The 57671-nt window shown below is 51.8% G+C and carries 45 protein-coding genes (2 of these 45 only partly in view); 25 read left to right on the top strand and 20 right to left on the bottom strand.

What is annotated here, in order from left to right; all coding sequences use genetic code 11:
• Both JC793_RS03585 and JC793_RS03580 read left to right on the top strand, forming a co-directional pair.
• Window positions 1-679, top strand: partial view of an MATE family efflux transporter gene (locus tag JC793_RS03585; RefSeq protein ID WP_052927122.1) — the 3' portion only. The gene continues 668 nt to the left of window position 1, outside the view; the window shows 679 of its 1347 coding nt (coding positions 669-1347); the start codon falls outside the window, past its left edge; it ends in the stop codon at window positions 677-679.
• Window positions 680-1102: 423 nt separating this feature from the next.
• The gene (locus JC793_RS03580; RefSeq protein ID WP_218427513.1) at window positions 1103-2410 is read left to right on the top strand and encodes an L-cysteine desulfidase family protein; all 1308 of its coding nucleotides are present in this window, start codon (window positions 1103-1105) and stop codon (window positions 2408-2410) included.
• Between the two features lie 84 nt (window positions 2411-2494).
• Here JC793_RS03580 and yjiA read toward each other — a convergent pair whose 3' ends face one another.
• On the bottom strand, window positions 2495-3454 hold the full coding sequence (gene yjiA / locus JC793_RS03575; protein WP_052927130.1) for a GTPase: 960 nt from the start codon (window positions 3452-3454) through the stop codon (window positions 2495-2497).
• Between the two features lie 139 nt (window positions 3455-3593).
• Window positions 3594-5744, bottom strand: a complete 2151-nt coding sequence (locus JC793_RS03570; protein WP_046892077.1) for a carbon starvation CstA family protein — start codon at window positions 5742-5744, stop codon at window positions 3594-3596.
• Between the two features lie 344 nt (window positions 5745-6088).
• On the opposite strand from JC793_RS03570, the gene JC793_RS03565 reads away from it, so the two are divergent.
• A complete protein-coding gene (locus JC793_RS03565; RefSeq protein WP_046892076.1) occupies window positions 6089-6604 on the top strand; it encodes a DUF3592 domain-containing protein in 516 nt (171 codons plus the stop codon).
• Here JC793_RS03565 and JC793_RS03560 read toward each other — a convergent pair.
• The 4 genes from JC793_RS03560 to JC793_RS03545 form a co-directional block, all read right to left on the bottom strand.
• Window positions 6599-7111 carry a WG repeat-containing protein gene (locus JC793_RS03560; protein WP_247717314.1) on the bottom strand — a complete coding sequence of 171 codons (513 nt, stop codon included), beginning with the start codon at window positions 7109-7111 and terminating at the stop codon, window positions 6599-6601. The two genes, JC793_RS03565 and JC793_RS03560, sit on opposite strands and share 6 nt — an antisense overlap.
• A 95-nt stretch (window positions 7112-7206) precedes the next feature.
• Window positions 7207-8385 (bottom strand): formate-dependent phosphoribosylglycinamide formyltransferase, encoded by a 1179-nt coding sequence (purT, locus tag JC793_RS03555; RefSeq protein ID WP_218427511.1) that lies wholly within the window; start codon window positions 8383-8385, stop codon window positions 7207-7209.
• Window positions 8386-8476: 91 nt separating this feature from the next.
• The gene (gene rarD, locus JC793_RS03550) at window positions 8477-9394 is read right to left on the bottom strand and encodes an EamA family transporter RarD (protein ID WP_166707076.1); all 918 of its coding nucleotides are present in this window, start codon (window positions 9392-9394) and stop codon (window positions 8477-8479) included.
• Window positions 9395-10156: 762 nt separating this feature from the next.
• On the bottom strand, window positions 10157-11155 hold the full coding sequence (locus JC793_RS03545; RefSeq protein ID WP_218427510.1) for a LacI family DNA-binding transcriptional regulator: 999 nt from the start codon (window positions 11153-11155) through the stop codon (window positions 10157-10159).
• 400 nt (window positions 11156-11555) lie between these two features.
• Between JC793_RS03545 and JC793_RS03540 the strand changes: the two genes are divergently transcribed.
• Window positions 11556-12185: a response regulator transcription factor gene (locus JC793_RS03540; RefSeq protein ID WP_046892072.1), complete on the top strand. Its 630-nt coding sequence runs from the start codon at window positions 11556-11558 to the stop codon at window positions 12183-12185.
• Window positions 12186-12757: 572 nt separating this feature from the next.
• Here JC793_RS03540 and JC793_RS03535 read toward each other — a convergent pair.
• Both JC793_RS03535 and JC793_RS03530 read right to left on the bottom strand, forming a co-directional pair.
• Window positions 12758-16018, bottom strand: a complete 3261-nt coding sequence (locus tag JC793_RS03535) for a hypothetical protein (protein ID WP_218427508.1) — start codon at window positions 16016-16018, stop codon at window positions 12758-12760.
• A complete protein-coding gene (locus tag JC793_RS03530) occupies window positions 16015-16476 on the bottom strand; it encodes a YuaE family lipoprotein (protein ID WP_046892070.1) in 462 nt (153 codons plus the stop codon). The genes JC793_RS03535 and JC793_RS03530 overlap by 4 nt, the downstream gene beginning before the upstream one ends.
• Window positions 16477-17419: 943 nt before the next feature.
• Here JC793_RS03530 and xdhA point away from each other — a divergent pair.
• From xdhA to xdhC, 3 genes are read left to right on the top strand one after another with little or no spacing between them, the layout of a single operon-like run.
• A complete protein-coding gene (xdhA, locus tag JC793_RS03525; RefSeq protein ID WP_166707073.1) occupies window positions 17420-19726 on the top strand; it encodes a xanthine dehydrogenase molybdenum-binding subunit XdhA in 2307 nt (768 codons plus the stop codon).
• A gap of 5 nt (window positions 19727-19731) precedes the next feature.
• Window positions 19732-20610, top strand: coding sequence for a xanthine dehydrogenase FAD-binding subunit XdhB (gene xdhB / locus JC793_RS03520; RefSeq protein WP_046892068.1), 879 nt, complete (start codon window positions 19732-19734; stop codon window positions 20608-20610).
• Window positions 20607-21086, top strand: a complete 480-nt coding sequence (gene xdhC, locus JC793_RS03515; protein ID WP_054425041.1) for a xanthine dehydrogenase iron sulfur-binding subunit XdhC — start codon at window positions 20607-20609, stop codon at window positions 21084-21086. Before xdhB ends, xdhC begins: the two co-directional genes overlap by 4 nt.
• A 29-nt stretch (window positions 21087-21115) precedes the next feature.
• Here the strand turns inward: xdhC and JC793_RS03510 are convergent, their stop codons facing one another.
• On the bottom strand, window positions 21116-21487 hold the full coding sequence (locus JC793_RS03510; protein ID WP_052927114.1) for a winged helix-turn-helix transcriptional regulator: 372 nt from the start codon (window positions 21485-21487) through the stop codon (window positions 21116-21118).
• 97 nt (window positions 21488-21584) lie between these two features.
• Between JC793_RS03510 and nfsB the strand changes: the two genes are divergently transcribed.
• Complete coding sequence (gene nfsB, locus JC793_RS03505) at window positions 21585-22238, top strand: oxygen-insensitive NAD(P)H nitroreductase (protein WP_218427506.1); 654 nt, start codon at window positions 21585-21587, stop codon at window positions 22236-22238.
• A gap of 63 nt (window positions 22239-22301) precedes the next feature.
• On the opposite strand, the gene JC793_RS03500 is transcribed toward nfsB, so the two are convergent.
• Window positions 22302-24152, bottom strand: a complete 1851-nt coding sequence (locus JC793_RS03500) for a sigma 54-interacting transcriptional regulator (RefSeq protein ID WP_166707069.1) — start codon at window positions 24150-24152, stop codon at window positions 22302-22304.
• 533 nt (window positions 24153-24685) lie between these two features.
• Between JC793_RS03500 and ygeW the strand changes: the two genes are divergently transcribed.
• The 5 genes from ygeW to arcC all read left to right on the top strand — a co-directional run bounded on the left by ygeW (window position 24686) and on the right by arcC (window position 30811).
• A complete protein-coding gene (gene ygeW, locus JC793_RS03495) occupies window positions 24686-25873 on the top strand; it encodes a knotted carbamoyltransferase YgeW (protein ID WP_046892063.1) in 1188 nt (395 codons plus the stop codon).
• Window positions 25874-25932: 59 nt separating this feature from the next.
• Window positions 25933-27135, top strand: a complete 1203-nt coding sequence (gene dpaL / locus JC793_RS03490) for a diaminopropionate ammonia-lyase (protein ID WP_218427504.1) — start codon at window positions 25933-25935, stop codon at window positions 27133-27135.
• 19 nt (window positions 27136-27154) lie between these two features.
• The gene (locus JC793_RS03485; RefSeq protein ID WP_046892061.1) at window positions 27155-28372 is read left to right on the top strand and encodes a YgeY family selenium metabolism-linked hydrolase; all 1218 of its coding nucleotides are present in this window, start codon (window positions 27155-27157) and stop codon (window positions 28370-28372) included.
• Window positions 28373-28441: 69 nt separating this feature from the next.
• The gene (gene hydA / locus JC793_RS03480) at window positions 28442-29833 is read left to right on the top strand and encodes a dihydropyrimidinase (protein ID WP_218427502.1); all 1392 of its coding nucleotides are present in this window, start codon (window positions 28442-28444) and stop codon (window positions 29831-29833) included.
• Window positions 29834-29878: 45 nt separating this feature from the next.
• Window positions 29879-30811 (top strand): carbamate kinase, encoded by a 933-nt coding sequence (arcC, locus tag JC793_RS03475; RefSeq protein ID WP_046892059.1) that lies wholly within the window; start codon window positions 29879-29881, stop codon window positions 30809-30811.
• 65 nt (window positions 30812-30876) lie between these two features.
• Here the strand turns inward: arcC and JC793_RS03470 are convergent, their stop codons facing one another.
• Window positions 30877-32502 carry a DUF4139 domain-containing protein gene (locus tag JC793_RS03470; RefSeq protein WP_218427500.1) on the bottom strand — a complete coding sequence of 542 codons (1626 nt, stop codon included), beginning with the start codon at window positions 32500-32502 and terminating at the stop codon, window positions 30877-30879.
• A gap of 259 nt (window positions 32503-32761) precedes the next feature.
• On the opposite strand from JC793_RS03470, the gene JC793_RS03465 reads away from it, so the two are divergent.
• Window positions 32762-33991: an MFS transporter gene (locus tag JC793_RS03465; RefSeq protein ID WP_218427498.1), complete on the top strand. Its 1230-nt coding sequence runs from the start codon at window positions 32762-32764 to the stop codon at window positions 33989-33991.
• Window positions 33992-34139: 148 nt separating this feature from the next.
• On the top strand, window positions 34140-34691 hold the full coding sequence (locus tag JC793_RS03460) for an RNA 2'-phosphotransferase (protein ID WP_166707062.1): 552 nt from the start codon (window positions 34140-34142) through the stop codon (window positions 34689-34691).
• 6 nt (window positions 34692-34697) lie between these two features.
• On the opposite strand, the gene fghA is transcribed toward JC793_RS03460, so the two are convergent.
• The 3 genes from fghA to tet(D) all read right to left on the bottom strand — a co-directional run bounded on the left by fghA (window position 34698) and on the right by tet(D) (window position 37938).
• Window positions 34698-35528, bottom strand: coding sequence for an S-formylglutathione hydrolase (gene fghA, locus JC793_RS03455; protein ID WP_218427496.1), 831 nt, complete (start codon window positions 35526-35528; stop codon window positions 34698-34700).
• Window positions 35529-35549: 21 nt separating this feature from the next.
• Window positions 35550-36659, bottom strand: a complete 1110-nt coding sequence (locus tag JC793_RS03450) for an S-(hydroxymethyl)glutathione dehydrogenase/class III alcohol dehydrogenase (RefSeq protein WP_166707060.1) — start codon at window positions 36657-36659, stop codon at window positions 35550-35552.
• A gap of 94 nt (window positions 36660-36753) precedes the next feature.
• On the bottom strand, window positions 36754-37938 hold the full coding sequence (gene tet(D), locus JC793_RS03445; RefSeq protein ID WP_218427494.1) for a tetracycline efflux MFS transporter Tet(D): 1185 nt from the start codon (window positions 37936-37938) through the stop codon (window positions 36754-36756).
• Between the two features lie 94 nt (window positions 37939-38032).
• Here tet(D) and tetR(D) point away from each other — a divergent pair, with 94 nt between their 5' ends.
• Window positions 38033-38662 (top strand): tetracycline resistance transcriptional repressor TetR(D), encoded by a 630-nt coding sequence (gene tetR(D) / locus JC793_RS03440; RefSeq protein WP_218427492.1) that lies wholly within the window; start codon window positions 38033-38035, stop codon window positions 38660-38662.
• Window positions 38663-38771: 109 nt separating this feature from the next.
• On the opposite strand, the gene JC793_RS03435 is transcribed toward tetR(D), so the two are convergent.
• Window positions 38772-39983, bottom strand: coding sequence for a mechanosensitive ion channel family protein (locus JC793_RS03435; protein ID WP_166708915.1), 1212 nt, complete (start codon window positions 39981-39983; stop codon window positions 38772-38774).
• 94 nt (window positions 39984-40077) lie between these two features.
• Window positions 40078-40953 (bottom strand): LysR family transcriptional regulator, encoded by an 876-nt coding sequence (locus JC793_RS03430; protein ID WP_218427490.1) that lies wholly within the window; start codon window positions 40951-40953, stop codon window positions 40078-40080.
• A 149-nt stretch (window positions 40954-41102) separates the two neighbouring features.
• On the opposite strand from JC793_RS03430, the gene JC793_RS03425 reads away from it, so the two are divergent.
• Complete coding sequence (locus JC793_RS03425; RefSeq protein ID WP_218427488.1) at window positions 41103-41717, top strand: LysE family translocator; 615 nt, start codon at window positions 41103-41105, stop codon at window positions 41715-41717.
• Window positions 41718-41753: 36 nt separating this feature from the next.
• Here JC793_RS03425 and JC793_RS03420 read toward each other — a convergent pair whose 3' ends face one another.
• Window positions 41754-42098, bottom strand: coding sequence for a hypothetical protein (locus tag JC793_RS03420; RefSeq protein WP_247717313.1), 345 nt, complete (start codon window positions 42096-42098; stop codon window positions 41754-41756).
• Complete coding sequence (locus JC793_RS03415) at window positions 42095-42643, bottom strand: toxin-activating lysine-acyltransferase (RefSeq protein WP_107679457.1); 549 nt, start codon at window positions 42641-42643, stop codon at window positions 42095-42097. The genes JC793_RS03420 and JC793_RS03415 overlap by 4 nt, the downstream gene beginning before the upstream one ends.
• A 140-nt stretch (window positions 42644-42783) precedes the next feature.
• Here JC793_RS03415 and JC793_RS03410 point away from each other — a divergent pair, with 140 nt between their 5' ends.
• Window positions 42784-44175: an Nramp family divalent metal transporter gene (locus JC793_RS03410; RefSeq protein WP_247717312.1), complete on the top strand. Its 1392-nt coding sequence runs from the start codon at window positions 42784-42786 to the stop codon at window positions 44173-44175.
• Window positions 44176-44213: 38 nt separating this feature from the next.
• Here the strand turns inward: JC793_RS03410 and yqeB are convergent, their stop codons facing one another.
• Window positions 44214-45830, bottom strand: coding sequence for a selenium-dependent molybdenum cofactor biosynthesis protein YqeB (gene yqeB / locus JC793_RS03405; RefSeq protein WP_218427486.1), 1617 nt, complete (start codon window positions 45828-45830; stop codon window positions 44214-44216).
• Between the two features lie 40 nt (window positions 45831-45870).
• Window positions 45871-46686: a selenium cofactor biosynthesis protein YqeC gene (gene yqeC, locus JC793_RS03400; RefSeq protein WP_218427485.1), complete on the bottom strand. Its 816-nt coding sequence runs from the start codon at window positions 46684-46686 to the stop codon at window positions 45871-45873.
• Window positions 46687-46745: 59 nt separating this feature from the next.
• Between yqeC and JC793_RS03395 the strand changes: the two genes are divergently transcribed.
• The 7 genes from JC793_RS03395 to JC793_RS03365 form a co-directional block, all read left to right on the top strand.
• Window positions 46746-47381, top strand: a complete 636-nt coding sequence (locus JC793_RS03395) for an NTP transferase domain-containing protein (RefSeq protein WP_218427483.1) — start codon at window positions 46746-46748, stop codon at window positions 47379-47381.
• A gap of 345 nt (window positions 47382-47726) precedes the next feature.
• The gene (ygfK, locus tag JC793_RS03390; RefSeq protein WP_218427482.1) at window positions 47727-50837 is read left to right on the top strand and encodes a putative selenate reductase subunit YgfK; all 3111 of its coding nucleotides are present in this window, start codon (window positions 47727-47729) and stop codon (window positions 50835-50837) included.
• A gap of 2 nt (window positions 50838-50839) precedes the next feature.
• Entirely contained in the window at window positions 50840-52165 is a 1326-nt protein-coding gene (ssnA, locus tag JC793_RS03385) for a putative aminohydrolase SsnA (protein ID WP_218427480.1), read from the top strand.
• Between the two features lie 59 nt (window positions 52166-52224).
• Complete coding sequence (gene ygfM / locus JC793_RS03380; RefSeq protein ID WP_218427478.1) at window positions 52225-52998, top strand: molybdopterin-dependent oxidoreductase FAD-binding subunit; 774 nt, start codon at window positions 52225-52227, stop codon at window positions 52996-52998.
• Between the two features lie 4 nt (window positions 52999-53002).
• Window positions 53003-55873: a molybdopterin-dependent oxidoreductase Mo/Fe-S-binding subunit gene (locus JC793_RS03375; RefSeq protein ID WP_218427476.1), complete on the top strand. Its 2871-nt coding sequence runs from the start codon at window positions 53003-53005 to the stop codon at window positions 55871-55873.
• A gap of 60 nt (window positions 55874-55933) precedes the next feature.
• Window positions 55934-57250, top strand: a complete 1317-nt coding sequence (gene guaD / locus JC793_RS03370) for a guanine deaminase (RefSeq protein ID WP_046892044.1) — start codon at window positions 55934-55936, stop codon at window positions 57248-57250.
• 57 nt (window positions 57251-57307) lie between these two features.
• A protein-coding gene (locus JC793_RS03365) for an NCS2 family permease (protein ID WP_166707050.1) crosses the window boundary here: on the top strand, window positions 57308-57671 show its beginning. Its footprint extends 1004 nt past the window's final position; only the first 364 of its 1368 coding nucleotides appear in the window; its start codon is at window positions 57308-57310; the stop codon falls past the right edge of the window.

The raw sequence follows: 57671 nt of genomic DNA, 5'->3' as shown, positions 1-57671 counted from the left end.
CATGCTGTTTCACTGGTCTAAAAATATGCTGAGGCAGATCCTGCATGTCGGTCTGCCGTCTGCCGGGGAGAACCTGGTCTGGATGCTGCATTATATGGTTGCCATCGCCTTTATCGGGCTGATGGGTGAAACCGCGCTGGCAGCGCAGACCATCTACTTCCAGTTATCACTGTTTATTATGCTGTTCGGGATAACCATCAGCATCGGGAATGAAATCCTGGTCGGGCATCTGGTCGGGGCAAAACGCTTTGAGGATGCCTATCAGCGCGGCATGAAAAGCCTGAAAACCGGCTTCTTCAGTACCATTCCGATTGTCTTTCTGTTCTGGCTGTTCCGTGATCACCTCGCTTACGGGCTGAGTGATGATCAGGCGGTGATTAAACTGCTGCTGCCGCTGTTCCTGCTGTCGGTCTTTTTAGAGCCGGGACGCACGCTGAATATTGTGATGGTAAACGCCCTGCGTGCCGCCGGTGACGCCCGTTTCCCGCTCTGTACCGCCCTGTTCTTTATGTGGTGTGTCGCGCTGCCGGTCGGCTATGTGCTCGGCATCAAACTGGAGATGGGAATACTCGGGATCTGGATTGGTTTTCTGTGTGATGAGTGGCTGCGCGGGCTTGTGAATACATGGCGCTGGCGCTCGAAAAAATGGCAGTCAAAACGGCTGGATATTGAAGGCTGATAAATCAGTCAGAATCCCCGCTGCAATTGTGCAGCGGGAACCACCTCAATCACCAGCTTGTTACACCAAAATACATCAGATTAAAGAATAAATACGGGATTATATGCTGATAAATAGCCGGATACGCAGTTTTTCGTGACTGATATCACGGGTTCACATCACACTTTTTTATTTATGCATAACATAATGCATACAAATCACATTCAATAATATATTTAAATCAAATAGTTAGATAAGTATTTTTATCTCTTTTCACCTCCGGACAATTTCTTGCTTCATTCCCCCTTATCCGCCCTATTTTTTATTCCCCGGAGAAAGTTTTTCTCCGGATTCTGAAAATACCCCTGAATTGTGAAAGGATTTTTCTGCTGCCCTTTCGGTACACTGAGCCACATAACGGATTCGCGTATTTAAGGCTGAAAAATGGCAACACATCACACCCCTGATCAATGGAATAATTTTGTCGCAGTATTGCGTCAGTCAGTCAAACCGGCGACAGGCTGCACCGAACCGATTTCACTGGCGCTGGCTGCCGCAAAAGCAGCCGCATGCCTGCGCGGTGCACCGGAACAGATCCGCTGCTTTGTATCTCCGAACCTGATGAAAAATGGTCTTGGTGTCACCGTTCCGGGAACAGGGATGACCGGCTTGCCGGTCGCGGCAGCACTCGGGGCTATCGGCGGACAACCGGATGCCGGTCTGAATGTGTTGTGTGGTGTGACCGCAGACGATATCGCGGCCGGAAAAGCCTTTCTCGCCTCCGGTGCGGTATCGGTGGAAATCAAAGAACCGTGCAGCCACGTCCTGTACTCCGAAGCCACGGTATACAGCGGTGACGAACAGGCGACAGTCACTATCTGCGGTGATCATACCCATGTGACAGAAATCAGTCACAACGGCACCATTATTTACCGGGATGATGCCATCACGCATCAGGGCGGCAGTGATAATCCGTTTGCCGGTGTCTGCACCCGTGATATTTATGATTTCGCCACTCAGGCACCGGTTTCGATGATCAATTTTATGCGGCAGGCCGCTGATCTGAATGACGCACTGGCCCGCGAAGGGATGTCTAACCCGTACGGGTTACAAATCGGCCGCTCGCTGGAGAAACAGCGTGAGCGCGGACTGCTGTCAAAAGACCTGCTGTCCGACATTATGATCCGTACCTCTTCAGCCTCGGATGCCCGTATGGGCGGCGCACAACTGCCTGCGATGAGTAACTCCGGTTCCGGTAACCAGGGGATCGCCGCAACCCAGCCGGTAGTGGTGGTAGCGGAATATTTACAGGCGGATGAGGAACAGCTTATCCGGGCCCTGACATTATCCCACCTGATGGCGATTTATATTCACAGCCAGTTCCCGCCGCTTTCCGCGCTGTGTGCGGCCACCACGGCCTCCATGGGTTCCGCGGCCGGTATTGCATGGTTATTTGAAGGGAAATACGAGCCGGTGGCGATGGCTATCAGCAGCATGATTGGTGATATCAGCGGGATTATCTGTGACGGTGCATCCAACAGCTGCGCGATGAAAGTCTCCAGCGGCGTCAGCGCAGCCTATAAAGCCGTGCTGATGGCGATGAACCAGCAGTGTGTCGGCGGTAATGACGGCATCGTCTGCAACGGCGTGGATCAATCCATCGCTAACCTCTGTGCGCTGGCCAGTCTCTCTATGCAGCACACCGATGTGCAGATTATTGAAATCATGGCAAACAAGGTAAAATCAGCCTGATTTTTCCGGGTTTGGCTTTTTAAGGAAGCCCCCTTTCCTTTACCGGCCGCACCGGCCGGTTTTTTCATGCTTTCAGCGCTGTTATCACGCTGTCAGAGTGGCAAACGCATTGCGGATTTCCTGCTCCGGCAGCTGCATACCGATAAAAATCAGCACACTCTGTTTTACATCATCCTCACGCCATTCGCGGTCAAAATCCGCACTGTACAGGCGCTGGACGCCCTGGAACAATAAGCGGCGCGGCTCATCTTTAATCCAGAGTAACCCTTTGTAACGCAGCATATTATCGGCATAGCTGAGTAACAGGGTTTCCATGGCGCGGGAAATCGCACTGATCTCCACCGGTTTATCCATGGTGATCACCAGTGACTGAATATCATTTTGCTGTTTCGGCGCAAAGCGGAACAGCGGTTTGCTGATTTCCACATTATCATCCAGCATAAAACCGCCGACATTAAACAGCAGGTTCATGTCGATTTCACCGTTAACCACTTTATATACCGGGGCTTTGGCGTTAATCCGCTGCAAACGGGCCAGCAGCGCCTCATTATCCGGCTCAACGTCTGTTTTGGTCAGCAGAATGCGATCCGCGTAGCCGATCTGCGCCTGGGCGATAGTAAACTGATCCAGCTGCTGCTGTGCATGCACCGCATCCACCAGCGTGATAATGCCATCCAGCACATAACGCTCACACAGTTTCTCATTGGAGAAAAAGGTTTGTGTGATCGGCCCGGGATCGGCCATCCCGGTACATTCAATCACCAGACGGTCAAAATCGATTTTGCCGCTGTCCAGGTTTTCGCACAGGTCGAGTAATGCATCTTCCAGCTCACTTGAGCGGCTGCAGCAGATACACCCGTTACTCAGGGTTTTTATCTGCGTGGCGCGATCACCGATAATTTCATCATCAATCGGCACCTCACCGAATTCATTTTCAATCACGGCAATTTTCTGCCCGTGCTCCTCGTGGAGAATATGGCGCAGCAGTGTGGTTTTTCCGGCTCCCAGAAAACCGGTCAGAATGGTCACGGAGATAGGTTGCATAATCGAGTCCTTCTTACAGACAGACAGCGGAACAAAGGCTGTCAGAGTAACAAATAACACGGATAATAAAAAAATATCCCCGCACAATGTGACTGACATCATACGGGGGATGAGATTTCAGCGTTACTGCATGCTGTTATCAGTGTGAGGAGGAGACTTTAATTCCCTCTTCCGGAACAGGAATATACGGTGTTTCGCTGTCAGTACGTTCCGGATTTTTGCTTGCTTTCATCGCGGTACGGATACCGTAGAAGATGATGCTGTACACAACGACCAGGAAGATAATACTCAGCCCTGCGTTGGTGTAGTTATTCACCACGATGTGCTGCATATTGGCAACCTGTTCAGGGGTTAATGCCCCGCCTTCCGCGATGCGGCGTTTGTACTCGCTTGCCAGCCAGAAGAAACCTTCCAGTTGCGGGTTGTCACTGAACAGTTTCAGGCCCAGCGCCCAGGTGGTACAAATCAGCAGCCATACCGCAGGGATAGTGGTTACCCAGATATATTTGCTGCGCTTCATCTTAATCAGGACAACGGTGGACAGAACCAGTGCAACAGCGGCCAGCATCTGGTTGGAGATACCGAACAGCGGCCACAGGCTCTTAACGCCGCCCAGCGGATCAACCACGCCCTGATACAGCAGATAACCCCACAGACCCACACAACCGGCAGTACCGATCACACCGGCAATGAAGGAGTCGGTTTTCTTCAGGAACGGAACGAAGTTACCCAGCAGATCCTGGAGCATAAAGCGGCCGGAACGGGTACCCGCATCCAGTGCAGTCAGGATAAACAGTGCTTCAAACAGGATACCGAAGTGATACCAGAAGCCCATATCCGCCGCAGGAATGATTTTGTGGAACACATGCGCGATACCGACCGCCAGTGTCGGTGCACCACCCGCACGGTTGAGGACAGACGGCTCACCGATATCTTTGGCGGTCTGTAAAATCTCTTCCGGCGAGATAACAAAGCCCCAGGAACTGACTGTTGCCGCAGCCTGCGCGGTCACATCTTTCAGCTGCGCCATGATCATCGGTGCATCAGCGGTGCCGAGGTTATGCAGATCCGGCATGGTGATACCCAACGCGGCAGGCGGGGTGTTCATCGCGAAATAGAGACCCGGTTCGATAATGGATGCTGCAACCAGCGCCATCACCGCCACAAAGGATTCCATCAGCATGGCACCGTAACCGATATAGCGGGCATCAGTTTCACAGGCCAGCAGTTTCGGTGTGGTACCGGATGCAATCAGGGCGTGGAAGCCGGAAACCGCACCACAGGCAATGGTAATAAACAGGAACGGGAACAGAGCACCTTTCCAGACCGGACCGGTTCCGTCAACGAACTGTGTCATCGCCGGCATTTTCAGGTCAGGGTTAAGAATTACGATCCCCACTGCCAGACCGACGATAACCCCGATTTTCAGGAAGGTCGCCAGGTAGTCACGCGGTGCCAGAATCAGCCACACCGGCAGCAGTGCGGAAACAAACGCATAGCCGATCAGCGCATACGTGATCGTGGTATCTTTAAAGGTCAGCGCAGGGCCCCAGTACGGGTCTGCGGCAATCACGCCACCGAACCAGATAGCGGCAACCAGCAGCACGATACCGATGACAGACACTTCACCAACCCGTCCCGGCCGGAGATAGCGCATGTAGATCCCCATAAACAGGGCAATCGGTACGGTCGATACGACGGTGAACACACCCCACGGACTTTCTGCCAGTGCTTTCACCACAATCAGGGCCAGCACGGCGAGGATGATGATCATAATCAGGAAACAGCCGAAGAGCGCGATAGTGCCCGGCACGGTTCCCATTTCTTCTTTAACAATCTCACCCAGAGATGCACCGTTACGGCGTGAGGAGATAAACAGCACCATAAAGTCCTGTACCGCCCCTGCCAGTACCACACCGGCCAGCAGCCAGAGTGTGCCCGGCAGATACCCCATCTGCGCGGCAAGTACCGGCCCGACTAACGGACCCGCACCGGCGATCGCGGCAAAGTGGTGACCGAACAGAACGTTACGGTTAGTCGGAACATAGTTCAGACCATCATTATTGATGACCGCCGGTGTTGACCGGGTCGGGTCCAGTTTCATAACCTTTGTTGCGATATACAGACTGTAGTAGCGGTACGCCACCAGATAGACTGATATCGATGCAACAATGATCCATAATGCACTGACATGCTCGCCGCGGCGTAAAGCCACAACGCCGAGACAGAAAGCACCTATAATCCCCAGGATAAACCAGGGTATGTGCTTAAATAAGCGATTAGAGTTCATAACGCACCTTAAATGTGACTGTGATAATCAAAATGATCCGTATCCGTACGGAAAAAGTGTTTCAGCCCGAATAAAATAGAAACTTCCTGCAAGTGTGTTTTATGATAGGAAAATCAAGGCGGGAAACGGGGATTATCCCGTAAGCGGTTATATAGCCGATTAAGCGGTCACTTTTTGCCGCCGGGCGGTTTTATCCGTCCCCCGGGGCGGTAAAATTTGTGATCGGGTTAACGTTATGTTTTTTAAATTTTTTCATGCTTTTTGTTAATTTTTTATGAAACTGTGCTTTTATCCGTTTTTCTCCGTAATTTATGACCAGAAACCGACAGAAGACCGTAACCGATATGACTAAAAAATCCGGCACACCTTCCGGCAATCTCCGTGCTTATGCCGATAAGCAGACACAACGTAATATGTTGTTTCAGCGTGTTCTCCGCCTGCTGACGTTCAGTGTGCTTTTTCTGGCCGGCTTTATCATTTATCAGACATGGCAGACACAACAGAACGATGTCTATGCGGACGGGCAGATAACCGGTTACCTGAAAACAGAAGTGCGCGATACCCGTTCAGGGCAGCAGCTGGTTGGCTGGCCGGTGGTGAAATTCGTGACGGCGGATAATAAAATCGTGACATTTACCTCACCGGATCATCTGTTATGTCAGACGCAGTGCGAAAATGGCCCGATTGGTGTTTATTATCAGAAAGATAATCCGGGAAAAGCGCAGATTGCAGACTTCGGTGCGCGTTACGGTGAAATCATTGTCTGGAGTGTGATCGCCTTTATTCTGCTGGTGACCTATATTCTGCACAGCCGGCGGCTGCGTATTCTCGCGCGCCGCCGTTACGGCAGTCCGTCATAACGGGAGAGGCGTCCGGTCAAATCCGGTGATCAGGCCATTGGTATCGATACGGAACCAGCGGCCGCCGGTCCACCAGGAGTGTTCGCCGTCCCCTTTTGTCACACAGCGCACACCGACCTCAGCCACACCATTCTTATAAGGATGCGCACAGTCATAAATCGCCGGAATCACCAGTTTCCCGGTTACGCTGTCCGCGAAGCCGATTTTATCGCCAATCTTTATCCTGTATCGCCCTTCTGACGCATAATCCGGCCCGTTATCGAAAAAATACGGCTCATAAGGCTCCTGAAGCGAGACATCCTTAAAATGAAAGCCGTAGCTCTTCTTATCCTGATACAGACAGAGCTGATACGGATTTTCCGGCCTGAAACAATTATCTGCATCGTCAGGGTTTTCCGCATGTGCCCGCACCCAGCCGCGGGCTTTTTCTGCCTGCACATCCGTACCGGCAAAGGCGGTCAGCGGCAGCAACATCACAAATACGATTCCCGGTATTCTGCATTTCATCGGTTATTCCTCAGCCTGACCACGGTCTGTGATGCCTTCCTCCTTCTTATATATACGGGATATATACGGGAAGGCCATCACCGATATTACCCCGGTCAGCCGGTGACGACCACCGACGCCGCTGCCTGTTTTGCCGCCGCCACCGCTTCCTGTACGGTCGGTGCCAGTGCCAGCGCCACGCCCATGCGCCGGTGGCCGTCAATCTCCGGTTTGGCAAACAGACGCAGTTGCACGGTCCCTGTCAGAGCCTGTTCCAGCCCGCTGTAACGGACATCATCACTGCTCAGTGACGGCAGAATGACCGCTGAGGCTGCCGGACGGTACTGAACTATCTCTCCGGCCGGTAACCCGAGAAACGCCCGCACATGCAGGGCAAATTCAGAAATATTCTGTGAAATCAGCGTGACCAGTCCGGTATCGTGGGGACGCGGGGACACTTCATTGAAAATGATATCCTCACCGCGGACAAACAGTTCGACACCAAACAAACCATAGCCGCCCAGACCGTTAACGATAGTCGCCGCCACCTGCTGCGCCTGTGCCAGAACCGTCTCCGGCATAGCCTGCGGCTGCCAGGATTCACGGTAATCCCCGCGCTCCTGACGATGACCGACCGGTGCACAGAAATGCACACTATCTGCCGCACGGACAGTCAGCAGGGTAATTTCATAATCAAAATCAATCATCCGCTCGACAATAACCCGCCCTTTCCCGGCACGTCCTGCCTCCTGGGATGCAAGCCAGGCATCATGCAGTGTACTTTCATCACGGATGATGCTCTGCCCTTTACCCGATGAACTCATCACCGGTTTGATAATACAGGGAAATCCGATTTCACCGGCGGCGCGGATAAAAGACGCCTCATCATCGGCAAAACGGTATTCTGATGTCATCAGCCCCAGTTCTTCTGCGGCCAGGCGGCGGATACCTTCACGGTTCATCGTCAGTTTTACCGCATTGGCACAGGGCACAACATGAAAACCTTCCTGCTCAAGCCGGTACAGCGTGTCTGTCGCAATGGCTTCTATTTCCGGCACAATATGATCAGGCTGTTCTTTCCGGATAACCGCTTCCAGTTCCGCGCCATCCAGCATATTGATCACATAGCGGCGGTGCGCGATATGCATCGCCGGTGCATTGTCGTAACGATCCACCGCGATCACCTCAATACCGAGGCGCTGACACTCAATCGCCACTTCTTTACCCAGTTCACCTGCACCCAGCAACATCACCTTTGTTGCACCCGGGCGTAATGCCGTACCTAATGTTGTCATCACTGTCACCTGTTCATGAATACCGGAAAATTGCGCGCCATTATATACGCAATCGTTTGCCTTAGTCACGAAATAAGCAGATAACCGGCCATCACAGTGATCGGCGGGATCGTATCCCCAGAGCGGCTTTAGCCGTATTTTTCCGGTGATGGCGGATAAGCGACAGAATACAAAACAGTAATCCCAGCCAGATTAATGAGAAGCTGACACCTTTCACGGAATCAAAATGCTCATTAAAGAGGAATACCGCCAGCAGGAACTGAATGGTCGGCTCCAGATACTGCGCCAGGCCAATCGTCGTCAGTGTGGTGGAACGCACCGCCGCCGTGAAGAACAACAGCGGCAGCAGTGTGACAGGCGCTGTCAGAATAAAGCAGATGCGGGTAAAGGTATCCGCTGTGCTGAACGTGCCCGTTCCGCTGCCTGCCGGCCAGAAATACAGTGCAATCGCCACCGGCAGCAGCCAGAGGCTTTCAATCAGCAGTGAGGTCGTCAGATCATAGCGGATAAATTTGCGGATAAACCCGTAAAGCGCAAAAGCGGACCCCATTATCAGTGCCAGTTTCGGCAGGCTGCCATACTGATAAAGCTGATAACCGACACCGGCGCAGACAAAAATCAGTGCCGTTTTTTCTGCCGGCTTCAGTCGTTCATGCAGGAAAGTCACGCCCAGTAAAATAGAAAACAGCGGCGTAATGAAATACCCCATACTGGCTTCCAGCACCAAATCATGTGTCATTGAGTAGGTAAACGTGCACCAGGATATCGCCATCACACTGGTACTGAGCAAACAGAGAAGCAATGAACGCTTATCCTCCCATACCGCTTTTATCCGGGTACGGTTTTTTAAAAAGACACGAACAAACAATAGCAGCGGAATTGACCAGAGAACACGCTGGGATAACAACTCTGCGGGCTGCGCACCGGGCAGCAGGCGGTAAAAAAGCGGAGTGATCCCCCAGAGAAAATAAGAAAAAATCGCCAGCATTGCGCCGGATCGTAAAAACATGGTTCAGCCAGTCCTGTTTATCATTATGTTATGGTTATCATACCCCCCTGCCTTAAAAATCCCATGAGCCTGCTCAATTTATTACCTGCCTCAGTTTGACTCCGGACACGTCATATTATATTCACCGGGACCGATACATTTACCACGCAGTTATAACTATGAAATATCAATTTCGCTTGATTTTCAAACTGGTAACGTTAACATAATAAGTATTATTAACAGTCCGTTTTTGGGTATAATTCCTAATATTTGATGTTAACGTTAACTTTGAGTAGTTATAGCTAGATAGATCCCCTGATTTTTTATACCCTTAAAATCAGAGTCATTCATAATGTATTGATGATAAAAGATAAATAATCATTTAATGTTCATTTTAATGACAAACAGAGTAACACATCAGACATTTACCTCCGGAGATTGAAAAATTTTTCGTGCGGTAGCTTTGTCTCTGAAAAATGTCGTTTCCTTTTTTTAATTGATTATTTTAACGTTAACATTAAGAGATAAGTAATAATAACTACCTCTTTTAGAGTCAAAAACAAAGAAACAACATTAAAGTATGAAATTAAAAGTTTTGTGTTTAGCCCGGACGGAATTAATACTTAATGTTGCGCTCAAAGCAACAGATAAATCCGTAATTGCAAAAATAGCAGTGCACTGATTTTCTCCGGCAGCCCCCTTTGGGTTAATTAAAAAAATTAACCAAACGGGAACAGGCAAATGCAGGTAAAAAAGAGAAAGGATAACGGAGACACCGGAGTGTCAGAGAGAATCTCTGCTGAGTATCCGGCAGGGGACATAAGTCATCCCGGATGGTTCCCGTTCTTCAATAAGATGCAGTGCCGCCGTTTCACCCAGCAGGTGATACGGAGAGCGGATAGTTGTCAGCGGGGGATAAAAAAATTCACCTGTGCCGGCCATATTTTCAAAGCCGAGGACACCGGCCTGTTCCGGAATAGAAATACCGCGGGTTAATAACACCTGATACGCCACAAAGGCTATCTGGTCATTACCGCAGATAATACAGTCAAATAACGGAGAGTTACCTTCCGTGTAATGATCTATCAGTGTTACAACATCCCGGTAATGGATATCGGATAATGCCATGTTGTGCTGGATCAACTGACTTACTGACAACCCCGCATTCAGCCACGCATGCTGAACCGCATCCCGGCGCAAACCGGATGAAAGGCATTCTGCAGGCGGCCAGAGACAAAGCGGACGGCGGTAACCCCGCTGAATAAGATATTCAGTCGCATCATACTGGCCATGGTAATCATCCGGAATATAGGCCGGTAATACGCGGTTACCGGGGTCAAAGCAATTTGTTAATACCAGTTTTTTATCGCGGAGTAACTCAGGGATGTTTATCTCACAGAGTTGTGCACCGGTGATAATAATACCGTCGGGACGGCGGGAAAGAATTTGACGGGCTGCGCGGGTCAGTTCATCTCCGGACGGGATATTAACAACAAAACTGTCCCAGCCGTATTTTTCTGCACACTGTTCAATAGCAAGCAGTATTTCGACAGAAAATGGTGCTGAGGCTGTACCGATTGCTAATACACCCACGCATGACAAATTTGTATTTTTACCTCTGATTTTACGGGCTGATAAATCCGGCACATAATTCAGAACATCAATAGCATGCTGAACCTGTTTCAACGTCTCAGGCTTCAGTAAATCAGGATTATTTATCGCCCTTGAAACAGTCATCAGTGAGACTGATGCCATCCGGGCAACATCTTTCAGTGATGCCATATTATTGTCAGTAGAAAATAAGTGTTTGTTCTGTAGTAAGAAAAAAAAAGAAAAACATGAACTGACACTTATAACATATTACGTCTTTAACCCCAAGGGCAAATGTAAATGTTTATTTCATAAAAAGTCCTGTTAAACCCTAAATGAAACGATACAAAAACCAACTTAACCATTTATTTTATAAAGATAAAATAAAAAAACCACTACATTGCTGTGGCTTTACTGCTCCAAAACACACCGATTAAGCAATGAAATTTACTTATCCATTTAAACATTTTATCGACGTTATTTTATCTACAATACTCAAAATTTTTGTAGATAAGCTTAAGTAATTATTCCCTTATTTTTATCCATTAATATCACTTTATTTCTGTTTTCTATTTTAATTAAGGAGTAACTTATGGATGCTGTTATCCATTTAATCAATTGTGCGGATTTGCCAAGCAACAATATCAATTTTATGCTTGACGATATGAATTGCGAAGTAAAATCTTATTCATCTGAGCAAACTTTTCTGAAGTATTACATCAATACACCAAAAGAACATGCCCGTGAATGTATTATTCTGGAGGTCGGAGAATCATCTGCTGAAGCATTCTATCTTATTGATGAACTTAAACGTCTGAGAAGTATTATCCCGGTCATTGTCATCACAGCCTATCCGTCTTTTGAAACCTGCCGCCGGGCATTTAAAGCCGGTATTCTGGAATTTTTCAAAAAACCAATTAACTCTGAGTTGTTAGTTAATGCAATTCACGATGCGTTTCATCAGTATGAAAAAAGTCTCAATAAATACCATACCTATCAGCGCCTTAAGGATAAATTCAGTAAGTTATCCGCCCGTGAAAAAGAAGTCATGGATATGATTCTGGAAGGAAATACCAGCAAAGAAGCAGCTCAGAAACTGTCACTGTCTCCGCGTACTGTTGAAGTACATCGCTCTAATATGTATACCAAACTGCGCATTAAATCATTACCGCAACTGGTTCAGGAATATGATTTTTATAAAAACTATTCCGATTCAGTCTGAGTATTTCCGGTTTTATAATGTCTTATATATTTCATTTTTGTAGTTAATAAAAATACCGATGATTTTACCTTTTTTTTGCTTCCTTAACTGTTTCTGATGCTTCACTGTTAATACAGAGTTTCATTGTTACCATATTCCGGATTGCAATTTTGTTACCATTAGTGACAATTTGTAATATAGTGATGATCCACCAGGGTCTTGCTCAAATATTAATAACACATACTGGCAGTCACATATTCCGGAAAGCCGGATGTAATGAGCCATGAAAGGCTGCAATAAAGATACAAAACTTAATTAACAGAATTTAATGCCAATGCACTCATTTTAATATTTTGTTACAAATAGGATACAACGTATTCTGCCCTCGTGGTAAGTAAAAAGATGTCATACCCTGCCTGAAATTACTCTCTCTGTTTATCCCCTTCTCTTCTGAGTACATTTATGCTGACGTTACTGATCAGCAACAATGATACCTTCGCTGTTATTTCCTGTATTTTCTCCTTTTCTGCAATCATTCTCTATAAAAAAAGCATCCGTTGCAGGATGCTTTCAGTATTTACATAATTACCGGATTATTCTATTTTCAGCACATTCAGTTTGATAATAGACATTGAATTCGGCGGGACCTGTCCCGGAATACCTTCAACACCATAGCCCCCTTCCGGTTTAATATAAACGTCCACAGAGCCGCCGGCTCCCACAAGAGCAACGAATTTTGCCAGATCACCCGGTAATTCACTGAACGGGATAACCGCAGGTGCGTTTACAGGATGCGAAACCGTCACTTTACCGTTAGTTAACTCTTCATGCATTGCAAACGTGATAGTTTTATCTTTCAGGGCTTTATATTTTTGTCCCTGTTTGGTGATGCGGTAATACACGTTCGGTGTCATTTTAGCGTAATTCTGCCGCTCCAGCCGGGCAACCAATTCCTGATTTTTCCGTTTATTCAGCTCACCAACCTGCTGATTAGTATAAGCGACCACCGCTTTATTCTTTTCTTCTGCTTTTGCAATCTGCGTATTCAGATTGGTATTTTCAGCCCGCTGTGTACTGACAACCGCTTTCTGCTTATCTATTTCTTTCTGTAATGCTGTATATTTCGCTGAGAGCTCCGCATTTTCCTTCAGCTTCGCAGAGGCTTTGGTGAGTTCAGCATCTTTATCTGCCAGCAATTTTTTCTGACTATCAAGCTGAGCATTCAGCCTGGTTAATTCCGCATCTGATTTCGCCATAGCTTCAATCTGCTGCGTTTTTTCTTTTAACGCTTTATCCAGCTGAGCGGTCCGCTGCTGTTCTGCGGCTAATTTTTTATTCAGCCCGGCGTTATCATCCTGAACAGCACTATTCTCTTTATCTGAACCGGATACTTTTGACGACAACAATTGTTTATCCGCCGTCAGCTGCGCAATTTTTTGTTCAAGCGTCGCTTTATCCACCGTCAGTACGGACACTTCTTTTTTCAGATTATCCCGCTGACGGATATTATCCGCCTCACTGCTCTGTAACTGTGCCGTCAGCTTAAGCTTATCCGCTTCACGCTGCTGTAATTCTTTTTCCAGTGTCTGCAACTGAGCAGTTAATTTTGCATTACCGCTGTTTTTGGCGTCCAGCTGTGAGATCTGTTTTTCCAGCGCTGTTTTATCAGCAGCCAGCGTGCTGAGTTCTTTTTTCAGCTTATCGCTCTGTGTTGCAGCGTCTTTATTCTGACTTGCCAGCTGATCTGCCAGTTTCTGTTTTTCTGCATCACGCTGTTTCAGTTGCTGTTCCAGCGCATTAAGCTGCTGAACCATTTTGGCCATATCCGCATTTTTATTGCTCAGCTGCGCAATATTTTTCTCAGCCTGTGCCTGCGCTTCTGTCAGCCGGGAGATTTGTCCGGTCAGTGCCACTTTATCTGCGGTCAGTGCGGTCAGATTTTTTTGCAATTGTGTATTCAGTTGCTGGTTATCGGTCGTTTTTTGCAATAACTCAAGCGCGGCCAGCTGTTTTTCTGCCTCAGTTTTTTTCAGCTGCTTTTCAAGATCAGCAATCTGTGCTGCAGCCTTCTGCATTTCTGCTGTTTTTACATTCAGCAGTTCTGTATTTTTAGCTGAAGCTGAGCTTTTATCTGCCGTCAGTGCTGTGATCTGTTTTTCCAGTGCGGCTTTTTCTGCCGTCAGGCCATCGAGAACTTTTTTCAGTTCCGCACCCTGTTTTGTACTGTCGTTACCCTGCGCAGCCAGTTGTGCAGCCAGCGCATTTTTCTCCGCATCGCTTTGTTTCAGCTTATCTTCTGTAGCCGTCAGCTGTTGCGTAATTTTTGCAAGATCGGTATTTTTACCCGCGAGCAGTGCGAGGTTCTTCTCTGCCTGGCTTTTCTCTGAATCCAGCTGTGCAATCTGTTTTTCAAGCACAGATTTATCCGTTGTCAGCGTCGTGATCTGTTTTTTCAGATCCGCCGACTGTTTGCTGTTTTCCGTTTCCCGGGATTGCAGTTTTGCTGTCAGCAGCTGTTTTTCCGCATCCTGATCTTTCAATTGTTTTTCCAGCTCAGTCAGCTTCTGCGCCACTTTTGCCATATCGGCATTTTTATCTTCCAGCAGTGCACGGTTTTTATCTGACAGCGCTTTTTCTTTATTCAGTGCCGCGATCTGTTTTTCCAGATCCGCTTTTTCTGATGTCAGTGTGATCAGATCTTTTTTCAGCGCATCACTCTGTTTACTGTTTTCGCCGCTCAGTGCGAGAATCTTGTCATTCAGCTGCTGTTTTTCCGCATCCCGCTGTGTCAGCTGTTTTTCCAGATCAGCCAGCTTGCGCATAACGTTTGCCATATCAGCATTTTTGTCTGCCAGCAGTGCGAGATTTTTATCTGACTGCACTTTTTCCTGATTCAGTGCCGCGATCTGTTTTTCCAGATCTGCTTTTTCTGATGTCAGAACCGTCACCTGACTTTCCGCCTGACCATGACGCGCCAGGTTTTCACTTATCTGCTGATTGAGTGAATCAATGGTTTTCCGGTTTTTTTCCAGCTCTGCGGTAAGGCTGGCGTTATTTCCCTGTGCCGCAGCCTGTAACTCATTGTTTGCCAGAGTCAGACTTTTCAGCTCCGTCTCTTTTTTCGCAATATCGGCGAGGGCCTGTTCATAATCACGCTGAACATTCCGGTACTTTTCGTTCAATGACGCCAGCTCGCGTTTCACATCCTGTAGTTTCAGGCGGGTGATACGCAGTTTTTTCTGCGGGTCCGACGGGATAAACCAGGTTTGCGGTTCCAGCACACGGGCAACCGTCAGCGGTAAATCAGAGAAATACGTCATTGAACGGAAAGGTTCACCCAGGACGGCAAACAGGACTTCCGGTGTGAGTGTCAGTGAGGAGGTCATACGGCCGGGAACAGGTGAGAACACAAACCCCCGGTGTTTCCCGCTCCATTTCTGGCTGTCGCGAATCAGATAAGCCGGTGACCACTGCGGATATCCGACCGGAACAGGATTTGTCACAACAACCGGTTCCCTGACCACAATGGTTTCGCATTGTGCCGGTACGGATACCGGGGTCGTTGTGCTGCGTTCCTGCACGGATGAAACCGTGCGTTTTTCTGTGCGGACGGTACTACGTTCGCGCTTACGCTGTGACTGAGTGGCTTTCCCTGCCTTTTTTACTGCCGGTGTAACCCGTCTTTCGGGTTGCCTGTTAGGTTGCTTTACTGATACCGGAAAATTGCCTGATTCTTTTTCAGTCTGAATATAACGGTCAAAATCTTCGATAACCTGATTAAATTCAGATGCAGTTGCCGGTTGCACTGCCGCAAATAACGCGACAGTAATACACAACCTAATGTTCAGTCTCATAACCCGTTAACCTTCTCCAGGGTATTCTCAATAGACAGAACAGAATAATAACGAACCTGCGCGCACATCACTTTGGTTTTCGCTTCAATCGACATTTTCAGTAATTTAAGCGTATCCGGGCTGGCGGTTCTTTCGAGCTGACGATACAGCCTGTTGATCTGGCTGATTTCACTGAAACCGGCGACCATCTGACTGTAATCTTTCGGAGAGATAGTTTTGAGCGAATCGAGTTCTTTGACACACATACTCAGCTCAGGCGAAATCTGTCCGGAAGGTTGCTGTAATTCAGGTTTTGGCAAAGGTGCTGTTGTTCTCACCGGCTCCTGCATTACCGGCTGAACCGGTTGTGCCGCAGGCTTCGGCGCAGGGGGTGTCATTAATGAACAGCCGGACAGGGTTACAACGCCTCCTAACAGGAGTATCCCCGCCATTTTGTTCAGTGCTGTCTTGGATAACATAGTTTCACCTTAGAGAAATAATTTGGCCACTGCTGCGTTGTGCAAAAATAGGCACCAATTGTATAGCCAGAGCCTGGGAAAATAAACTCTGACGTGTCACAACTCAGGCTTATGTAACATACACTACGTCGCGGGCGAGTCTGAACTATTCGTTTTTTGTTATCCGAACACCTTACTGCAGCCGCACAATCTGAATTTCCGCGCTTGTCAGCGTCAACGATTTGGCGTCGTTATTATTCTGTTCTGCCTGTCTGTTTATCACAGGCCGAGAACATAAATTAGTCAGTTTACTGTACAAAACCGCCCCGGACATTTACCGGACAGCCTGTAACAATTCTTAAAAATAAGTATCAACCGGTATCCGTATGTCAGAAAAAGAATAGGGGCATAATTGTACCGGAAGCGGCATTATATCTTATTCACGGATAAAATCGATTAACAGCCGCAGACAACCATTCTGTAAATACGAAAATAAAATGACACTTACAGAATAAACAGATAACCGGCTGTTATCCGAGATGATTTGCAGAAGTATAAATGAATTATCCTGTTATGGATTCTCTTTTTTTCAATTATGCGAGCGGGATTCAGTTCCTTTTTCAGGCTGATTACTATCATTATTTTCTTAGCAATCTATTATCTTCTCATAATTAAAAAGTGACAGAATTTATCAGGTTTATTACACATAATATGATTAGTAACACTATCAAACTGTAAATTATCATTCTGCTTCTCAGTCCTCCCGAAATTATCAATTCAGATATATATTTCTCTCAATATGAGAGAAAGACCGGCAGGAAAATCCGCTGTTCCCTGCCTGCTCCTCTTATTTTTTTTACCTCAGTCACAAATCCCCCGATAACTTACTGTTTTTCTCTTTGCTGGCGTATTTATTGCTTGTTTTTGTACATGCTTACTTTTTCCTGAAACCGGAGAAATAATAATGTCTGAAGCAGTCGGAAAACGCGTGCTGGGTACACCGTACCTGCGCGTTGATGCCCTGAGCAAAACATCAGGGCGGGCGCGCTACACGGATGATCTGCCGATGCCGGGTATGCACTACGCCAAATATGTCCGCAGCACTATTGCTCACGGAACAGTGACCTCCGTTGATACCTCCCGGGCGCTGGCCATGCCGGGCGTGGTCGCGGTATTTACCTGTGATGACGTGCCGCAGATCCCGTTCGCCACCGCCGGTCACGCCTGGTCTCTGGAGCCGTCTAAACGGGATGTGGCAGACCGCCTGCTGCTGAACCGCCATGTGCGCCATCACGGTGATGGTGTGGCGATTGTGGTTGCCCGCGATGAACTGACCGCCGAAAAAGCGGCGGCGCTTGTCAGCGTCACTTATGACGAACTGCCGGTTATCACCTCACCGGCAGCGGCGCTGGCCGACGGTGCCCCGCCAATCCACAGCAGCGGTAACCTGCTGAAACGCACAGCCATCAATGCGGAAAGTGCCAGAGCGACAGTCAGCCGGTCGCCGTTTCAGTTCCGCGGCCATTTTGATACCCCGGTTGTCCAGCACTGCCATATGGAAGGCGTCACCTGTTATGCCTGGCAGGAAGCGGATAATAAGATTTCCGTGGTGTCGAGCACACAAATCCCGCACATTGTCCGTCGTGTGACAGGCCAGGCGCTGGATATACCGTGGTCGCATATCAGGGTGATTAAGCCTTATATCGGCGGGGGATTCGGTAATAAACAGGATGTGCTGGAAGAGCCGATGGCAGCCTGGCTGACCCTGAAACTCGGCGGTATTCCGGTGAAAGTGGAACTGAGCCGCGAAGAGTGTTTCTTTGCCTCCCGCACCCGTCACGCCTTTCATATCGATGCGGAAATGGGACTGAGCGCCGACGGCACCCTGAACGGCTATCATCTTGATGTGCTGTCCAATACCGGCGGCTATGCCTCTCACGGACACTCAATTGCCGCCGCCGGCGGTAATAAGATCCCGTATCTTTATCCGCGCTGTGATTACGGCTATTCCGCCGCCACCGTCTATACCAACTACCCGTCAGCGGGGGCAATGCGCGGCTACGGTGCCCCGCAGGTCACGTTTGCTCTTGAATGCCTGATGGATGATGCCGCCGCACAGCTGAATATCGACCCGGTGGATATCCGTCTGCGCAATGCGGCACGGTCAGGAGACTGTAATCCGGTTAATAAAAAAACCATTTACAGTGCAGGGCTGATTGAGTGCCTTGAGCGCGGTAAAGAATTGTTCGGCTGGGATGAACGCAAAGCGGAAGCACTGGCAACACGCGGGGATATCCGCCGGGGTGTCGGCGTGGCCTGCTTCAGTTATTCATCCAATACCTATCCGGTCGGCGTGGAAATCGCCAGTGCCCGTCTGCTGATGAACCAGGACGGCAATATCAATGTGCAGGTCGGCGCAACGGAGATCGGTCAGGGCTCGGATACCGTGTTCTCACAGATGGTGGCGGAAACCCTCGGTGTGCCGGTCAGTACCATTCAGATGATTTCCACCCAGGATACCGATATCACCCCGTTTGATCCCGGCGCCTTCGCGTCACGGCAGAGTTATGTCACCGCACCGGCACTGAAAGAAGCGGCGCTGTCACTGCGGCAGAAAATTCTCGATCACGCCTCGCTGATGACACATCAGGCCGCCTTTAATATGACGATTCTGGACGGCAATGTGGTGCTTGAGGCACAGCCGGATGTGGTTGTCACCACCGTCGCGGAAGTGGCTATGCACAGTTTTTATCATCAGGAAATCGGCGGTCAGCTTTCTGCCGAATCCTCTCACAAAACACAGACCAACCCGCCGGCGTTCGGCTGTACCTTTGTGGATATCACCGTGGATATTCCGATGTGTCAGATAACCATTAACCGGATCATTAATATGCACGACTCCGGCCGTATTCTGAATCCGCAGCTGGCAGAAGGCCAGGTACACGGCGGGATGGGAATGGGGATTGGCTGGGCGTTGTTTGAAGAGATGCTGATCAACGAAAAATCCGGGGTTGTCCATAACCCGAATCTGCTCGACTACAAGATGCCGACCATGGTTGACCTGCCGGATCTGGAGTGCGGGTTTGTCGAAACCTACGAGCCGCAGTCCGCCTACGGCCATAAATCCCTGGGCGAACCGCCGATTATTTCACCGGCGGCCGCTATCCGTAATGCCCTGCGCATGGCGACGGGGATTTCTGTCAATACTATCCCGCTGACACCAAAACGGCTGTACCGGGAATTTGTCAATGCCGGGCTTATCAGGGGGTAACTGCCATGTATGATTTTGAAACGTATCACCGCGCGGAGAGTATCGCACACGCAGTCTCACTGCTGACGGACAATCCGCAGGCCAGACTGCTGGCGGGCGGAACGGATGTGCTGATCCAGCTTCATCACCTCAATGAACGCTTCCGTCATATTGTTGATATCCATGATTTACCGGAACTGCGCGGGATCAGCTGCGATGAGGCGGGACATATCCGCATCGGTTCCGCGACCACCTTCTCCGAACTGATTGACAGCCCGGTGATCAATCAGTGTCTGCCGGCGCTGAGTGAAGCCGCAGCCACGATTGCCGGACCGCAGATCCGCAACGTTGCCACTTACGGCGGCAATATCTGTAACGGCGCCACCAGCGGTGACTCCGCCTGCCCGTCACTGATTTATCAGGCGGAACTGGAAATCGCAACCCCGGACGGCATCCGCCGCAGACCGCTGCGCGGTTTCCATACCGGGCCGGGAAAAGTGGCCTTTGAACCGGGTGAACTGCTGATTGCGTTCCATTTTTCACCGGAGAATTACCGCAATAAGGGCTCTGCCGCTTACAAATATGCCATGCGCGGCGCGATGGATATCGCCACCATTAACTGCGCGGCGCTGTGTGATATCAGAGAAGGACGTTTTGAGGAACTGCGCCTTGCTTTCGGTGTTGCGGCACCGACGCCGGTCCGCTGTGAACACGCGGAAGCGGCCGCGATCGGGAAACCGGTCACCGCAGACACCCTGAAAGCTGTCAGTCAGGCCATTGAACAGGATGTCGCCCCGCGTACTTCGTGGCGGGCAGAAAAAGAGTTCCGTTTACACCTGATCCGTGTCCTGAGCGAACGGGTGATCCGCGCCGCGGCTGAACGTACGGGAGAAAAAATCGCATGAATATCAAAGAATGGAAAACCATCAGCTGCACACTGAACGGCCAGTTACGGGAACTGACAGTATCACCGGCGGCCCGGTTATCGGACGTCCTGCGTGAACAGGGACTTATCAGTGTCAAACACGGCTGTTCTGTCGGTGAATGCGGTGCCTGTACGGTGCTTATCGACGGTATCGCGGTGGATACCTGCCTCTATCTGGCGGTCTGGGCAGATGGTAAACAGATCCGTACCGCCGAAGGTGAGATGAAACACGGGAAACCGTCTGCGGTACAGCAGGCATATGCGGACGGCGGCGCAGTACAGTGCGGGTTCTGCACCCCGGGCCTGATTATGATGACCACCGCTCTGCTGGAAAAACACAAAGGGCAGACCCTGACCATCCGTCAGATCCGCCACGGCCTGGCCGGTAACCTGTGCCGCTGCACCGGTTATCAGATGGTTGCCGATGCGGCAGATAAACTCCAGCGGAATCAGTAAACCGCAGAAAACAGATACCGCGCCCGGCGTCAGGGTTGCGGTGTCTGTTGCTGCAAAAGCACCGGCAGGGCATGCTCTTCCCCCCAGCTTTTCAGCATCAGTAAGATCGGCACCAGCGACTGCCCGGCGTCTGTCAGGCTGTATTCCACTTTCGGCGGCACCTCCGCATAGACCTTACGGTGGACAAGCCCCGCCATCTCAAGCTCCCGTAACTGTTTTGTCAGCATACGCGGGGTAATAAATATCAGGAGCCGTTTCAGCTCATTAAAGCGTTTGGTGCCGCTTATCAGATGGTAAAGGATCATTCCCTTGCCCTTCCCGCCCATCATTTCCAGCGTTGCCTCAACCGGACAGGCTTCATAGGCATACGATTCATAACGTGTCTTTCTGACAGTATCCATTTTGTACCTATATACCAAAAATGTACGTACTTGTTAAAAAAATATCGTAGTTTATCATTGCGCCAATTAATGTAAATTACCTTATAAGGACGTCATCATGACCATCACTCAGGCTGTAATGCAGCGTTATTCCACCAAATCATTCGATCCGGCGAAAAAAATCAGTGATGAGGTGATGAACAGTATCAAAACATTGCTGCGCTACAGTCCGTCCAGCGTCAATATCCAGCCGTGGCATTTTATTATTGCGGCCAGTGAGGAAGGAAAAAACCGGATCGCGGCATCCACCCGCCCGGGTTTTGAATTTAATACCGCAAAAATCACTGATGCCTCTCACGTTGTGCTGCTGTGCGCAAAAACAGACGTTGATGAAGCCTACATGAACAGCGTGCTGGAGCAGGAAGATAAAGACGGCCGTTACGCCACGCCGGAGCACAAAGCAATGAATAACGGCGGCCGGACTTTCTTTGTTAATCTCCATAAAGAGACACTCGGTGATCTGCCGCACTGGGCGGCAAAACAGGTTTTCCTGAACATGGGGACATTACTGCTGGGTGCGTCCGCACTGGGTGTGGATGCCGTTCCGATGGAAGGGATGGATTTTGATACCCTGGATACCGAATTTGGTTTGTCTGCCAAAGGGCTGGCACCGGTGGCTGTTGTGTCGCTCGGTTACCGCAAAGAGGATGACTTTAACGCCGCACTGCCGAAATCCCGTCTGCCGGAAGCGCAGATCATGACCATTATCTGATACAAAAAAGCCGCACGGTAACTACCGTGCGGCTTTGGCACATATTTCTTCTTCCGCTTACTGCTACCCGGCGGATAACTCGTACTTTTTAATCTTCCGGTACAGCGTGGCGATACCAATCCCCAGTTCTTCTGCCGCCTGACGTTTATTGTCATAGCGTTGCAGTGCCTCGCGGATCATCTGTTTTTCCATCTCTTCCAGCATGGTTTCCCCGTGCAGTGCCGGATCCTCATCCGCTGCTGCCGCAGGTACGCTTCTGACCGGAATGGTAATTTCGCTGCGGTGGATATCCCCGGTATTCTGAACCGGTGCGGCCGTCCCGCTTATCACCTGCCCCGCATGTCTGGCGAAGTTCGGCGGAAGCAGCGAAATATCAATCACTTCCCCCGGCGGCACCACGTTAACCAGATATTCCATCAGGTTACTCAGTTCACGCAGGTTACCCGGCCACGGCCATGCATTAATGACCGCCATCACTTCATCCGAAATCCCCGGATACACCAGGCCGAGGCGCTTGGTATGCACATTGAGGAAATGGTGCACCAGCAGTTCCACGTCGCCGTAACGCTCACGCAGCGGCGGCAGGGCAATCGGGATAACATTGAGGCGGTAATAGAGATCCTCGCGGAATTTGCCTTCGCTGACAAACTGCTCCAGATTCTGGTTGGTCGCGGAAACAATCCGGATATCCACCGGAATTGTCCGGCTTGAGCCAATCGGCTGCACTTCACGTGATTCTATCGCACGTAATAATTTCGCCTGAACAATCAGCGGCATATCGCCGATTTCATCAAGGAACAGCGTGCCTTTATCCGCTGCCTGGATCAGACCCTGTTTTCCGTTGGCGGATGCGCCGGTAAAGGCGCCTTTCACATAGCCGAATAATTCACTTTCCAGTAACTGCTCCGGTATCGCCGCACAGTTGATGGCGATAAACGGTTTTTCACTGCGGTTACTCAGTTTGTGAATCGCCCGTGCCACCACTTCTTTTCCGGTGCCGCTTTCGCCGGTAACCAGAATACTCGACGGGCTGGGCGCCACACGGGAAATCAGGTGTTTCAGCTGACGGATAGGCTCGGATTCCCCGACCAGATGTTCAATCATCAATCCGTTTTCATCGCGGCGCACTTCATTCATATCAATCGCCGCATGAGACTGATGGAACGCCATCAGGAACATCTGACAGCCGTTAACCACATGAAGCTGCCCGATAATAATATTGCTCTCCCCTTCCCAGGAGACAATATGCTGCAAATGCCCGCGGTTCAGACTTTTGAAATAGGTCAGCGGGCGGATGGCAATGGTTTTGCCGGAAATCTTCTCGTACGGGACACTGAGGATTTTCAGAGCATGCGGATTGGCAAATTTCAGATGATTTGCCTCATCCAGGATCAGAACGCCCTGATCCATAAACTCTATCAGGCTCAGTAATACCTTCTGCGAGGCATTACGTCCTTCCTGCTCATCCAGCAGTTTGGCAACAAAAATATTGGAAATATGCTGCACATAATCCGAGAAGTCATGGATGTTATCCCGGATACGCTCCTGCTGTTCGGATGTGACGGCCACCAGGCTGATCACCCCGATACAGCGATCCTGAAAAATGATCGGTGTACCGATAAACGCTTTCTCCTTGCAGTTATCTTTATCCGCACAATTCATACAGAGCGGATCAAAACAGGAGTGCGTGACGATCTTTTCTTTTTTGGTGTCCAGCACATAGCGGAGCAGCTGGGAATTATTGGTCAGACGATGTCCGAGGTGCTGGTTAAACAGCCCCGTTCCGGCAATCCTTGTCAGTTTGTCATCAACGATTTCAACATCAAGCTGTAACACACTGGCGAGCATCTTGCTGAAGTGAACAATCGTCGGCTGTATCTGCATCAGCACAGATAGTGATTTTTCAGTAATCATGCTTACGACTTCCTATGCTCTTAAAACGACATAACTAAAAGAAAGTACATAACGCGACAATTTAATGATTTTATTATAGTTATTTATCAGCAGGCTGAATTCCCCCCCCGCTGATAGCACGAGACTGCCAGATTTTTATCACCGAAACTCCAACGTATGTACAAAAATCACACTTTTCTTCAGATTTGATAATGAAACTGGAATCTCCGTCACTCTATTTTATCAATATGATAAATCCGCCGGGCTGTTTATCATTCTGGCCCCGGTTCCGGTGGTTCAGCTCTCTCACCGGTCTGACTCCGGTGACTTTTCGCCGCTGATGAAAATAAGATTTATTCGTATTTGTCATACATAAACAGGTCATTACGCCCTGATAAGTGTGATCACCCTCCCGATTCCGCCCTGCGTTTCCCCGGCAGATCATTCCGGCTGATTTGGCATGCTTATTGTTAATAGTCACAGTACACATGCAGAAATGCCTTCTTCTCACTGCATATTCAATTGTCACCGGCCATTTCACATAGGATTTAAAGATGAAAAACGTTAATGAATTATTGAAAGATATCGCCAGACTGAAATCGAATCTTCATCAGAAGGATTTTTTACTTACCTGGGAACAGAGTCAGGATGAACTGACGATGGTGCTTGATATTGCAGCCGCACTGAAAGGGCTGCGTGCCGATAACATCGCAACCAACGTATTCACAAATGGCCTCGGCATCTCTGTTTTCCGTGACAACTCCACCCGTACCCGTTTCTCTTATGCCTCTGCACTGAATATGCTCGGCCTGGCCCAGCAGGACCTCGACGAAGGTAAGTCACAGATTGCCCACGGTGAAACCGTACGTGAAACGGCCAATATGATTTCATTCTGCGCGGATGCTATCGGTATCCGTGATGATATGTACCTCGGCGCCGGTAACGCCTATATGCGTGAAGTGGGCGCGGCACTGGATGAAGGTTTTGAAGAAGGCGTACTGCCGCAGCGTCCTGCACTGGTTAACCTCCAGTGTGATATCGACCACCCGACACAGTCTATGGCTGACCTGGCCTGGTTACGTGAGCACTTCGGTTCACTGGAAAACCTGAAAGGCAAAAAAATCGCCATGACCTGGGCGTATTCACCAAGCTACGGCAAACCGCTGTCTGTACCGCAGGGTATCATCGGTCTGATGACCCGTTACGGTATGGATGTCACCCTGGCGCATCCGGAAGGTTATGACCTGATCCCTGACGTTATCGATGTGGCAAAAAATAACGCCAGACAGTCCGGCGGCAGCTTTAAACAAGTCACCTCCATGGAAGAAGCGTTCAAAGATGCGGATATCGTGTATCCGAAATCCTGGGCGCCTTACAAAGTCATGGAAACCCGTACCGAACTGCTGCGCGCCAATGACCATGACGGCCTGAAAGCCCTTGAGCAGCGCTGCCTGGCGCAGAACGCCAACCACAAAGACTGGCACTGCACTGAAGAGATGATGAAGCTGACCAAAGGCGGCGAAGCGCTGTACATGCACTGTCTGCCTGCGGATATCACCGGCGTTTCCTGTAAGGAAGGCGAAGTGGAAGAAGCCGTATTCGAAAAATACCGTATCGCCACTTACAAAGAAGCCAGCTGGAAGCCGTATATCATCTCCGCCATGATTCTGGCCCGCAAATTCCCGCAGCCGGCCCTGGTTCTTGAGCAGCTGCTGAAAAACGCACGTAAACGTATTTTATAAATCCGGAGCCCGGCCGTCACCGGCCGGGTTATTTTCCCGATGATATGAGGTGAGGCTCTATGTCTGTCTTCTCACTGAAGTTAGATATTTCAGATAACCGTTATTTCAACGGTAAACACTCCCCGCTTTTTTCCCGTGAAGAAGCACATAAAGCGCTGAAGTTTCATGAGAAAATTACGGGTTACCATCCGACGCCGCTGTATGACATGACCGATCTCGCCGCTCTGTTCGGCGTGCGCAATATCCTGGTGAAAGATGAGTCACAGCGTTTTGATCTGAATGCATTCAAAATTCTGGGCGGCTCTTATGCTATCGCCCATCTGTTGTGCGAAAAGTACAACATGGATATTGATGATTTCTCTTTCGAGAAACTCAAAAACACCCTGACTGAAAAAATGACGTTCGCCACCACCACTGACGGCAACCATGGCCGTGGTGTGGCCTGGGCGGCACGCGCTCTGGGTCAGAAAGCGGTGGTGTATATGCCGAAAGGCTCAGCACAGGAACGTGTTGATCACATTACCGGCCTCGGGGCGGAGTGTATCGTCACAGACATGAACTACGACGATACCGTCCGTCTCACCATGGAAAATGCCAAAAAACACGGCTGGCTCGTGGTTCAGGATACCGCCTGTGAAGGCTACACCAAAATTCCGACCTGGATTATGCAGGGCTACACCACGCTGGCTGCCGAAGCCGTTGCCCAGATGAAAGAGATGAAGATTCAGCGTCCGACTCACGTGCTGTTACAGGCCGGTGTGGGTGCGATGGCCGGCGGCGTGCTGGGCTATCTGGTCGATGAGTTCGGGGCAAAAGATCTGCACTCCATTATCGTCGAGCCGGAACTGGCTGACTGCCTCTACCGCTCCAGCCTGAAAGGCGAAATCGTCAATGTCGGCGGTGATATGGCCACCATCATGGCCGGTCTGGCCTGCGGTGAACCGAACCCTATCGGCTGGGATCTGATGCGTAACTGCGCGACACAGTTTATCTCCTGTGAAGATGCGGTGGCCGCCCTCGGCATGCGTGTCCTCGGTAACCCGTACGGCAAAGACCACCGCGTGATTTCCGGTGAATCCGGTGCCGTCGGTCTCGGCGTGCTGGCTGCGGTTAACTATCATCCGGAACGTGCGGAACTGATGGCAAAACTCGGCCTGAACAGTGATTCCGTCATCCTCGTGATCAATACCGAAGGTGATACAGATACCAAACATTACCGTGAAGTTGTCTGGGAAGGTAAAAACCCGGCGCAGAAATATTAACTAATTGGAGTATTGAAACATGGCTAAGCAAATCCCGTTCGATGAAATTGTCAAAAAAGCTGAACACTATAAAAAAGACATGACCCGCTTTCTGCGCGATATGGTGGCAATTCCCAGCGAAAGCTGTGATGAAAAACGCGTGATTCACCGCATCAAAGAAGAGATGGAAAAAGTCGGCTTTGATAAAGTGGATATCGACCCGATGGGGAACATTCTGGGTTATATCGGTCACGGCCCGCACCTGATCGCAATGGATGCGCATATCGATACCGTGGGTATCGGTAACATCAAAAACTGGGAATTCGACCCGTACGAAGGTATGGAAAACGATGAAATCATCGGCGGACGCGGTACGTCTGACCAGGAAGGCGGCATGGCATCAATGGTCTATGCCGGTAAAATTATCAAAGATTTAGGTCTGGAAGATCAGTACACCCTGCTGGTGACCGGGACCGTTCAGGAAGAAGACTGTGACGGCCTGTGCTGGCAGTACATTATCGAGCAGGACAAAATCAGACCGGAATTCGTGGTCAGTACCGAACCGACAGACTGCCAGATTTACCGCGGCCAGCGCGGCCGTATGGAAATCCGCATTGATGTTCCGGGGATCAGCTGCCACGGCTCCGCACCGGAGCGCGGCGATAACGCTATCTTCAAAATGGGGCCGATTCTGGGCGAATTGCAGGAGCTGTCAAAACGTCTGGCACACGACGATTTCCTCGGCCAGGGCACACTGACTGTTTCTGAAATTTTCTACACCTCACCAAGCCGCTGTGCCGTTGCTGACAGCTGTGCGGTTTCTATCGACCGCCGTCTGACCTGGGGCGAAACCTGGGAAGGCGCACTGGACGAAATCCGCGCATTACCGGCAGTCAAAGCCGCGAAAGGCGTCGTGTCTATGTACACCTATGAGCGTGCTTCCTGGACCGGTCTGGTCTATCCGACAGAGTGCTACTTCCCGACCTGGAAAGTGGAAGAAGATCACTTCACCGTGAAGACGCTGGATCGCGCTTACCGCGGCCTGTTCAATAAAGAGCCGGTTGTTGATAAGTGGACTTTCTCCACCAACGGTGTTTCTATCATGGGTCGTCACGGCATTCCGGTCATCGGTTTTGGTCCGGGTAAAGAGCCTGAAGCACACGCACCAAACGAAAAAACATGGAAAGATCACCTGGTGACCTGTGCGGCAATGTATGCGGCCATTCCGTTAAGCTACATGGCTGAACTGAAAAAATAATTATGTCTTACCGGCCCTGTACAGATGTGCGGGGCTTTTTCAGGAGTACCTTTTTCAGGAGCACCCCCTATGCGCACAGTTATTATCAACGGCACCGTTGTCAATGCGGACGGACAATACCGGCAGGATGTTCTGATTGAAAACGGCCTGATCTCACAGGTTGCACCGGATATTGTACCGGAGACAAATGACCGGGTTATTGATGCACAGGGATGCTATGTTTTTCCCGGCGGTATTGATGTTCATACCCACTTTAATATTGATGTCGGCCTTGCCCGCAGCTGTGATGATTTTTACACCGGCACGCGTGCGGCAGCCTGCGGCGGTACCACCACCATTATCGATCATATGGGATTTGGTCCGGCGGGTTGTTCACTGCACCACCAGCTCGAGAATTATCACCGCTACGCCAAAGGACGTGCCGTTATCGACTACAGTTTTCACGGCGTCATCCAGCATATCAATGACGATATTTTAAAGGAAATCCCGCTGATGGTGGCGGACGGGATCAGCAGTTTTAAACTCTATCTGACCTATCAGTACAAACTGGATGATCCGGATATCTTACGCGCTCTGCAACAGCTTAACCGTTCCGGGGCACTGACCACCGTGCATCCGGAAAATGACGCGGTGATTGCGCAGCGCAAGGCGGAATTTGTGAAAAAAGGTCAGACCTCGCCGATTTTCCACGCCCTGAGCCGTCCGGCGGAATGCGAAACGGAAGCCATCGGCCGGATGATCAACCTGGCCCGGATCTGCGGCAATGCGCCGCTCTATATTGTTCACCTTTCCAACGGATCAGGTCTTGATTACCTGAAGATGGCGAAAGCCCGTCATCAGCCGGTCTGGATAGAAACCTGTCCGCAGTATCTGTTCCTTGATGAGCGCTGTTATGAGCGTGATGACGGCCTGAAATTTATTCTCAGCCCGCCGCTGCGTAACCGCCGGGAAGCGGATGCGCTTTGGCTGGGTATTGATGACGGCGATATTGATGTGGTCGCCACCGACCACTGCACATTCCCGTATCAGCAGCGTCTGGCGCTGTCCGGCGGGGATTTCACCCGCTGTCCGAACGGCCTGCCGGGCGTTGAAAACCGCATGTTGCTGCTGTTTTCTGCGGGCGTGATGCAGGGGCGGATTTCGCCGGAACACTTTGTTTCCCTGACCAGTGCGATGCCGGCAAAACTGTTTGGTATCTGGCCGGAAAAAGGGGTGATCCGCCCGGGCGCTGACGGTGATATCACCATTATCGACCCGGCGCAGGAAACCACGATCCGCCACGCGGATCTGCACGATAACGCAGATTACAGCCCGTACGAGGGTATGACCGTACAGGGTGCTGTCCGCTGCACACTGTCACGCGGTGATATTGTTTACCGTGACGGAGAATTTACGGCAGAACCCGGCCGCGGCCGTTTCCTGAAACGCCGTCCGTTTAAAGCACCGCACCGGTGTTATTAATTTTTCCGATTATCGTTTCAACTCATTTATTACGGGTAAAAAAGGATGAAAAAAACAATCGTATTAGCACTGGGCGGCAACGCACTGGGAAATGATCTTCCGGGGCAGATGGTTGCTGTCAGAACCACCTCTGTCGTGATCGCCGACCTGATTGCTCAGGGATACCGCGTTGTGGTGACACACGGCAACGGCCCGCAGGTCGGGATGATAACCGGCGCCTTTGAGGCGGCCAGCAAAACAGAAGCCAAATCACCGGTTCTGCCGATGTCAGTCTGTGTGGCTCTGAGCCAGGGATATATCGGTTATGATTTACAGAATGCGCTGCGTGAAGAACTGCTGAGCCGGGGGATCAATAAGCCGGTCGCCACGATTGTGACACAGGTGGAAGTCGATGCCGCCGACCCGTCATTCAAAAACCCGACCAAACCTATCGGTGCGTTCTATACCAAAGAAGAAGCGGATGCACTGACCCTGAAAGGGTTTGAAATGCGCGAGGATGCGGGCCGTGGTTACCGCCGTGTGGTGTCATCACCGAAACCGGTTGATATTATTGAAAAAGAAACAGTTAAAGCGATGCTGGATGCCGATCAGCTGGTGATCACCGTCGGCGGCGGCGGGATTCCGGTGATCCGCGACGGCAACAAACTGCACGGTGCCAACGCGGTTATCGACAAAGACTGGGCGAGTGCCAAACTGGCAGAGATGATCGATGCGGATATGCTGATTATCCTGACCGCAGTAGAGAAAATCGCCATCAATTTCGGCAAACCAAACGAGCAGTGGCTGGATAAACTGACCTCTGCGGATGCACAGCGCTATATCGATGAGAAACATTTTGCGCCGGGTTCGATGTTACCGAAAGTGGAAGCCGCGCTCTCTTTCAGCCGCAGTAAAAAAGGCCGTCAGGCACTGATTACATTGCTGGATAAAGCCAAGGAGGGTATTGAGGGTAAAACCGGTACCGTTATCGGCGACTAATCTTTCTTTTCTTTCTGTGAAAAACGGCCGGAAATCCCGGCCGTTTGCTTTGTTACCTGCGGGAATTATAAACCGTTAACGGGTTTATCTTTCGGGTATTTCAGCGTGTAATTCAGCGGCAGTTCTGTTGTCTGCTGCGGCTTCAGTTCCGCTTTCCATTCCACTTCACCGGTCTGTTTATTCACTTTACCCTCGCCCGTTGAGACATCTTTCACCAGGATATTGGTATCCTGACTGACCGGGATTTGGTCAAAAACCGTTACCACCAGCGGCGCTTTGGCAAAGGATGACAGCGTGATCACATATCCTTCGGTCTGTTCAACCGCAGAGCCCAGGATACCCGGCTGTTTTGTCATCTTATTGTCCACCTTACGGCTGACCTGAATATCTTTATTCATACCGAACGGTACTTCCAGCTCATCGGTGATCAGGCCGGAATCAATATATGTCTGCCCGATATAGCGGTTATCAAAATAGATATTCGCCTTACCGCTGAGCAGATTCAGCGCCGGTGCATTTTCCACAACCGCCTGTAAATACACATGTTCATCTATCTTCGGCCGTGTGATATAGCGGTATTTTCCGTCCAGATCCGTCTGCTTGATAGTCAGTGAACGGGATTCCGCAACGGACGGCAGGGAATACGGCTTATCGATAGTATAGGTCAGACTGATACCGTTGCTCTCTGCGGTAACAAACGACGAGATCCCGCCGGCGGGGGCTTTTTTCGCCATACGGTTACGGCTGTATTCCGCATCGGCCATCATCGCCGGTGCCGGGGCAGCCGCCATTTCGGCCAGCACACCGTAGTCTTTCATCATCGATAAATACCACGGATAAAGCTGCGGCGGCGCGATGCTCTGCACCGGGTCAGCGGATGACAGCACCAGATCCACCTGATCCCAGTCAATACCGGTATTCTGGATCACATCCGCTTTATAGGTCAGCGTCACCGGCTTATCCATACCGGTGCTGCGGATATCATAGGACGGCGCCCAGGCCGCATCCGGCGTGATATAGTCAATATCCAGTGCCGCGGTTACCGCTTTTTTCGCTGATACATTCAGCACCAGCTGAGTGCGGCGTTCCTTAAACTGTGCGATCTTCTCTTCATACTGTGCTTTCAGCAGTGTCAGTGCTTCGGTTTTTTCATTGATCTGCCGGGTGTATTCCAGCTGTTCCGTATAGATTTTTGCCATCTGACTGCGGATAAAATCCAGCTTCTGCACCGATTGTTCCTGTGTCAGCGGCGCACCGCCGGTACCGAAGAAATTCTGGTCACGCAACAGGCCAAGCTGCTCGTTATTGATTTCAGTCTGCATATTCAGCTTCTGAATAGCCAGATCCTGTTCCTCAATCTGCGCTTTTATGGCATTGATGTCATCTGAATACACCGGTTTTTCAATTTCGCTGCGCAGATTGATTGACTGAATAATGACATCATCATTATCAAGCATAACGGATAAGCTGCCCGGATTAATGTTTCCGGCCACATTTGTCAGGATGATATCACTGTCACCGGCAGGCAGATTGAGTGTTGCGCTGTTACTCAGCTCTGCCCCGCGCAGGAAAATCGTTGCTTTGTTAAGTTTTACATCCTGAACAATCACATTCGGTTTACCCGCCGCACCGGCTGTTACCGCCATACCGGCGATCAGCAGGGTACTTTTAATGCCAAAGGTTAATCCCATTGCTTAACTCCCTGATTATTATCATCACAATTCCGGTATTGCAGACCGGCAGACGGCTGTGTGCACTATAACACTTCATAATAGAACAGCCCCCCTGATGAAGATAACGGAATAACCTTAAAAACAGCGCTGTCCGCCGGTTTCCGTTCTTTTTATATGTTGCCGTCTCTTTAAAACGGTATTTTATGATTAACATTTGCGCTTTTATTGTTTAGTATACTAAACACACTTCTTCTGACGGATAAAAAAGGTCGCAATCATGACGACACTCCGGACACACACGGCGGCGTCAGCCACCTCACGTAACAAGCTGTTATGGATAGCCGGGATGGGCTGGACATTTGATGCCATGGATGTCGGACTGCTGGCATTTCTGCTGGCGGCCTTACAGGCAGACTGGGGGCTGAGTGCCTCGCAGATCGGCTGGATCGGCAGTCTCAATGCCGCCGGAATGGCTGTGGGAGCCTTTGTTTTCGGTATTATGGCGGACAGAAAAGGCCGTAAACCGGTGTTTATTCTCACCCTGCTGCTGTTCAGTCTCGGCTCCGGTCTGACAGCTGTTGCCGGTTCACTGGCGGTGGTTCTGGTGCTGCGCTTTTTTATCGGCATGGGGCTGGGCGGAGAACTGCCGGTGGCGTCCACGCTGGTCAGTGAGAGTGTTGCGCCTCACGAGCGCGGCCGCGTGGTTGTGCTGCTGGAAAGCTTCTGGGCTGTGGGCTGGCTGATTGCGGCACTGATTGCCTATTATGTTATCCCGGATTACGGCTGGCGCACGGCGATGCTGCTCAGCGCCCTGCCTGCTCTGTATGCGCTCTGGCTGCGGGCAAAACTGCCGGAACCGGTATCCCGCTATACCGCACAGACGCGCCCGAAACTCACGGTGGCGCAGTCAATGGCGCTGATCTGGTCGCCGCAATACCGCCGCGCCACACTGATGCTGTGGATCCTGTGGTTCTGTGTGGTGTTTTCCTATTACGGTATTTTTCTCTGGCTGCCCGGCGTGGCGATCCTCAAGGGTTTCAGTCTGATAAAAAGCTTCCAGTATGTGCTGATCATGACACTCGCCCAGTTACCCGGCTATTTCAGTGCCGCCTGGCTGATTGAACGTTACGGCCGAAAATTTGTGCTGGTGACCTATCTCGCCGGTACCGCAATCAGTGCGTACGGCTTCAGTTGCGCGGAAACCGCCACGGCGCTGGTTATCTCCGGCATGCTGCTCTCATTCTTTAACCTCGGAGCCTGGGGCGCGCTCTACGCCTACACCCCGGAGCAGTATCCGGACAGTGTCCGCGCCACCGGTGCGGGAACTGCCACAGCCATCGGACGGATAGGCGGGATTCTCGGGCCGCTGCTGGCCGGTTACCTGATTCAGTATCAGTTTGCTGTCAGCACGATTTTCCTGATCTTCAGTGCCGCGGTAGTGATCGCTATTCTCGCGGTGCTCTTCCTCGGCGCGGAAACCCGTAACCGCGAACTCAGTACTATTTAAAAACAGACTGACGGCGGTTATTCCGCCGTCAGTATCTGATACAGCGCAGGGTTATCGCAGTCCTTTCTCCCTTTTACCGCAGCAGGCGCGTATAATTCATCCATAATATCACCGCCGGATCACCGGCAAAAACTGTAAAATAAACACGATGAATCAATACGATAAAATCAGTAAATTTCTGAGCTATGTCCTGAGGCACAAACCGGAATCCATCGGGATCAGCCTCGACGGTGAGGGCTGGACAGATATTGCCGCACTGCTGCGTCAGGCTGCAGTTCACGGCACGCCGTTTGATCGCGGAACACTGGATGAGGTCGTGCAGACCAATGATAAAAAACGGTTTACGATCTCATCTGATGGTATGTATATCCGCGCGGCACAGGGACACTCCGCCGGGCAGGTGGCGATAGATTATCCGCCGCAGACACCGCCGGACACACTTTATCACGGCACCGCTATCCGGTTTATCAGTGATATTTGTGAATTGGGGCTGATTGCCGGATCACGGCATTATGTCCACCTCAGTGCGGATGAAGATACCGCGCTGACGGTCGGCGCCCGCCACGGCAAACCAGTGGTGCTCACCATTGCCGCCGGAGAGATGCATAAAACCGGTTATCCGTTCTATCTGGCGGATAACGGCGTCTGGCTGACGCCGCATGTACCGATAAAATACCTGTCGCAGAAAAAACCCGGCTGACCGGGTTTATGCGTTGAGGCGTGCCGCATGCCAGGCGATATGATCCGCGATAAAACTCGCAATAAAGTAATAGCTGTGATCATAACCGGCATGCACACGGATAGTGTGCGGGATACCATGTGTTTCGCAGGCAGATTTCAGTAACCCGGTTTTCAGCTGCTTACTGAAGAACGTATCCGCAAGCCCCTGATCAACCAGCATATCTGCGACGCGGTGACCGGATTCGATCAGTCTGACCGCATCATACTGTTCCCACACTGCTTTATCCTGCCCCAGATAGGCGGAGAACGCTTTTTCCCCCCATGGCACCTGTGACGGTGACACAATCGGCGCAAACGCTGACACACTGAGGAACGCGTCCGGATTACGCAGCGCCAGTACCAGTGCGCCGTGTCCGCCCATCGAGTGCCCGCAGATACTGCGTTTTTCCGATGTACCGAAATGCCCTGCCACCAGGGTATGCAGCTCATCCAGAATATAATCGTACATCTGATAATGTTCCTGCCACGGTTCCTGTGTGGCATTGACATAAAACCCGGCGCCCTGCCCGAGATCATACTCTTTATCATCCGCCACCTGACTGCCGCGCGGACTGGTGTCCGGCGCGACAATCACCAGACCGTGCTCTGCGGCATAACGCTGCGCACCGGCTTTGGTGATAAAATTTTGCTCGTTGCAGGTCAGCCCGGACAGCCAGTACAGCACCGGACATTTTTCTGTTTTTACCTGCGGCGGCAAAAACACGGAAAACGTCATCGGTGTGCCGGTTACCGCAGAGTGATGACGCCAGACTTCCTGGCTGCCGCCGAAACAAGCGTGGTGTTCAATCCGTTCCATATTATCTCCCTGAATACGTTATCAGTAATGAATAACTGTGCGGATGGATTTACCATCGTGCATCAAATCAAACGCCTCGTTGATTTTATCCAGTTCCATGGTGTGCGTGACAAACGGTGCCAGCTCGATTTTACCGCTCATGGCATCTTCCACCATTCCCGGCAACTGAGTACGGCCTTTCACACCGCCGAACGCCGTACCTTTCCAGACCCGTCCGGTGACCAGCTGGAACGGCCGCGTTGAAATCTCTTTTCCGGCTCCCGCCACCCCGATAATCACCGACTGTCCCCAGCCGCGGTGCGCACTTTCCAGTGCCGACCGCATCACATTGACATTACCGATACATTCAAAGGTATGATCCACTCCCCATTTGGTCATTTCGACCAGCACCTGCTGAATAGGTTTGTCATAATCATTCGGGTTGATGCAGTCTGTGGCACCGAACTGTTTTGCCAGTTCAAATTTGGACGGATTGGTATCGATAGCAAAGATACGTCCGGCTTTCGCCTGACGCGCTCCCTGCACCACCGCCAGCCCGATACCGCCGAGGCCGAATACCGCCACGGAATCCCCTTCCTGTACCTTCGCGGTATTGTGTACCGCGCCGATCCCGGTGGTCACGCCGCAGCCGAGCAGACAAACCTGCTCCGCATTGGCCTGCGGATTGATTTTTGCCAGTGAGACTTCCGCGACAACGGTATATTCGCTGAATGTTGAGCAGCCCATATAGTGATAGAGCGGCTGACCGTTATAGGAGAAACGGCTGGTGCCGTCCGGCATCACGCCTTTGCCCTGGGTTTCGCGGACTGCGACACAGAGGTTGGTTTTGCCGGAGGTACAAAAATCACACTCACCGCATTCAGCGGTGTACAGCGGGATCACATGGTCGCCCGGTTTCACACTGGTTACGCCCTCGCCGACCCCGACCACCACCCCGGCACCTTCATGGCCGAGTACCACCGGGAACAAGCCTTCCGGATCATCACCGGAGAGCGTATAGGCATCGGTATGGCATACCCCGGTGTGACTGATTTTCACCAGCACTTCACCTTTCTTCGGTGGTGCCACATCAATTTCAACAATTTCAAGGGGTAAACCCGGCCCGAAGGCGACTGCTGCGCGTGATTTCATAACGGTTCCTCTGTGTCTGAGGCTTATCTTGGCAGGTGATAAGCACGAATGCTGTCCACCATACCGCACAACAGCGCTGCCTGTATAGCACCGGTCAGCAGGTGGCTGCCACCGGTGCCGGTTTTCTGATCAGCAGGCAGATTGCCAGCAGCAGGCCGTACAGTGCCGTACCAATCAGCCACACAGTCCCGTCCGCACTCAGCTGTGTCTGACTGAAGATAAAGGCAAACAGCAGCGGGCCTGCCACCCCGGTCAGATTGGTGAGACTGACCAGCACGCCCTGTAATTTGCCCTGATTTGCCGCCGATGCCCCGGCGGAGATAATTCCCTGCAATGCAGGCAGGGCAATCCCGCCGCCCGCCAGCAGGATCAGCACCGGATATACCATCCATCCGGAAGTGATGGCGGACATCAGTAAAAACGCGGTGGCATCGGCGATAAACCCGGCAAAGATAATCGTTTTTTCACTCAGCCGTTTCGCCAGTATCCCGGCAACCACCGCCTGAAACAGCACATGCATTGCCCCGAGTCCCGCCAGTGAAAACCCGACTGCCGCACTGTCCCAGGCAAAACGGCTCTCTGTGAACAGCACCCAGACCGTGGCCGGGATCTGCCCGATAAGCTGCGCGGTAAAAAAGACAAACAGCAGCAGCGCCAGCGGTTTAAGCAGTGTGACAAAACTGATACCTGCGCTTTCCGCTTTCTGCTCTGCCGGTTTCTCTTCTGCCTGAACCGCTGGTTTAAAGAGAAAAAAGACCATCAGAAACGTGCAGGCATTCAGTATCGCCGCAATCACAAACGGCAGATGCGGCGAGATATCTCCCGCCAGCCCGCCGACAGCAGGCCCGGCGATCAGCCCCGCCCCGAACGCCGCGCCGAGACGCCCGAACCAGGCCGTGCGATCACTGACCGCCGTGCTGTCCGCCACCACGGAAGCCGCGACTGCACCGGTGGCACCGGTAATCCCCGAGATAATCCGCCCGAGATACAACATCCACAACACACCGGACAGCGCCAGCAGCGTGTAATCAAGCGCAGCACCCGCGAGCGATAGCAGCAGTACCGGTCTGCGTCCCAGTTTATCTGACCATCTGCCCAGCAGCGGTGCAAAGCAGACCTGCATCACCGCATACAACGCCAGCAGAATACCGTAATGATTTGCCACATCCGCTTCCGGGAGATATTCCCGCAACAGTGACGGTAATACCGGCATGATCAGGCCAATTCCCATCGCGTCCAGCAGTGTAATCACCAGCGCGATAACGGCGGGTTTATTCATTTTTCAGATCCTGTGTTAATTCTCTATCATTGATAGAGTTGGAATATATCCCTATCAGTGATAGAGTGTCAATCTGAAATCAGAGGAGATAGTCATGGCACGGCTGAACAGAGAATCGGTTATTGATGCGGCACTGGAACTGCTGAATGAGACAGGCATTGACGGGCTGACGACCCGCAAACTGGCGCAGAAGCTGGGTATAGAACAACCGACACTCTACTGGCATGTGAAAAATAAACGGGCACTGCTGGATGCACTGGCGGTGGAAATCCTGGCACGTCATCATGACTATTCACTGCCTGCGGCAGGTGAGTCCTGGCAATCATTTCTGCGCAATAATGCGATGAGTTTCCGCCGGGCGTTACTGTGTTACCGTGACGGGGCAAAAGTGCATCTCGGTACCCGCCCTGATGAAAAGCAGTATGATACGGTGGAAACCCAGTTACGGTTTATGACCGACAACGGCTTTTCACTGCGGGACGGGTTATATGCGATTTCGGCGGTCAGCCATTTTACGCTGGGTGCCGTGCTTGAGCAGCAGGAGCACAGCGCGGCTTCGGGTGATCGCACGGCAGCAGCGGATGACACTCTGCCGCCGCTGCTGCGGGAAGCTCTGCATATTATGGACAGTGATGATGGTGAACAGGCCTTTCTGCACGGCCTGGAGAGCCTGATTCTGGGGTTTGAGGTGCAGTTAACCCACTCAGGACAGAGTCCGCGATAACGGGAAAAGAAAACGAAAAGCATGCGCGTCATGGATGACGCGCCTGAGCGTACAGGGATGTATTTACAGCGACTTTTCGTTTTTGCCCGTTATCTGCGGGCGGGACGCATCACCGTCCGGCCCGGTAGCGCAGATTCGCCAGGTCATGACCGGATGGCTGCTGGTAAATATCCAGCCGGAAATATTTTGCCGACGCATTCACATATTCAAATATCTGCGACTGGGTTTCCTCATAATCAACCCAGGTTGTGGAGCGGGTAAAACAGTATATTTCAACCGGTAATCCCTCCGGTGTCGGTGACATTGTTCTGATCACCAGATACATATCTGTCCGCACATCGCCGCGCATTTTTATCCAGCTGAGAAGATATTTACGGAATAACTGTAAATTGGTGACACCTTTTGCGGCCATCCACTCTTTCACGTCATCGTAACCGGTATTTTCCGACAGAATGTCATCCAGAGACTGACGAAAGGCTTCCTGATTCCGCAGTTCCGCTAATAAGGTTTCATCCGCAAACGACACCGAGGACTGATCAATATAAAAACTGCGTTTAATCCGGCGGCCGCCGGAAGAAAACATCGGCTGCCAGTTGGTGTATTTTTCAGTCAGGAAATCTTTTGTCGGGATACGTGAAATTGTATTATCCCAGTTACGGACAGTAATGGTATGCAGTGCAATATCAATCACTTCACCGCTGATATTACTGCCGGGTAATTCTATCCAGTCATACAGTTTCAGCACCTTACCATTGGATACCAGAATATTGGCCACAAAGGATAATAAGGTGTGCTGAAAAACAAACATCAGCACCGCAGCAACAGCACCGAAACCGGAAATAATAATCAGCGGTGACTGCGAGGTCATTAAGGCAATAATCAGGATAAAGGAAACAATCCACACCCCGATTTTAGCAATTTCAATATACCCTTTTATTGAGCTGTTCCGGTACGATGAGCGTCCGGTATGACGCAGAATAAAGATATCCAGCCCGTCATTGACCAGTGAAGCCAGATTAATAATCAGAAATGCAGTACACACCGTATTAAACAGAATATTCATTTCTGCTGAGAACGTCGGCAGCATTTTATTGAGATACAGCACCAGCGTGACAGACACAACAGATGCGCTCTTCTTGGCAATACTGTGGATCATGCTGTCGTCAGTCAGGTTGGTAAATAATGACAGCAGACGTTTTGCCACGCGCAGAAATATGAGCCGCCCGAGAAACCAGGTGACCAGCAGAATAACCACCAGAATCGCCGCCGATAAAACGGAGCTCGCGGTAATAAAATGATATAATTCAGATAATTTTTCCATCATATCTCACAGCATACATCAAAATATCAGCTGATGAGTCTGACACAGGTAAAATATGTGTGTTTGATTACGGGTGGTATCAGGCAATTACCGGTTATACGGTAACAGGTAATGATAATCCGGCCAGACTCTCATCAATTTGCGTCCGCAGCCACGATGTGAAAATCCATTCCGGACTCTCTTTTTCCGGCGCTGACGGAAATAACAGATAATACGATGTATTGTCCGTCATAAATCCGCCCGGCGCTGCCAGTTGCCCTGACAGTAATTCATCCGCCGCCATCAGAAATGAAGCCACGGTGATCCCCTGTCCCGCCAGCGCCGCCTGAATACACATATAAAAATGTTCATAGGAGACGGTCCGCAGCCGGTGAGAATCGTCCCCGGATAAGTGCTGCCAGGTCTGCCAGACATCCGGTCGTGTCGCCGGTATCAGCAGAGCATCACCGGCTCCGGTGCCCGGCCGCTGTACCCGGCCGATAAATTCCCGGCACAATTTCACCGCATGAATATCCGGGCGCCATTTGAAATCATTGCGCCGCAGTGCGATATCCGCACCGGTTTTCTGAAAATCAATCGCACCGCCGGCAGTGACCAGCCGGACGGTAATCGCCGGATAACGCTGATAGAAATGACTGAGGCGCGGGATCAGCCAGCGCATGGCGATCGTCGGCTCACAGGAAAGCGTGATGACATTATCGCGCTGCTGATGCTGTATTTTTTCCACGGTCTGCGCAAGCTGGCTGAAGATCCGCCCGGTAGTCTGAAACAGCGTCTGTCCCGCCGGTGTCAGGAATACGGCGCGGTTGCGCCGTTCAAACAATGAAATCCCCAGTTCCTCTTCCAGCAGACGGATTTGTCTGCTCACAGCACCGTGAGTGACATGCAATTCTTCTGCGGCGCGGACAAAACTGCCGCTCCGGGCAGCGGCGTCAAAAAAGCGTAATGCGGAAAGTGGCGGTAATTTCATTATCGTTATCTGTGAGAAAAACTGACGTATTTATGACAGGATATATCGTTTTTATCCCTTTCACAAACGACTGATAATAAAGATACAGAAACAATAATGAGAAAAATAATACTCATTATTCCGGTCAGTTTTTATCAGGGATATTCACAATGAATGAAATTATTGCAGTCGCGGTGATCACCACTCTGGCGGTGATCAGTCCGGGGCCGGACTTTGCTGCCGTCACCCGTAACAGTTATTTGTACGGTACAAGAACCGGCCTGTTTTCAGCACTCGGTATTGCCTTTGGTGTGCAGTTACATGTGATTTATACGGTATTTGGCGTGACGCTGTTAATTATGCAGTCACCGGCGTTATTTACCGTGATTAAATCGCTGGGGATTATTTATCTTATCTGGCTCGGGTTTAAATCATTTACCAATAAAACCCGGATTTCCGTGAACAGCACGGATAATTCCGCCCTGTCGGCGTTCGGGGCATTCCGCAACGGCTTTTTTGTTAATGCCCTGAACCCGAAAACCATGTTATTTGTGGTCTCGGTATACACCCAGGTGATCAGCAGTGATAACACATTGATGATGAATTTCGGCTACGGTGCCTTTATTTCTTTTGCTCACTGGTTGTGGTTCAGCTTAATTGCGCTGTTTTTCTCTAATCCGGTTATCCGTAATAAGATCCTCAGCCGCCAGCTTCTGGCGGATAAAATTATCGGCGTCTTATTAATGCTGCTCGGAATTTCCCTGATTTTTTTCACCCTTCACTGACGGATAACACCCTGCGGACAGTTTCCGGCGGGAAGCTCAGGATTTTTTCTGCGGCTCGCAGACCATATGCCCCGGTGATTCCGGATTCAGATCGCGGGTGCCGAAGCGGCGGACGGAATAATCAGAACGGATACAGTGATAAACCCGGTTTGTTACGGCAGACGATACCGAAAAAACGATATTCCGCTTACCGGTCACGGACGGCGGATTTTCTTTTATATTGCTGATAGTGAGATCAGCAATATCCCCGGTCTGAAAATCACGGTTAATCGCGGCCTGTGCATGCATTTTCAGGGAATCCGGCGTATAGGCAGGATAAATATTTTCATCCGCACATCCTGCGGATAATACAATAATAACGGCCAGACCGATTTTCTTCATTGCTGCTCCTGTTGATTCTGCTGCGCTTTCTGCGGATACATAACCGGATGTGCGGCACGCCATTCATCTGCCTGTTTTTCGCTGAGTTTATGGCCTTTGAATTCGATGATTCTGATGCTTTTTTCACTTTCATTCAGGCGCAGCATGCGAAAACACTGATCCGGAAAAATCGTGCTCATAATAAGCTCCGCCATCTCATTATCCTCATCAGAAGGTGCTATCCAGTCAAATAACCAGATACGGTTACCGCTGCGCAGCTGCTGATACAACTCAGACTCATCACATCCGGACAGATAACGCTGTTCCGTTTCTGCGCTCAGCGCTCCCCAGCTGAGGAAAAAACAGGGCTGGTTGTTTTCAAGTACCAGAACGTACTGTTTTTGTTTGATAAGCGGCAGCAGCAGCTTTCCCAGGGCACGCAGCGGTGTTTTACTGTGCCGCGGAGACAACATCCATAACCAGACCGATGCTCCCCAGATTTCCGCCTCACTGGGTTTATCATCCGCCAGAAACGGGGCATAAACCGTGTACTTGCCGATTTTCATGTTTCTTCCTTTTGGACAGAGCCTGCGCGGAGAGGGTAGCGCATTACGGCAGGCGCCGTACCCGGTATCATCCTAAATCTGACCGGACGGCGATCGCACAAATGTGATAATCCCGCATCACGATAAGGGATATAGTGATAATGGTTCTCATTACGATCACGGACGGATTTATCATGCTGAATACACCGCAACTCAGTCTGGCTGAAATTAATAATACCGTCCCTGTCGCCGGGGCAAAAGCCGGTTTTCTGCGCAAGCTGTTTGCGTTTTCCGGCCCGGGTGCGCTGGTGGCGGTGGGCTATATGGACCCGGGTAACTGGATCACCTCGATTCAGGGCGGGGCGCTGTACAGCTATCTGCTGCTGTCGGTGATTTTGCTGTCCAGCCTGATTGCGATGCTGTTACAGGCGATGTGTGCGAAACTCGGGATCGTGACCGGGCAGGATCTGGCTCAGGCCACCCGCTCACGGGTCGGGCCGAAAACGGCTGCCCTGCTTTGGATAACCACTGAACTGGCAATTATGGCCACTGAAATCGCAGAGGTGATCGGCAGTGCGGTGGCGCTGAATCTGCTGTTTGATATTCCGCTGATGGCCGGTGTGCTGCTGACGGTGCTGGATGTGTTTTTGCTGCTGGTGCTGATGAAGCTCGGTTTCCGCAAAATTGAAGCGTTCGTGTTTGTCCTGATTTTAACGATTTTCGTGATTTTCGCCTATGAAGTGGCGCTGTCTGATCCGAATCTGCGCGATATGATGCGCGGGTTTATCCCGTCTGAAAAAATCTTTACCGCCACACTGGCCGGACAGGATTCCGCTCTGCTGATCGGGCTGGGGATTGTCGGTGCCACCGTGATGCCGCATAACCTTTATCTGCACTCCTCGATTGTGCAGACCCGTCAGTATGATCGCCGCAGCGAAACCGGACTGCGCGAGGCGATCCGCTTTGCCACTATCGATTCCAATATCCAGCTCGGGTTTTCATTTATTATCAACTGCCTGCTGCTGGTACTGGGGGCGGCGCTGTTTTTCGGTAATGACCCGTCGGATCTGGGGCGGTTCACCCAATTGTATGATGCGCTGAAAAACCCGGATATCGTCGGTGTGATTGCCAGTTCCACCTTAGCGACGCTGTTTGCCGTGGCGCTGCTGGCCTCCGGACAGAATGCCACAATCACCGGCACACTGACCGGCCAGATTGTGATGGAGGGCTTTATTCATCTGCGCCTGCCGATGTGGCTGCGCCGCGTGATCACCCGCGGTCTGGCGGTGATTCCGGTGATTATCTGTATTTATCTGTGGGGTGATCGCGAAGATGTGGTGGAAAAACTGCTGATTTATACTCAGGTGTTTCTGAGTATCGCCCTGCCGTTCTCGATGATCCCGCTGCTGCTGCTGACCTCGAGCAAAAAAATCATGGGGGTGTTTGTTAACTCACGGCTGACGATCGTACTCGGGACCGTTGCCACTGTGGTGCTGGTTGTGCTCAATTTACAGCTGATCCGGGAAGTGGCCGGGATGCTGTTCCGTGCCTGAGTCATCCGGGTACGCTGCCGTACCCGGAAAGTCCGTTATCAGCACGTTGGTGCGCTGTCCATTTTGTTCAGCCGGGTCATGATGGCTTCCAGCACGCCGCCGCCGATAGCGCGGGCTTTATCAGAAACAGAGCGGAAATCAGCCAGCGCCCCGCGCGGGTCGACATCGGCGATTTTAAAACCTTCCGGCACACACAGCCCCTCATTAAGCAGGCCCCGTACCATGCCGTCCATTGGTGAAAGAATTTCCGTGTCGCCGATGCGGGCAATCACATCCCCCTCGTGTACCAGATCACCGATATTCACATGACGGGTCATCATGCCGCTGTGCGGCGCGCGTAACACCCGTTCAGTGGTTTTACCGTTGATATTGCCGGGAATACCGGTATTCGGTGCCGCGCAGCCGTGGGTGATCACCCGGCCGAGATGATGGCCGCGCTGGGTTTCAATGACCGCATCACAGTCCACACCGGCCTCAAAGCCCGGCCCGAGCGCTATCGTACAGGGTGCCATTTTGCGGTGTGTACCGGCAACGTTTCGTTTGGCGATAATCGCATCCACCACCACATCCGGATGCAGCGCCGGTAACAGTTCACCGCGCTCATCTGCCAGCACCGGGATCACACCCTCTTTCAGATAGCGGTTTACTTCATCAATATCATGAGCATAGCGGGCACAAACACCTTCCACGCAGCTTTCGCCGTCATAGAGTGCCTGGGCGAAAGAGACCGTACAGCGGATCACGGTCGGTTTGCAGACATCCAGCATCACCACATCAAACCCGCTGTGATAGAGACGCAGAGCCACGCCGGTTGCCAGGTCACCCGCGCCGCGGATCACCACCCGTTTGACTCTGCGGATCTCCGCCGGGCTCTGTTTCATTGCCCCGCCCGGTGCGTCATTCATCACCTGCAGCAGTTCGGCCAGAATACTGATCGCGATTTCATGCGGCGTTTCCGCGCCGATATCATAACCGATCGGAGCATGAAGCCGTGAAAGCTGCGCTTCAGATACCCCCGATTCGCTTAATTGTTTAGTGAAAGTCTGTACTTTGCGGCGGCTGCCGAGCAACCCGAGGTATTTCACCGGTTTTTCGATAAGGCAGTTGAGGGATTCCAGATCCTGGCTGTTGGTGGCGATAATCACATAATCTTCCGGCTGCGGATCGAGCTGATTCACCGCATCGGTAAATGACGGCACGTGCCACAGGCGGGTTGACGGCGGGAACAGATCCGGCTCCAGACTCCCGGCATACACATCCGCCACATGAATATCAATATTCAGGAAAGCCGCCAGCTGCGCAATGGCGCGGTTGACGTGACCGCCGCCGAGCAGGATCAGACGCGGACGCACACCGTGTACCGCAATATATACCGACATCGCACCGCCGCAGTCGGAGCCGACCGCATGCTGCCCGTTGCGGGCCATCCGGCCGTGAAACATGCGGGAGCGCCCCTCGTGCAGCGCTTCCACCGCCTCTTCGATCACTTTGCGCTCCACCATACCACCGCCGATGGTACCGATAGTTTTTCCGTCCCCCAGCACCAGCATTTGTGCGCTGTGACGGGGGGTGCTGCCTGAACATTCAATAATTTCCGCCATGGCAAACGGGCAATTTTTCTCAACCAACTTCGCTGCTTCGGTAAAAATTTTCATAAACAGACCTCAATGGATATCCCTGCATTTATCATTGATATTATTGTCGCTGCAATATGTGTGTAATTGCGGGATCTTCCCTGACGGCACCGAACCATACTGCGTTCAGCGGTGTGCCGCGGAGCCAGTCTGCCAGTATGTCCGGCGAAAAATTCTCATTTTGAGAAAAACGGTTTATCAGCCAGATCCGTAATGCATCCGGCGGTGCTGATTTCCACATCCCCTGCGGGTGCCGGATCAGGCGGCTTATCGCCCCCAAACCCAGCGTATCACCGCTGTTTAAGCCGGTAACGGCAGAGAAATGTGACCACCGGTGTACATTATCAGGCCCGACAGGCGTCCCCAGAAGCCGGCCGTCTGTCACAGCAATAACACAATCACTGTAATCAGGTATGCAAGGTTCATGCTCAGCCGGCGCTTTTATGCCAAAACCGCGAGCTCCGTCAGCTTCGGCTAAAATAACATCAACGGCATTCTGCTCCGCCAGGGCATTAATATCCGCAGAGGAGAAACCGCTGACCTTATTATTCTGCGGGTTCCAGCCGGTATAACAGGCAAATGAGCCGCGATTTGTCACCGCATCCGGCAGGCGGACCGGATGACAGGCGAGAATGACCGGAAACCCCTCCCGGGGCAGAAACATATGCGTGGTGGTGGTGATCATCACCTTTTTTCCTAACCGGGAAAAAGCCCGTGCCAGCCAGAACAGGCAGCTGGTTTTGCCGCCCGCACCGACGATACTGATCACCATTGCATGGCCGCCCGGATGTGTATCACATAACCGGCGCAGCGGTTCAGGTATAGTGGCGCAACTTCGGACAGGGATCTGTGTATTGAGAGCCGTTGTCATCGTCATTACCGAATCCTTTGAATATCAGTCACTTTCTATGTTTATCAGCGGAGTGTATATCCATTATGCCGTCTCACCTGACCTCAGCCGATACCGCTTTATCCTATTTATCGATCCGTAAGCCGTATTGCCCGCAGGAAACAGACTGCATCATGACGGCGGCCGGGCTCTCCTCACGGATGGGTGAATGGAAAATGATGCTGCCGTGGGGCCGCGGCGGTGCCACTTTGCTGGACACCAGTCTGGCTAATGCACTGCATTTTTGTCACAGGGTCATCCTGGTGACCGGCTTTCGCGGCGCGGAACTGGCCGCGCGTTATCAGTCCGTAAAACGCATTCATATTCTTTATAATCCGGAATACGAAACCGGACTGCTCTCCTCACAGCGCCTGGCCGCACAGGCGGTGACCAGCGAATACTGTTTTCTCACCCACGGTGATGTGCCGTTCCTCACCCCAGAAATCTGGCAGACGCTGTGGGCACAGCGTGGTGATGCCGCACTCCTTCCCTGTTACAAGCAAGTTCCGGGCCATCCCGTGCTGCTCTCCCGCGCATGTCTGCTCGCGGCACTGTCACATCCGGCGGGTAATACCATGAAAAAACGGCTGCTGACCGGTCCGCACCGTTTCCTGAATATGCAGAGTGATGCGGTGATTACCGATATCGATACGCCGGAGGTTTATCAGCATTATCGCGGGTAATCCGGATGTACACTATTACATCCATCCCATTAATAACATTAATTGTTAACATCATTTTTCCATTATCAATGTGATACGTTTTTTCTTTTTTTGAGAATCTTATTCACATGTTAATCCCATGGTAATAAAGATATTTTTTATTGATTCATATTCTCATTTAGCGCTGTGCGAGCTGTTTCACACTTTGCTGCTAAGATTAGATTTATCTCACATTTTTTTTATTTCTCTGAACGCGAAATCGGCGGCTGCAAACAATCCTGGCGTAATTGTTGCAACTGTGAGTGCATACAGTTGCATGTCCCGCTCCACCGGCATGCCCCCTCATATTGCAGCAAGGAGAGTTTTATGGGAGATATAATGCGTCCCGTCCCGTTCGGCGAACTTCTGAACCGGATCTTTGAAGAATATAAGGCGAGCCGTTCCATTTTTGGTATCAATGAACGGCAGTTTTACCGCAGAGAGCATCAGCATCCTCTGATGTCCGTCTTCGGTGAAACCTGCGAGACGCCGATCGGCCCTGCGGCCGGTCCCCATACTCAGCTTGCTCAGAATATTGTGGTTTCCTGGCTGACCGGCGGCCGTTTTATCGAGGTGAAAACGGTTCAGATCCTCGATGAACTGGAGCTCGAAAAGCCGTGTATCGATGCTCAGGACGAATGTTTCAATACCGAATGGTCCACCGAATTTACCCTGCCGAAAGCCCACGACGAATACCTCAAAGCCTGGTTTGCCCTTCATTTGTTAGAAGCCATTTTTGACCCGCGCACCAAAGGCGAGGCCAAATCCTTCATCTTTAATATGAGTGTCGGTTATAACCTGGAAGGGATTAAACAGCCGCGTATGCAGCAGTATATCCACGCGATGATGGATTCCTCCCAGTTACCGGTCTTCGCGAAATACCGTGAGGAAATGAAAGCCTTTATTTCCCGTCCGGGCTTCCTGAAAGAGCTGGGTCTTGACGATCGCAAAGCCGATCTTCTGGCTATGACTGACCGTGTACCGGGTGATTTATCCAAAGGCGTGACCCTCTCCACCATGCACGGCTGTCCGCCGGATGAAATCGAGGCTATCTGCCGCTACATGCTGGAAGAGAAACGCATCAACACCTATGTGAAGCTGAACCCGACACTGCTCGGCTTTGCGCGTGTCCGTGAAATCCTCGATACCTGCGGTTTTGATTATATCGGGCTGAGTGAGGAGTCATTTTCTCATGACCTGAAACTGGATCGCGCCCTCGAGATGTTACAGCGCCTGCTGGATCTGGCGAAGGAAGTAAACCGTGGCTTCGGGGTGAAACTGACCAACACCCTCGGCACCATCAATAATAAAGGGCGCTTACCGGGCGGTGAGATGTATATGTCCGGCCGCGCCCTGTTCCCGCTTTCCATCAACGTTGCCGCACTGCTTTCCCGCCATTTTGACGGCAAACTGCCGGTTTCTTACTCCGGCGGTGCCAGCAAATTTAATATCCGCGATATTTTTGAATCCGGTATCCGTCCTATCACCATGGCAACTGACCTGCTGAAACCGGGCGGTTATATGCGTCAGACCGAGTGCCTGCGCGAGCTGGATGAATCTGATGCGTGGGGCATGACGCAGATTGATGTGGGTAAACTGAATGCGCTGGCAGAACGCGCCGTCAGTATGGAATATACCCAGAAACACTGGAAATCAGATCAGGAAATCGATGCGGGCGGCCCGCTGCCGCTGACCGACTGCTATGTCGCACCGTGTGTGACCGCCTGTGCCATCAAACAGGATATCCCTGAGTATATCCGCCTGCTGGGCGAAGGACGCTATACGGATGCGCTGGAACTGATTTACCAGCGCAACGCTCTGCCGGCTATCACCGGTCATATCTGTGATCACCAGTGCCAGTACAACTGTACCCGTCTGGATTACGAAAGCGCGCTGAATATCCGCGAACTGAAAAAAGTGGCGGTGGAAAAAGGCTGGAAAGAGTACAAAGCCCGCTGGCACAAACCGGCCGGTTCCGGTGATAAAAATCCGGTGGCGGTGATTGGTGCCGGTCCTGCGGGTCTGGCGGCCGGGTATTTCCTCGCCCGTGCCGGTCATCCGGTGACGGTATTTGAGAAAGAAGCCAATGCCGGTGGTGTGGTGGCGAATATCATCCCGCACTTCCGCATCCCGCGTGAAACCATCGAACATGATATTCAGTTCGTCGCTGACCACGGCGTGAAATTTGAATACGGCTGTGACCCGCGTCTGACCGTTGATAAGCTGATGGAGCAGGGTTTCACCTATGTGCTGGTCGGGATCGGGACAGATAAAAACAGCGGCGTGAAACTCGCCGGGGATAACCGTAACGTCTATAAATCCCTGCCGTTCCTGCATGACTACAACAACAACGCACCGCTGAAAATGGGCAAACATGTTGCCGTTATCGGTGCCGGTAACACCGCGATGGACTGCGCCCGCGCCGCCAAACGGATTGCCGGTGTGGAAGATGTGACCGTTATCTACCGCCGCTCTCAGGCAGAAATGCCGGCCTGGCCGGAAGAGTATGAAGAAGCGGTGGAAGATGATGTGAAATTCATGTTCCTGCACAATCCGGAGCAGTTCAATGCTGACGGCACCCTGCTGGTCCGCACCATGAAGCTGGGTGAGCCGGATGAATCAGGACGCCGCCGTCCGGTGGCGACAGAAGAGACTGTCACCCTGAAAATCGACAGCGTGATCACCGCTATCGGCGAACAGCAGGACTGCGAAGTGCTGTCACAAATCGGTGTACCGATGGGCGATGACGGCTGGCCTGCGGTATACCGCAACAGCGGTGAAACCACCCGAGCCAATGTGTTCCTGATTGGTGACGTACAGAGCGGCCCGTCTTCTATCGTGGCGGCTATCGGTGATGCGGGCCGTGCAACGGATGCCATTCTGGAGCGCGAAAATATCCTCTCTCACTACAGTGATAAATACTGGCTCAATGTCGACCCGCAGGATATCACTGACCGCAAAGGCGCTATCGCCGTGCAGATGGTGGACAGCGACGACCGCGAAGCGTTCGTGAAACAGGAAGCAGAGCGCTGCCTGGAATGTAACTATATCTGTGCGAAATGTGTGGATGTGTGCCCGAACCGCGCCAATATTTCCGTGGCGATTCCGGGCTTCCGTAACCGTTATCAGACCCTGCACCTGGATGCGATGTGTAACGAGTGCGGTAACTGTGCCCAGTTCTGTCCGTGGCAGGGCAAGCCGTACAAAGACAAAGTCACTATCTTCAGCCTGCCGGAAGACTTCGAAAACAGCACCAACCCGGGCTTCCTGGCTGACGGCAGCACCTTTACTGTCCGCCTGGACGGCAAAGTCAGCAAACTGCAACTCGATGCTGACGGGGAATTCAGCCGGGTTCCGCAGGAACTGGAAGAGATGTGCCGCATCATGAGCCATGTTCATAAACACTATCGTTATCTGTTAGGCCGGGTGGAGAAATAATTATGCTGATTCTGAAAAACGCCACCATCACTGAGTTCGAACCGGCGCAAATCCGCGAAGGGGTCGATATCGCCATTGAGGGTGACAAAATTGCCGCTGTGGGTAACGGGCTTCATTCCCGTTACCCGGGCGCGGAAGTCAAAGAGATGAACGGCAAACTGGTGATGCCGGGGATTGTCTGCTCTCACAACCACTTCTATTCCGGTTTATCACGCGGCATCATGGCGAATATCGCGCCAAGCCCGGATTTTATCTCCACCCTGAAAAATCTGTGGTGGCGCCTCGACCGCGCACTGGATGAGGAATCCCTCTATTACAGCGGCCTTATCTGTTCCCTCGAAGCGATTAAGAGCGGCTGTACCTCGGTGATTGATCACCACGCCTCACCAAACTATATCGCCGGTTCCCTGAAAACCCTGCGTGACGGCTTCCTGAAAGCCGGCCTGCGCGGCATGACCTGCTACGAAACCACTGACCGCAACGGCGGCCTGAAAGAGCTGGAAGCCGGAGTTGAGGAAAATATCGCCTTTGCGGAGCTTATCGACAGCGAGCGCAAAAGCGGTAAATCCCGCTATCTGGTGGAAGCCCATATCGGGGCGCACGCACCGTTTACCGTAGCAGATGAAGGCCTGAAAATGCTGCGCGAAGCGATTAAAAAAACCGGCCGCGGCCTGCACATCCATGCGGCGGAAGACAGTTATGACGTCTCTTTCAGCCATGACAAATACGGTAAGGATTTGCTGATCCGCCTCGGTGAATTTGATCTGATTGATGAAAAAACCCTGATCGCCCACGGCCTGTATCTTTCTTCCGCAGATATTGAGCTGCTGAATAAAAAAGATGGCTTCCTGGTTCACAACGCCCGCTCCAATATGAACAACCACGTCGGCTACAACCACCGTCTGGGTGACTACAACAACGTGGTGCTCGGCACGGACGGTATCGGCTCCGATATGTTAGAAGAAATGAAGTTTGCTTTCTTCAAACACCGCGATGCGGGCGGTCCGATGTGGCCGGACAGCTTTACCCGTTTCCTGTGGAACGGCAACCGCCTGCTGGCACGCAACTTCGGCAAACAGTTCGGCCGCGTGGAAGCCGGTTATCAGGCTGACCTGACCATTTGTGATTACACACCGCCGACACCGTTCACCGGGGATAACCTGCCGGGCCACCTGGCCTTCGGTTTAGGCTCCAACAGTGTCAACAGCGTGATGGTCGATGGTGTGATGGTGTATGAAAACCGTCAGTTCCCGTTTGATACCGGACCGCTCTTTGCAGAAGCACGCAAAGCCGCGAAAAAGATGTGGGCCCGGATGGACGCACTGTAATAAAAAAACCATGACCTGCGGCAGTGCCGCAGGTCTGAAGAGCAATGTAGGGGTAACCCATGATCGAACAATTTTTCCGCCCTGCCACCTTAGCGCAGGCAACTGAGCTGAAACAACGCTTTCAGGAAAGCGCCGTCTGGTTTGCGGGCGGCAGTAAACTGAATGCGGTACCGACCAAAACTGACCGCACTGTCGCTATCTCACTGTCACTGCTGCCGCTGCAATCCATTGAGTGGCAGGACGGCATTCTGCGTATCGGTGCGGTTGTCACGCTGGAAGCGCTGCGTGAAAGCCCGCTTATCCCGCGTGCGCTGTATGATGCGCTCGGTTTCGTTTATTCACGCCACATCCGTAATCAGGCCACCATCGGCGGGGAGATCGCCGCCTGTCAGCGCGAACATACTCTGCTGCCGGTGCTGCTGGTGCTGGATGCACAGGTTCAGCTGGCCAGCAATGATGTCATTTCGCTGGAAAGCTATCTTGCCGCTCCGGATGACCGCCTGATCACCCATCTGATTTTACAGGACCCGTTCCGCCGCTGCGCCACCCGCACGGTCCGCGAAACAGCGGACGGCTGGTCTGTCGTCACCGCCGCGGTGGCTCTGACCGGCAATAATGAGCGGCGGATTGCGGTTGATGGTGTTGGCTGCGGTATCAGCCGCCTGCAACAGATCGAAGCAAAAAACCTCAGCGGGGAAGCGCTGGAAAAAGCCGTCAGTCAGGCGGTGAAGCCGAAAGCGGATTTGCTGGGCAGTGAAGAATACAAACGCTATATCACCGGAATTTTAGTTTCAGACCTGCTGACAGACTGCCGGCAAATGGGGGAGGAATAACGAAATGAACGTCCATTTTATACTTAACGGCACCCCGCATTCGCTTGATTGCATTCCGGGCGAAAATGTCCGCACTATTCTGTTCAGCCTGGGTATGCACTCGGTGCGTAACAGTGATGACGGCTACGGCTTCGCAGGCTCCGACGCCATTTTATTCAACGGCCGTATTGTTAACGCCTCGCTGCTGATCGCCGCACAACTGGAAGGCGCAGTGATTGAAACCGCCGAATCACTCGGCAAATGGAATGAACTGAGTGATGTTCAGCAGGCCATGGTCGATGTGGGGGTGATCCAGTCCGGTTATAACGACCCGGCCGCTGCCCTGATCCTGACTGACCTGATCAAACGCATCCCGGAACCGGATCGCGATCAGATTGATGATGCGCTTTCCGGTCTGTTCAGCCGTGACGCCGGTTATCAGCAATTCTATGAAGTTATTGATCTGCTGGTGAAACGCCGCAAAGATCCGCACTACAAAGCCGATAACGCCCCGGCGTTCCGTGATGACCTGACTGTTGTCGGGAAAGTCACACCGAAAACTGATGCTGCCGTGATGGTGCAGGCAAAACCGTGCTATGTGGAAGATCGTATTCCGGCCAATACCTGCGTCATCAAAATGCTGCGCAGCCCGCACGCGCACGCGCTGATCACTCATCTCGATGTCAGCAAAGCCGAAGCACTGCCGGGTGTGGTGCATGTGATAACCCACAAAAACTGTCCGGATGTGTATTACACCCCGGGCGGACAGAGTGCGCCGGAACCGTCTCCGCTTGACCGCCGGATGTTCGGTAAAAAACTCCGTCACGTCGGTGACCGTGTCGCCGCCGTTGTGGCAGAAAACGAAGCTATCGCACTGAAAGCATTATCTTTAATTGAAGTCAGCTATGATGTGCTGAAACCGGTACTGTCTATCGATGAAGCCAAAGCCGATGGCGCACCGCTGGTGCATGATGAGCCGGTAATTTATGTTAACGGCGCACCGGCTGACCTGGCCGAGCAGAATAAGAACGCGGCAGATCGCGGCGAACATTTGCAGATTAACTTCCCGATCGGCGCAAAACCGTGCAAAAACATTGCTGCCGGAGTTCACGGCCATATCGGGGATCTGGATAAAGGCTTTGCGGAAGCGGATACCGTTATCGAGCGCACCTATGAATCCCGCCAGGTTCAGCAGTGCCCGACCGAACCGCATATCTGCTACACCTATATGAACGGTGACCGTCTGGTGATCCACGCCTCCACTCAGGTGCCGTGGCACTTACGCCGCCAGGTGGCGCGTATTCTCGGCCTGAAACAGAACAAAGTACATGTGATCAAAGAGCGTGTCGGCGGCGGCTTCGGCTCCAAACAGGATATCCTGCTGGAAGAGGTTTGTGCGTGGGCGACGTATGTTACCGGCCGTCCGGTGTCATTCCGCTACACCCGTGAAGAAGAGTTTATCGCGAACACCAGCCGCCATGTGGCGAAAGTGAAAATCAAACTGGGCGCGAAAAAAGACGGGAAAATCACCGCCATCAACATGGAATTCCTGGCGAACACCGGCCCTTACGGTAACCACTCACTCACTGTACCGAGTAACGGCCCGGCGCTGTCACTGCCGCTCTACCCGTGTGATAACGTCGATTTCCAGGTCACCACTTACTACTCCAACATCTGTCCGACCGGGGCATATCAGGGTTACGGGGCACCGAAAGGTAACTTCGCCCTGACCATGATCCTGGCCGAACTGGCGAAAGAACTGAATATCGATCTGCTGGATCTGATTGAAATCAACCGCGTGCATGAAGGCCAGGAACTGAAGATCCTCGGTGCTATAGGCGAAGGTAAAATGCCGACATCCGTGCCGACCGCTGCAAGCTGCGCCCTCGGCCCGATCCTGAAAAAAGGCCGTGAGCTTATCGACTGGGATTCCCCGCGCAAACAGGACGGCGACTGGAAAACCGGACGCGGCGTGGCGATTATCATGCAGAAATCCGGGATTCCGGATATCGACCAGGCAAACTGTATGGTCAAACTGGAATCTGACGGCACCTTTATCGTCCACTCCGGTGGTGCGGATATCGGGACCGGTCTGGATACCGTGGTCAAAAAACTGACCGCCGAAGTGCTGTGCTGCTGCCCGGATGATATCCATGTTATCTCCGGGGATACTGACCATGCGCTGTTTGATAAAGGGGCGTATGCCTCCTCCGGTACCTGCTTCTCCGGTAATGCGGCAAAAATGGCGGCAGAGAATCTGCGCAAGAAAATCCTGTTCCACGGTGCGGCACAAATCGGTGAGCCGGCGGAGGATGTCACCCTTGCGGCACCGGGTGTGGTGCGCGGTAAGAAAGGTGAAATCAGCTTCGGGGATCTGGCACACGCTGCCGAAGGCGGTACCGGGTTTGGTGTGCTGGTGGCAAACGCCAGCTATATCACCCCGGACTTTGCCTTCCCGTACGGGGCAAACTTTGCCGAGGTGGCGGTGAACACCCGTACCGGTGAGATCCGCCTGGATAAATTCTACGCCCTGCTCGACTGCGGTACGCCGGTGAACCCGGATCTGGCCCTGGGTCAGATTTACGGTGCCTCCATGCGTGCTATCGGCCACAGTATGTCGGAAGAGATCCGCTACGACGCCAAAGGTGTGCCGCTGACCCGCGATCTGAAAACCTACGGCGCACCGAAGATCGGCGATATTCCGCGTGATTTCCGCGCGTTCCTGGTGCCGAGTGATGATCAGGTCGGCCCGTACGGCGCGAAATCCATCTCGGAAATCGCGGTTAACGGCGCTGCACCGGCCATCGCCACGGCCATTCATGATGCCTGTGGTGTCTGGCTGCGTGAATGGCACTTCACACCGGAAAAAATCCTGCGCGGCCTGGGCAAAATGTAATTAAACCAACCCGCCCTCACCGGTTCCGGTGAGGGCTTTTTGTAAGCAGAGGAGTCAGCTATGTCGTCTGAACATACCGTCAAAGCGGTACGCGGGAAGTTTCTGGATATCACCCGCGTAGTGACCTCGATGGACGATCTGCCCGGTGCAGTCCGCCTGATCGACGACGGACTAATGCTAATCCGGCACGGAAAAATAGAGTGGTTCGGAGAGTGGGAAGAGGGAAAACATCTGATCCCGGAAACGGTCCGTGTCCGCGACTACACCGGGAAACTGGTGGTGCCGGGCTTTATTGATACCCACGTTCACTATCCGCAGAGTGAGATGATCGGCGCTCACGGCGAGCAGTTGCTGGAATGGCTCAACCGCCACGTGTTCCCGACCGAAAAACTGTATCAGGATATTGATTACGCCCGTGAAATGTCGGCGTTTTTTATCAAACAACTGCTGCGCAACGGCACCACGACCGCGCTGGTCTTCAGTACTGTTCACCCGGAATCAGTCAACGCTCTGTTTGATGCGGCAAGCCAGCTCAATATGCGCCTTATCACCGGTAAAGTGATGATGGACAGAAACGCGCCGGACTATCTCACCGACACACCGGAAAGCAGTTACGAGGAGTGTAAGGCGCTGATTGAACGCTGGCACAAGAACGGGCGCCTGCTCTACGCCATCACCCCGCGTTTTGCGCCGACCTCCAGCCCGGAACAGCTGGCGGTATGTCAGCGGCTGCGCGAAGAGTATCCGGATACGTGGGTTCACACTCATCTTAATGAAAATAAAGCAGAAATTGAGTGGGTAAAAGAACTCTATCCGGACAGCAAAAACTACCTGGATGTCTATCATCACTATGGTCTGACCGGTGAACGCAGTGTGTTTGCCCACTGTATCCATCTTGAGGAAGAAGAGTGGGACTGCCTGCACGATACCGGCTCGGCAGTGGCATTTTGCCCGACATCAAATCTCTATCTCGGCAGCGGCCTGTTTAATCTGAAAAAAGCGCTGGCGAAAAAAGTGAAAGTCGGAATTGGTACGGATGTCGGTGCCGGGACGACCTTCAACATGCTGCAGACACTGAGTGAAGCCTACAAGGTGATGCAGTTACAAAAAACCTGTTTAACCGCCTTTGAAGCCTTTTATCTCGCCACACTCGGCGGGGCACATTCATTAGGGCTGGATAACTGTATCGGTAACTTTGCCGCCGGCAAAGAAGCGGATTTTGTGGTACTTGAACCGACCGCGACCCCGCTCCAGCAGTTGCGTTATGACAACTCACGCACGCTGGCGGAGAAATTGTTTGTGATGATTGCGCTTGGTGATGACCGCACCATTTACCGGACTTACATCGACGGACGTCTGGTCTATGAACGGACCTGACGCCCACCAATGCTGTGATTAAAACACACTTTCATTTCATTCTCGGGGTCTGCAATTATGTCTGATAATACAACACCGGATAACTCCGGGGCGGCAGCGAAAGGCGCACTTGATGCGTACTTTAAAATCTCCGCCCGCGGCAGCAGCGTCAAACGGGAGATTCTGGCGGGCGTCACCACCTTCCTCGCCATGGTCTATTCTGTCATCGTCGTCCCCTCTATGCTCGGTAAGGCCGGATTCCCGCCGGGCGCTATTTTTGTCGCCACCTGTCTCGTCGCCAGTATCGGTTCTCTGATGATGGGGCTGTGGGCAAACCTGCCGATGGCTATCGGCTGTGCGATTTCACTCACCGCCTTTACTGCATTCAGCCTGGTGCTCGGGCAGCAAATCAGCATTCCGGTTGCGCTCGGCGCCGTCTTCC

Source organism: Morganella morganii (genome assembly GCF_019242955.1).
Taxonomy (GTDB): domain Bacteria; phylum Pseudomonadota; class Gammaproteobacteria; order Enterobacterales; family Enterobacteriaceae; genus Morganella; species Morganella sibonii.
Note: the sequence above shows the minus strand (reverse complement) of the source record. Positions and strands in the feature narration are given on the sequence as shown.

What these genes read in the sequence shown, in the direction of transcription:
- JC793_RS03580 (WP_218427513.1), top strand. Translation starts at nt 1,103, where the DNA reads ATGGCAACACATCACACCCCTGATCAATGGAATAATTTTGTCGCAGTA.
- yjiA (WP_052927130.1), bottom strand. Translation starts at nt 3,454, where the DNA reads ATGCAACCTATCTCCGTGACCATTCTGACCGGTTTTCTGGGAGCCGGA.
- JC793_RS03570 (WP_046892077.1), bottom strand. Translation starts at nt 5,744, where the DNA reads ATGAACTCTAATCGCTTATTTAAGCACATACCCTGGTTTATCCTGGGG.
- JC793_RS03565 (WP_046892076.1), top strand. Translation starts at nt 6,089, where the DNA reads ATGACTAAAAAATCCGGCACACCTTCCGGCAATCTCCGTGCTTATGCC.
- JC793_RS03560 (WP_247717314.1), bottom strand. Translation starts at nt 7,111, where the DNA reads ATGAAATGCAGAATACCGGGAATCGTATTTGTGATGTTGCTGCCGCTG.
- purT (WP_218427511.1), bottom strand. Translation starts at nt 8,385, where the DNA reads ATGACAACATTAGGTACGGCATTACGCCCGGGTGCAACAAAGGTGATG.
- rarD (WP_166707076.1), bottom strand. Translation starts at nt 9,394, where the DNA reads ATGTTTTTACGATCCGGCGCAATGCTGGCGATTTTTTCTTATTTTCTC.
- JC793_RS03545 (WP_218427510.1), bottom strand. Translation starts at nt 11,155, where the DNA reads ATGGCATCACTGAAAGATGTTGCCCGGATGGCATCAGTCTCACTGATG.
- JC793_RS03540 (WP_046892072.1), top strand. Translation starts at nt 11,556, where the DNA reads ATGGATGCTGTTATCCATTTAATCAATTGTGCGGATTTGCCAAGCAAC.
- JC793_RS03535 (WP_218427508.1), bottom strand. Translation starts at nt 16,018, where the DNA reads ATGAGACTGAACATTAGGTTGTGTATTACTGTCGCGTTATTTGCGGCA.
- JC793_RS03530 (WP_046892070.1), bottom strand. Translation starts at nt 16,476, where the DNA reads ATGTTATCCAAGACAGCACTGAACAAAATGGCGGGGATACTCCTGTTA.
- xdhA (WP_166707073.1), top strand. Translation starts at nt 17,420, where the DNA reads ATGTCTGAAGCAGTCGGAAAACGCGTGCTGGGTACACCGTACCTGCGC.
- xdhB (WP_046892068.1), top strand. Translation starts at nt 19,732, where the DNA reads ATGTATGATTTTGAAACGTATCACCGCGCGGAGAGTATCGCACACGCA.
- xdhC (WP_054425041.1), top strand. Translation starts at nt 20,607, where the DNA reads ATGAATATCAAAGAATGGAAAACCATCAGCTGCACACTGAACGGCCAG.
- JC793_RS03510 (WP_052927114.1), bottom strand. Translation starts at nt 21,487, where the DNA reads ATGGATACTGTCAGAAAGACACGTTATGAATCGTATGCCTATGAAGCC.
- nfsB (WP_218427506.1), top strand. Translation starts at nt 21,585, where the DNA reads ATGACCATCACTCAGGCTGTAATGCAGCGTTATTCCACCAAATCATTC.
- JC793_RS03500 (WP_166707069.1), bottom strand. Translation starts at nt 24,152, where the DNA reads ATGATTACTGAAAAATCACTATCTGTGCTGATGCAGATACAGCCGACG.
- ygeW (WP_046892063.1), top strand. Translation starts at nt 24,686, where the DNA reads ATGAAAAACGTTAATGAATTATTGAAAGATATCGCCAGACTGAAATCG.
- dpaL (WP_218427504.1), top strand. Translation starts at nt 25,933, where the DNA reads ATGTCTGTCTTCTCACTGAAGTTAGATATTTCAGATAACCGTTATTTC.
- JC793_RS03485 (WP_046892061.1), top strand. Translation starts at nt 27,155, where the DNA reads ATGGCTAAGCAAATCCCGTTCGATGAAATTGTCAAAAAAGCTGAACAC.
- hydA (WP_218427502.1), top strand. Translation starts at nt 28,442, where the DNA reads ATGCGCACAGTTATTATCAACGGCACCGTTGTCAATGCGGACGGACAA.
- arcC (WP_046892059.1), top strand. Translation starts at nt 29,879, where the DNA reads ATGAAAAAAACAATCGTATTAGCACTGGGCGGCAACGCACTGGGAAAT.
- JC793_RS03470 (WP_218427500.1), bottom strand. Translation starts at nt 32,502, where the DNA reads ATGGGATTAACCTTTGGCATTAAAAGTACCCTGCTGATCGCCGGTATG.
- JC793_RS03465 (WP_218427498.1), top strand. Translation starts at nt 32,762, where the DNA reads ATGACGACACTCCGGACACACACGGCGGCGTCAGCCACCTCACGTAAC.
- JC793_RS03460 (WP_166707062.1), top strand. Translation starts at nt 34,140, where the DNA reads ATGAATCAATACGATAAAATCAGTAAATTTCTGAGCTATGTCCTGAGG.
- fghA (WP_218427496.1), bottom strand. Translation starts at nt 35,528, where the DNA reads ATGGAACGGATTGAACACCACGCTTGTTTCGGCGGCAGCCAGGAAGTC.
- JC793_RS03450 (WP_166707060.1), bottom strand. Translation starts at nt 36,659, where the DNA reads ATGAAATCACGCGCAGCAGTCGCCTTCGGGCCGGGTTTACCCCTTGAA.
- JC793_RS03435 (WP_166708915.1), bottom strand. Translation starts at nt 39,983, where the DNA reads ATGGAAAAATTATCTGAATTATATCATTTTATTACCGCGAGCTCCGTT.
- JC793_RS03430 (WP_218427490.1), bottom strand. Translation starts at nt 40,953, where the DNA reads ATGAAATTACCGCCACTTTCCGCATTACGCTTTTTTGACGCCGCTGCC.
- JC793_RS03425 (WP_218427488.1), top strand. Translation starts at nt 41,103, where the DNA reads ATGAATGAAATTATTGCAGTCGCGGTGATCACCACTCTGGCGGTGATC.
- JC793_RS03420 (WP_247717313.1), bottom strand. Translation starts at nt 42,098, where the DNA reads ATGAAGAAAATCGGTCTGGCCGTTATTATTGTATTATCCGCAGGATGT.
- JC793_RS03415 (WP_107679457.1), bottom strand. Translation starts at nt 42,643, where the DNA reads ATGAAAATCGGCAAGTACACGGTTTATGCCCCGTTTCTGGCGGATGAT.
- JC793_RS03410 (WP_247717312.1), top strand. Translation starts at nt 42,784, where the DNA reads ATGGTTCTCATTACGATCACGGACGGATTTATCATGCTGAATACACCG.
- yqeB (WP_218427486.1), bottom strand. Translation starts at nt 45,830, where the DNA reads ATGAAAATTTTTACCGAAGCAGCGAAGTTGGTTGAGAAAAATTGCCCG.
- yqeC (WP_218427485.1), bottom strand. Translation starts at nt 46,686, where the DNA reads ATGACGATGACAACGGCTCTCAATACACAGATCCCTGTCCGAAGTTGC.
- JC793_RS03395 (WP_218427483.1), top strand. Translation starts at nt 46,746, where the DNA reads ATGCCGTCTCACCTGACCTCAGCCGATACCGCTTTATCCTATTTATCG.
- ygfK (WP_218427482.1), top strand. Translation starts at nt 47,727, where the DNA reads ATGGGAGATATAATGCGTCCCGTCCCGTTCGGCGAACTTCTGAACCGG.
- ssnA (WP_218427480.1), top strand. Translation starts at nt 50,840, where the DNA reads ATGCTGATTCTGAAAAACGCCACCATCACTGAGTTCGAACCGGCGCAA.
- ygfM (WP_218427478.1), top strand. Translation starts at nt 52,225, where the DNA reads ATGATCGAACAATTTTTCCGCCCTGCCACCTTAGCGCAGGCAACTGAG.
- JC793_RS03375 (WP_218427476.1), top strand. Translation starts at nt 53,003, where the DNA reads ATGAACGTCCATTTTATACTTAACGGCACCCCGCATTCGCTTGATTGC.
- guaD (WP_046892044.1), top strand. Translation starts at nt 55,934, where the DNA reads ATGTCGTCTGAACATACCGTCAAAGCGGTACGCGGGAAGTTTCTGGAT.